53 protein-coding genes and 1 pseudogene are annotated in these 55864 nt (G+C 68.7%); 21 read left to right on the forward strand and 33 right to left on the reverse strand.

The genetic code is table 11. The features are described 5' to 3' along the window. Positions 1–100 precede the first annotated feature (100 nt). Positions 101–637: pseudogene (locus ACFPN9_RS12145) on the forward strand (efflux RND transporter permease subunit); the annotation flags it as partial. 81 nt (positions 638–718) lie between these two features. Here ACFPN9_RS12145 and ACFPN9_RS12150 read toward each other — a convergent pair. From ACFPN9_RS12150 to ACFPN9_RS12170, 5 genes are all read right to left on the reverse strand, one after another. Beyond that, positions 719–1951, reverse strand: coding sequence for an HlyD family secretion protein (locus ACFPN9_RS12150; RefSeq protein WP_067254189.1), 1233 nt, complete (start codon positions 1949–1951; stop codon positions 719–721). Further along, positions 1944–2429, reverse strand: a complete 486-nt coding sequence (locus ACFPN9_RS12155) for a hypothetical protein (RefSeq protein ID WP_067254186.1) — start codon at positions 2427–2429, stop codon at positions 1944–1946. The genes ACFPN9_RS12150 and ACFPN9_RS12155 overlap by 8 nt, the downstream gene beginning before the upstream one ends. Positions 2430–2581: 152 nt before the next feature. Next, complete coding sequence (gatA, locus tag ACFPN9_RS12160) at positions 2582–4096, reverse strand: Asp-tRNA(Asn)/Glu-tRNA(Gln) amidotransferase subunit GatA (RefSeq protein ID WP_067254183.1); 1515 nt, start codon at positions 4094–4096, stop codon at positions 2582–2584. 127 nt (positions 4097–4223) lie between these two features. Continuing rightward, on the reverse strand, positions 4224–4511 hold the full coding sequence (gene gatC, locus ACFPN9_RS12165; protein ID WP_067254247.1) for an Asp-tRNA(Asn)/Glu-tRNA(Gln) amidotransferase subunit GatC: 288 nt from the start codon (positions 4509–4511) through the stop codon (positions 4224–4226). A gap of 178 nt (positions 4512–4689) precedes the next feature. After that, positions 4690–5388, reverse strand: a complete 699-nt coding sequence (locus ACFPN9_RS12170) for a metal-dependent hydrolase (RefSeq protein ID WP_067254180.1) — start codon at positions 5386–5388, stop codon at positions 4690–4692. Positions 5389–5548: 160 nt separating this feature from the next. On the opposite strand from ACFPN9_RS12170, the gene ade reads away from it, so the two are divergent. From ade to ACFPN9_RS12185, 3 genes are read left to right on the forward strand one after another with little or no spacing between them, the layout of a single operon-like run. Continuing rightward, the gene (gene ade / locus ACFPN9_RS12175) at positions 5549–7249 is read left to right on the forward strand and encodes an adenine deaminase (protein WP_067254177.1); all 1701 of its coding nucleotides are present in this window, start codon (positions 5549–5551) and stop codon (positions 7247–7249) included. A 57-nt stretch (positions 7250–7306) separates the two neighbouring features. Beyond that, positions 7307–7585, forward strand: a complete 279-nt coding sequence (locus ACFPN9_RS12180; protein ID WP_067254173.1) for a ribbon-helix-helix domain-containing protein — start codon at positions 7307–7309, stop codon at positions 7583–7585. Next, positions 7572–7877, forward strand: a complete 306-nt coding sequence (locus tag ACFPN9_RS12185) for a type II toxin-antitoxin system RelE/ParE family toxin (protein WP_067254169.1) — start codon at positions 7572–7574, stop codon at positions 7875–7877. The genes ACFPN9_RS12180 and ACFPN9_RS12185 overlap by 14 nt, the downstream gene beginning before the upstream one ends. A gap of 3 nt (positions 7878–7880) precedes the next feature. On the opposite strand, the gene ACFPN9_RS12190 is transcribed toward ACFPN9_RS12185, so the two are convergent. From ACFPN9_RS12190 to ACFPN9_RS12210, 5 genes are all read right to left on the reverse strand, one after another. Next, positions 7881–8861, reverse strand: a complete 981-nt coding sequence (locus ACFPN9_RS12190; RefSeq protein WP_067254166.1) for an Ldh family oxidoreductase — start codon at positions 8859–8861, stop codon at positions 7881–7883. Next, the gene (locus ACFPN9_RS12195; protein WP_067254163.1) at positions 8858–9787 is read right to left on the reverse strand and encodes a hydroxyacid dehydrogenase; all 930 of its coding nucleotides are present in this window, start codon (positions 9785–9787) and stop codon (positions 8858–8860) included. The genes ACFPN9_RS12190 and ACFPN9_RS12195 overlap by 4 nt, the downstream gene beginning before the upstream one ends. Positions 9788–9813: 26 nt before the next feature. Then, positions 9814–10878, reverse strand: coding sequence for a YeiH family protein (locus ACFPN9_RS12200; RefSeq protein ID WP_245282370.1), 1065 nt, complete (start codon positions 10876–10878; stop codon positions 9814–9816). A gap of 77 nt (positions 10879–10955) precedes the next feature. Beyond that, a complete protein-coding gene (locus ACFPN9_RS12205) occupies positions 10956–12236 on the reverse strand; it encodes a UxaA family hydrolase (RefSeq protein WP_082735421.1) in 1281 nt (426 codons plus the stop codon). Positions 12237–12311: 75 nt separating this feature from the next. Next, positions 12312–12599, reverse strand: coding sequence for a UxaA family hydrolase (locus ACFPN9_RS12210; protein WP_067254160.1), 288 nt, complete (start codon positions 12597–12599; stop codon positions 12312–12314). Positions 12600–12680: 81 nt separating this feature from the next. On the opposite strand from ACFPN9_RS12210, the gene ACFPN9_RS12215 reads away from it, so the two are divergent. The 3 genes from ACFPN9_RS12215 to ruvX all read left to right on the forward strand — a co-directional run bounded on the left by ACFPN9_RS12215 (position 12681) and on the right by ruvX (position 15078). Beyond that, positions 12681–13445 (forward strand): GntR family transcriptional regulator, encoded by a 765-nt coding sequence (locus tag ACFPN9_RS12215; protein WP_067254156.1) that lies wholly within the window; start codon positions 12681–12683, stop codon positions 13443–13445. Positions 13446–13526: 81 nt separating this feature from the next. Further along, entirely contained in the window at positions 13527–14498 is a 972-nt protein-coding gene (locus ACFPN9_RS12220) for a tripartite tricarboxylate transporter substrate-binding protein (RefSeq protein WP_067992051.1), read from the forward strand. A gap of 73 nt (positions 14499–14571) precedes the next feature. After that, entirely contained in the window at positions 14572–15078 is a 507-nt protein-coding gene (gene ruvX / locus ACFPN9_RS12225) for a Holliday junction resolvase RuvX (RefSeq protein ID WP_067254153.1), read from the forward strand. A 73-nt stretch (positions 15079–15151) separates the two neighbouring features. Here ruvX and ACFPN9_RS12230 read toward each other — a convergent pair whose 3' ends face one another. Continuing rightward, positions 15152–15553, reverse strand: coding sequence for a hypothetical protein (locus tag ACFPN9_RS12230; protein ID WP_067254150.1), 402 nt, complete (start codon positions 15551–15553; stop codon positions 15152–15154). Positions 15554–15732: 179 nt separating this feature from the next. Here ACFPN9_RS12230 and ACFPN9_RS12235 point away from each other — a divergent pair, with 179 nt between their 5' ends. Beyond that, positions 15733–16755, forward strand: coding sequence for an AEC family transporter (locus ACFPN9_RS12235; RefSeq protein ID WP_197432809.1), 1023 nt, complete (start codon positions 15733–15735; stop codon positions 16753–16755). Between the two features lie 258 nt (positions 16756–17013). Further along, positions 17014–17169: a hypothetical protein gene (locus ACFPN9_RS12240; RefSeq protein WP_156450014.1), complete on the forward strand. Its 156-nt coding sequence runs from the start codon at positions 17014–17016 to the stop codon at positions 17167–17169. A 58-nt stretch (positions 17170–17227) separates the two neighbouring features. Here ACFPN9_RS12240 and dprA read toward each other — a convergent pair whose 3' ends face one another. Both dprA and plsY read right to left on the reverse strand, forming a co-directional pair. Beyond that, positions 17228–18436 (reverse strand): DNA-processing protein DprA, encoded by a 1209-nt coding sequence (dprA, locus tag ACFPN9_RS12245; RefSeq protein ID WP_067254230.1) that lies wholly within the window; start codon positions 18434–18436, stop codon positions 17228–17230. 16 nt (positions 18437–18452) lie between these two features. Beyond that, positions 18453–19076, reverse strand: coding sequence for a glycerol-3-phosphate 1-O-acyltransferase PlsY (gene plsY / locus ACFPN9_RS12250; protein WP_156450013.1), 624 nt, complete (start codon positions 19074–19076; stop codon positions 18453–18455). A gap of 205 nt (positions 19077–19281) precedes the next feature. Here plsY and ACFPN9_RS12255 point away from each other — a divergent pair, with 205 nt between their 5' ends. Further along, entirely contained in the window at positions 19282–19719 is a 438-nt protein-coding gene (locus tag ACFPN9_RS12255) for a translation initiation factor 2 (protein ID WP_067254147.1), read from the forward strand. 33 nt (positions 19720–19752) lie between these two features. On the opposite strand, the gene pyrC is transcribed toward ACFPN9_RS12255, so the two are convergent. Genes pyrC through ACFPN9_RS12270 form a run of 3 tightly spaced genes read right to left on the reverse strand, consistent with a single transcriptional unit; the run spans position 19753 to position 22220 of the window. Beyond that, positions 19753–21054, reverse strand: coding sequence for a dihydroorotase (gene pyrC, locus ACFPN9_RS12260; protein WP_067254143.1), 1302 nt, complete (start codon positions 21052–21054; stop codon positions 19753–19755). Continuing rightward, on the reverse strand, positions 21047–21247 hold the full coding sequence (locus ACFPN9_RS12265; RefSeq protein WP_156450160.1) for a hypothetical protein: 201 nt from the start codon (positions 21245–21247) through the stop codon (positions 21047–21049). The genes pyrC and ACFPN9_RS12265 overlap by 8 nt, the downstream gene beginning before the upstream one ends. 28 nt (positions 21248–21275) lie before the next feature. Continuing rightward, the gene (locus tag ACFPN9_RS12270) at positions 21276–22220 is read right to left on the reverse strand and encodes an aspartate carbamoyltransferase catalytic subunit (protein WP_067254138.1); all 945 of its coding nucleotides are present in this window, start codon (positions 22218–22220) and stop codon (positions 21276–21278) included. A gap of 156 nt (positions 22221–22376) precedes the next feature. Here ACFPN9_RS12270 and ACFPN9_RS12275 point away from each other — a divergent pair, with 156 nt between their 5' ends. Both ACFPN9_RS12275 and topA read left to right on the forward strand, forming a co-directional pair. After that, positions 22377–23504, forward strand: coding sequence for a serine hydrolase domain-containing protein (locus ACFPN9_RS12275; RefSeq protein ID WP_067254134.1), 1128 nt, complete (start codon positions 22377–22379; stop codon positions 23502–23504). A gap of 250 nt (positions 23505–23754) precedes the next feature. After that, positions 23755–26445, forward strand: coding sequence for a type I DNA topoisomerase (topA, locus tag ACFPN9_RS12280; RefSeq protein ID WP_067254131.1), 2691 nt, complete (start codon positions 23755–23757; stop codon positions 26443–26445). A gap of 19 nt (positions 26446–26464) precedes the next feature. On the opposite strand, the gene ACFPN9_RS12285 is transcribed toward topA, so the two are convergent. The 6 genes from ACFPN9_RS12285 to ACFPN9_RS12310 form a co-directional block, all read right to left on the reverse strand. Beyond that, positions 26465–26932, reverse strand: a complete 468-nt coding sequence (locus ACFPN9_RS12285; RefSeq protein WP_067254127.1) for a DUF6644 family protein — start codon at positions 26930–26932, stop codon at positions 26465–26467. Between the two features lie 6 nt (positions 26933–26938). Continuing rightward, complete coding sequence (locus ACFPN9_RS12290; protein ID WP_197432808.1) at positions 26939–27346, reverse strand: DUF6152 family protein; 408 nt, start codon at positions 27344–27346, stop codon at positions 26939–26941. Between the two features lie 89 nt (positions 27347–27435). Beyond that, on the reverse strand, positions 27436–28602 hold the full coding sequence (locus tag ACFPN9_RS12295) for a DUF2778 domain-containing protein (protein WP_067254123.1): 1167 nt from the start codon (positions 28600–28602) through the stop codon (positions 27436–27438). A 201-nt stretch (positions 28603–28803) separates the two neighbouring features. Further along, positions 28804–29751: a ring-cleaving dioxygenase gene (locus ACFPN9_RS12300; protein ID WP_067254120.1), complete on the reverse strand. Its 948-nt coding sequence runs from the start codon at positions 29749–29751 to the stop codon at positions 28804–28806. 138 nt (positions 29752–29889) lie between these two features. Then, the gene (locus tag ACFPN9_RS12305; RefSeq protein ID WP_067254117.1) at positions 29890–30222 is read right to left on the reverse strand and encodes a hypothetical protein; all 333 of its coding nucleotides are present in this window, start codon (positions 30220–30222) and stop codon (positions 29890–29892) included. A 108-nt stretch (positions 30223–30330) separates the two neighbouring features. Continuing rightward, positions 30331–32655 carry a bifunctional salicylyl-CoA 5-hydroxylase/oxidoreductase gene (locus ACFPN9_RS12310; RefSeq protein WP_067254113.1) on the reverse strand — a complete coding sequence of 775 codons (2325 nt, stop codon included), beginning with the start codon at positions 32653–32655 and terminating at the stop codon, positions 30331–30333. Between the two features lie 232 nt (positions 32656–32887). On the opposite strand from ACFPN9_RS12310, the gene ACFPN9_RS12315 reads away from it, so the two are divergent. The 7 genes from ACFPN9_RS12315 to ACFPN9_RS12345 all read left to right on the forward strand — a co-directional run bounded on the left by ACFPN9_RS12315 (position 32888) and on the right by ACFPN9_RS12345 (position 39143). After that, on the forward strand, positions 32888–33643 hold the full coding sequence (locus ACFPN9_RS12315) for an SDR family NAD(P)-dependent oxidoreductase (RefSeq protein ID WP_067254110.1): 756 nt from the start codon (positions 32888–32890) through the stop codon (positions 33641–33643). Between the two features lie 3 nt (positions 33644–33646). Next, complete coding sequence (locus ACFPN9_RS12320; protein ID WP_245282369.1) at positions 33647–34204, forward strand: MarR family winged helix-turn-helix transcriptional regulator; 558 nt, start codon at positions 33647–33649, stop codon at positions 34202–34204. After that, positions 34201–35037 (forward strand): enoyl-CoA hydratase family protein, encoded by an 837-nt coding sequence (locus ACFPN9_RS12325; RefSeq protein WP_067254107.1) that lies wholly within the window; start codon positions 34201–34203, stop codon positions 35035–35037. The genes ACFPN9_RS12320 and ACFPN9_RS12325 overlap by 4 nt, the downstream gene beginning before the upstream one ends. 1 nt (position 35038) lies before the next feature. After that, positions 35039–36241: an acyl-CoA dehydrogenase family protein gene (locus tag ACFPN9_RS12330; RefSeq protein WP_067254104.1), complete on the forward strand. Its 1203-nt coding sequence runs from the start codon at positions 35039–35041 to the stop codon at positions 36239–36241. An 18-nt stretch (positions 36242–36259) separates the two neighbouring features. Continuing rightward, positions 36260–37891, forward strand: coding sequence for a benzoate-CoA ligase family protein (locus ACFPN9_RS12335; RefSeq protein ID WP_067254100.1), 1632 nt, complete (start codon positions 36260–36262; stop codon positions 37889–37891). A gap of 48 nt (positions 37892–37939) precedes the next feature. Further along, positions 37940–38344: a RidA family protein gene (locus ACFPN9_RS12340; protein WP_067254097.1), complete on the forward strand. Its 405-nt coding sequence runs from the start codon at positions 37940–37942 to the stop codon at positions 38342–38344. A gap of 163 nt (positions 38345–38507) precedes the next feature. Continuing rightward, positions 38508–39143: an EF-hand domain-containing protein gene (locus ACFPN9_RS12345; RefSeq protein ID WP_067254094.1), complete on the forward strand. Its 636-nt coding sequence runs from the start codon at positions 38508–38510 to the stop codon at positions 39141–39143. A 66-nt stretch (positions 39144–39209) separates the two neighbouring features. On the opposite strand, the gene ACFPN9_RS12350 is transcribed toward ACFPN9_RS12345, so the two are convergent. The 10 genes from ACFPN9_RS12350 to ACFPN9_RS12395 form a co-directional block, all read right to left on the reverse strand. After that, positions 39210–39995 (reverse strand): SDR family oxidoreductase, encoded by a 786-nt coding sequence (locus ACFPN9_RS12350; protein ID WP_377817120.1) that lies wholly within the window; start codon positions 39993–39995, stop codon positions 39210–39212. A 106-nt stretch (positions 39996–40101) separates the two neighbouring features. Further along, positions 40102–41097 (reverse strand): ABC transporter ATP-binding protein, encoded by a 996-nt coding sequence (locus ACFPN9_RS12355; protein ID WP_245282368.1) that lies wholly within the window; start codon positions 41095–41097, stop codon positions 40102–40104. Further along, the gene (locus ACFPN9_RS12360) at positions 41094–42122 is read right to left on the reverse strand and encodes an ABC transporter ATP-binding protein (RefSeq protein WP_067254088.1); all 1029 of its coding nucleotides are present in this window, start codon (positions 42120–42122) and stop codon (positions 41094–41096) included. Before ACFPN9_RS12360 ends, ACFPN9_RS12355 begins: the two co-directional genes overlap by 4 nt. Before the next feature lies 1 nt (position 42123). Next, positions 42124–43017 (reverse strand): ABC transporter permease, encoded by an 894-nt coding sequence (locus ACFPN9_RS12365; protein ID WP_067254086.1) that lies wholly within the window; start codon positions 43015–43017, stop codon positions 42124–42126. Between the two features lies 1 nt (position 43018). After that, complete coding sequence (locus ACFPN9_RS12370) at positions 43019–43972, reverse strand: ABC transporter permease (RefSeq protein WP_067254083.1); 954 nt, start codon at positions 43970–43972, stop codon at positions 43019–43021. Positions 43973–44162: 190 nt separating this feature from the next. Continuing rightward, positions 44163–45761 (reverse strand): ABC transporter substrate-binding protein, encoded by a 1599-nt coding sequence (locus tag ACFPN9_RS12375; RefSeq protein WP_067254080.1) that lies wholly within the window; start codon positions 45759–45761, stop codon positions 44163–44165. Positions 45762–45961: 200 nt separating this feature from the next. Beyond that, positions 45962–47614, reverse strand: coding sequence for an ABC transporter substrate-binding protein (locus ACFPN9_RS12380; protein ID WP_377817125.1), 1653 nt, complete (start codon positions 47612–47614; stop codon positions 45962–45964). A 200-nt stretch (positions 47615–47814) separates the two neighbouring features. Next, the gene (locus ACFPN9_RS12385) at positions 47815–51447 is read right to left on the reverse strand and encodes an error-prone DNA polymerase (RefSeq protein ID WP_067254072.1); all 3633 of its coding nucleotides are present in this window, start codon (positions 51445–51447) and stop codon (positions 47815–47817) included. Further along, the gene (locus tag ACFPN9_RS12390) at positions 51444–52988 is read right to left on the reverse strand and encodes a Y-family DNA polymerase (RefSeq protein WP_245282367.1); all 1545 of its coding nucleotides are present in this window, start codon (positions 52986–52988) and stop codon (positions 51444–51446) included. Before ACFPN9_RS12390 ends, ACFPN9_RS12385 begins: the two co-directional genes overlap by 4 nt. Further along, positions 52894–53781: an ImuA family protein gene (locus tag ACFPN9_RS12395; RefSeq protein ID WP_067254063.1), complete on the reverse strand. Its 888-nt coding sequence runs from the start codon at positions 53779–53781 to the stop codon at positions 52894–52896. The genes ACFPN9_RS12390 and ACFPN9_RS12395 overlap by 95 nt, the downstream gene beginning before the upstream one ends. 146 nt (positions 53782–53927) lie before the next feature. Here ACFPN9_RS12395 and ACFPN9_RS12400 point away from each other — a divergent pair, with 146 nt between their 5' ends. Next, positions 53928–54206, forward strand: coding sequence for a type II toxin-antitoxin system TacA family antitoxin (locus ACFPN9_RS12400; RefSeq protein ID WP_067254060.1), 279 nt, complete (start codon positions 53928–53930; stop codon positions 54204–54206). Further along, positions 54206–54688: a GNAT family N-acetyltransferase gene (locus ACFPN9_RS12405; RefSeq protein WP_067254056.1), complete on the forward strand. Its 483-nt coding sequence runs from the start codon at positions 54206–54208 to the stop codon at positions 54686–54688. Before ACFPN9_RS12400 ends, ACFPN9_RS12405 begins: the two co-directional genes overlap by 1 nt. A gap of 13 nt (positions 54689–54701) precedes the next feature. Here the strand turns inward: ACFPN9_RS12405 and ACFPN9_RS12410 are convergent, their stop codons facing one another. After that, positions 54702–55742: an ABC transporter substrate-binding protein gene (locus ACFPN9_RS12410; RefSeq protein ID WP_067254053.1), complete on the reverse strand. Its 1041-nt coding sequence runs from the start codon at positions 55740–55742 to the stop codon at positions 54702–54704. Positions 55743–55864: the final 122 nt, after the last annotated feature.

The raw sequence follows: 55864 nt of genomic DNA on the forward strand, positions 1-55864 counted from the left end.
ACCCCTCGAACGCTTCAGGCCAATCCGGGCTAACCGCTTCAATCCAAACAACTTCAAATTCCCTTAGCGTGTATTAATGTAGAAATGCCCACGGAGCCCCATCATCGCCTTCGGTCTGGCGGTCGTCTTCGTGTTCTTGCTGCTGGCGGCGCTGTACGAGAGCTGGATGCTGCCGCTGGCGGTCATCCTGATCGTGCCGATGTGCATTCTGGCCGCGATGTTCGGGGTCAACTATGCCGGGCTCGACCGCAACATCCTCGTCGATATCGGCCTCGTCGTGCTGGTCGGCCTCGCGGCGAAGAATGCGATCCTGATCGTCGAATTCGCCAAGCAGGCGGAGGAAGAAGGCATGAACCGGCGCGATGCGGCGATCGCCGCGGCGCGGACCCGGCTGCGGCCGATCCTGATGACCTCACTCGCCTTCATCCTCGGCGTGCTCCCGCTGACGATCTCGACCGGCGCCGGCGCGGAGATGCGCCAGGCGATGGGTGTCGCGGTGTTCTCCGGCATGCTGGGCGTGACGATCTTCGGCCTGATCTTCACCCCGGTCTTCTATGTCGTCGTCCGCTGGCTGGCGGATCTGCGCAAGAAGAAAGCCCAGGTCGAGCCCTCGCATCACGCCCCCGCGCAGGGCTGATCCCGGCGGCCAGGCCGGACCGAAGACGCAAAAGGGTCGCTCGCGCGGCCCTTTTCATTTTGGTGCCGGGCCCCGCCCCACTCAGTGCCCGCTCAGCACCAGCAGCTTGACCGGCAGCAGCAGCGCCTGGATGCGCAGCATCACGGCGTGGACGACGCCGGTGGCGTCGACGACGTGCAGCGCGAGCGCCTTGAACGTACCGACCTTGCCCGAGGCGATCAGCTCGTGATTGCTGGAATAGGCGTTGGCGACGCAGCTCGAGCCGGGGAAGACGCCGTCCAGACCGCCCTCGTAAAGCGGCTCGAGGAAGACGAGCACGGTGCCCGGCCGCTGGACCTGCTGGGCATCGACGAGCTGGTCGCCCGCGCGGAACTGCCCGGCCGCGATGAACTCCTGCACGTCGGTCACGACCATCGGGATGATCGTCCAGGGCTTCGAGATGCAGGCGACCTCCGCGGCCATGCCGACCTTGAGCACCTGCGCCTCGAGCTGGCTGAAGCCGGCCTGCAGCGCCTTGCGGCCGGCGGTCGCCGGGATCAGGACGCCGGCCGGCCGCATGAAGGGATTGACCAGATCGCCAATCTGCAGGGCAAATTGCTCGATGTGCCCGGCGACGCCGGCGCGCACTACGGTCTTGGCCAGCTCGACCTCGGCCTGGGCGAGCGCGGCCTCGGCGCTGGCCTTCTCCGCCGGCAGCAGCGCGGCGATGCGGGCCTGCGCCGCCTCGCGCGAGGCGGTGGCGGCGGCGACCGTCGCCTCCCGCCCCTGCACGACGTTCTCGAGCCGCTCGATCTCGCGGGCGGCGACGACATCGTCGTTGCGGCGCTTGAGCTCCTGCTTCGTCCGCAATTCGTCGAGCGCGAGCTGGAGCGAGCTGCGCGCCTCCTGGATCCTGGCCTCGTTGGCGAGGATGTCGACCTTGGCGACGGCGAGCGCCGCCTCGACCTCGCCGACCTTGCGGCGCGCCGCCTCGACGGCCGCCTGCTGCTTGGCGTCGTCGAGCCGGAAGATTGGCTCGCCCTGCCCGACCTTGCCGCCCTGGCGGACATAGATTTCGGCGACGCGGCCGCTGGCCTCGGGCACGATCGGCACCGTGCGGAAGAACAGCGTCGCATTGGTCGTCGAGGGGTGGTTGTAGAAGATCACCGTGATCAGCGCGACGGTGAGCATCAGGCAGCCGACGATGCCCCAGCGCAGCTCGAACCAGACCGAGTACAGCGTGATCTCGTGGCCGAAGCGCTTTCCCTGCCCATAGCGCCGGTAGAGATAGTCCGGCAGGATCGTCAGCAGCGAGCAGATCAGGATCTCAACCATGGGCCGGCGCCTCCGGCTGGGCCGTCCGCGGGGCGGCGGCAGCCGGGCTCGCTGTCGGCGCCGCAGCGATTGGTGGCGGCGGCTCGCCTCCGCCCGTCGCGGCTTGCGGCGGCTCGTCCTCGTCCCGCTCGGGCGGGATGCCGGCGATCTTGTCGAGCGCGCCGGCCATCCGGCGCAGCGGGTTCCAGACGTCGGGGATCTCGATCAGGGCCAGCAGCAGGCCCGCGACCCAGAACAGATGGATATGGGTGAAGAGCGCCAGCAGCCCGAGCACCGCGACGATCTCGAACTGGAGCTTGTGCGCCTTGTGCGCCATCCGCTCCGGCAGCGTGTGCAGGCGCAGGAAGAGCAGGCCGAAGCCGAGCACCGCGCCGACGATGGTGACGCCGGCGAGGATCATCATCGCGTCGGTCTCATGCGGCGCGGTGATGAAGGGTGGCAGGTGATGCGGCGCGGCGGGATGAAGCGTTGCAGCCAAGGCGGGTCTCCAGGCTAAAGCGCCGGAGCCCATCCGCCATGGCGCGCGAGCCAGCGGCATTCCCGCCACCGCCCCGGCCTTGCAACGTCCCCCAACGTCAGGCGATCTGACGCCGATCGGGGAAGGCTGTCAAATGACCGTTCCGTCTCGGCTCAGCCCCACCAGCGCTCGGCGACGGGGAAGCGGCCCGCCGCTTGCTCGATGACCTCGCCAAGGGCAAACAGCGTCTCCTCGTCGAAGGGGCGGCCGATCAGCTGCAGGCCGAGCGGCAGGCCCTGCCCGTCCAGCCCCGCCGGCACGGCGATGCCGGGCAGGCCGGCCATGTTCACCGTCACCGTGAAGACGTCGTTGAGATACATCTCGACCGGGTCGGCCGAGCCCTTCTCGCCGATGCCGAACGCGGCGGAGGGCGTCGCGGGCGTCAGCACCGCGTCGATGCCGGCCGCATAGGCCTCGTCGAAGTCGCGCTTGATCAGGGTGCGGACCTTCTGGGCGCGGACGTAATAGGCGTCGTAATAGCCGGCCGAGAGGACATAGGTACCGATCATGATGCGGCGCTTGACCTCGGTGCCGAAGCCGGCGGCGCGGGTCTTCTCGTACATCTCGACGATGTCCTTGCCCTGCTCGCGCAGGCCGTAGCGGACGCCGTCATAGCGTGCGAGGTTGGAGGAGGCCTCGGCCGGGGCGACGATGTAATAGGCCGGCAGCGCGTATTTGGTATGGGGCAGCGAGATCTCGACGATCTCGGCGCCGGCCGCCTTCAGCCAGTCGATGCCCTTCTGCCAGAGCGCGTCGATCTCGGCGTTGAGCCCGTCCAGCCGATATTCCTTCGGGATGCCGATCTTCATGCCCTTCACCGAGCGGCCGACCGCCTTCTCGTAATCCGGCACGGCGGCATCGACGCTGGTGGTGTCCTTCGGATCGTGGCCGGCCATGGAGCGCAGCATCACGGCGCAGTCGCGCACGCTCTTGCCGATCGGCCCCGCCTGGTCGAGCGAGGAGGCGAAGGCGACGATGCCCCAGCGCGAGCAGCGGCCATAGGTCGGCTTGATGCCGACCGTGCCGGTGAAGGCCGCGGGCTGGCGGATCGAGCCGCCGGTGTCGGTCGCGGTCGCGGCGAGACAGAGATTGGCGGCCACGGCCGCGGCCGAGCCGCCCGAGGAGCCTCCCGGCACGAGATGCGTGCCCTCGACCGCGCCACCCTGTCCGGCCGACACGTTCGAACCCTTCCGGCGCCAGGGGTTCACCACATTGCCGAAGGCCGAGGTCTCGTTCGACGAGCCCATCGCGAACTCGTCGTTGTTGAGCTTGCCGAGCATGACGGCGCCGTCGCGCCAGAGCTGGCCCGAAACGGTCGATTCATAGGGCGGCACGAAATTGCCGAGGATCTTCGAGCAGGCGGTGGTGCGCACGCCTTCCGTCGCGAAGAGGTCCTTGATGCCGAGTGGCAGGCCTTCGAGCGGCCCGGCCTCGCCCTTCGCCAGCTTCGCGTCGGAGGCGGCGGCCTGCTTCAGCGCATGCTCGGGCGTCTCCAGCACATAGGCATTGAGCGCCCGCGCCTTCTCGACCGCGGCGATATGGGCCTGCGTCAGCTCGGTGGCGGAGAAGCTCTTGGCCTTCAGCCCGTCGCGGGCTTCGGTCAGGGTCAGGCGGGTGAGATCGGTCACGGGCAGTATCCGGATTCAGTGAAGGCAGTGGAACCGTCATGGCGAGGAGCGCAGAGACGAAGCCATCCAGGAGCGGCAGCGCTCGACGTCCTCTGGATTGCTCCGCTGACGCTCGCAATGACGGGCGTCACTCGATGACCTTGGGCACCATGAAGTAGTCGTCATCGGCGGCCGGGGCGTTGGCGACGATCTTGGCCGCGATCTCGCCGTCGGTCACCACGTCCTCGCGCTGCTTCATCGCCATCGGCGTCACCGAGGTCAGCGGCTCAACGCCCTCGACATCGACCTCGTTGAGCTGCTCGACGAAGCCGAGGATGGCGTTGAGCTCGCCTTGCAGCTTGGGCAGATCGGCCTCCGGAACGGCGATGCGCGCCAGATGCGCGACGCGTTTGACGGTGGCGAGATCGACCGACATGGCGGACTCCAGCATGGTGGGCGCAAGGCGCCGGATCAGGGTTCGCCGCGCTATAGCAGATGGCGGCGCGTAAGTAAGGGGCAAGTCCCGCGCCGTCATGGTCGGGCTTGCCCCGACCATCTCATGTTCCAGAGATTCTCGGGTCTGCGCTCCGCTTCGCCCGAGAATGACGCTGGCGTCAGATCGTGAACGCCTCGCCCTTCGTCGGCACCAGCGCCTGGATGCCGCTGCCCGCCAGCCCCGCGACGAAGGCGTCGGCATTGGCGTCGATCAGCGGGAAGGTGCCGTAATGGCAGGGAATCGCGACCTGCGGCTTGACGAAGCGCGTCATCGCCAGCGCCGCGACCTTGCCGCCCATGGTGAAGCGGTCGCCGACCGGGCAGATGCAGGCCTCGACACCGTGGATCTCGGCGATCAGCGCCATGTCGGAGAAGATGTCGGTGTCGCCCATGTGCCAGAGCGTCTTTTCACCCTTGGCCTTGAGGATCGCGCCATTGGCGTTGCCGAGCGGTACGGAGACGCCGGCCTCACCCATGCCGGCCGAGTGATCGGCGCGGACCCAGGTGACGCCGAAGGCACCGAGATCGATCGTACCGCCGGTGTTGACCGGCTGGAAGCTCTTGAGGCCTTTCGACGCCAAATGCATGGCGAGGTCGTAATTGGTGATGACGGTCGCGCCCGTGCTCTCGGCGATCGCGAGCGTGTCGCCGACATGATCGCCATGGCCGTGGGTCACGACGATGTGGGTCACGCCCTGCGAGATCGCCGCGACATCGCCCTCGAAGATCGGGTTTCCGGTGAAGAACGGGTCGATCAGGATGACGGCACCATCGATCTCGGCGCGGAAGGCGGAATGGCCGTACCAGGTCAGTTTCATGCGAAGGCTCCTGCGTGGCGATCAGGCGAGATGGGCCGTGGGATATAGATCATCGCCGTCGTGATTGGGATGACATCACGGTGCCAGAATGGTGGCGCAATCGACAAGCGATCGTCAGCCGTGCACCCTCCCCGCCCTGAATGATGCTGGACAGCAACCCATGACCGATGCCGCCACCCTCGCCCGCCGGATCGCCCAGGGATGCGGCGACGAGCCTGCCGACCTCGTGATCCGAGGCGCGAGGCTGCTCGATCTGGTGACGGGCGCGCTGGTGGAATCCGACATCGCGCTCTGTGGCGATACGATCGTCGGCACCCATGGTCGCTATGAGGGCAAGGTCGAGCATGACGCCACCGGGCTGATCGCGGTGCCGGGCTTCATCGACACGCATCTGCATGTCGAATCCTCGCTGGTGACGCCGCTCGAATTCGAGCGCTGCGTGCTGCCCCATGGCGTCACCACCGCGATCTGCGACCCCCACGAGATCGCCAATGTGCTCGGCACCGAGGGCATCGCCTATTTCCTGCGCTGTGCCGAGGCGATGCGGATGGATCTGCGCGTCAATTTGTCGAGCTGCGTGCCGGCGACGCATCTGGAGACCGCCGGTGCGCGGCTGGAGGCGGGCGACCTGACGCCGATGATGGACCATCCCAAGGTGATCGGGCTGGCGGAATTCATGAATTTCCCGGGCGTGATCCATCGCGATCCCGGGTGCCTGGCGAAGCTCGAAGCCTTCTCGCACCGGCATATCGACGGCCACGCGCCGCTGGTGCGCGGCCTGGACCTCAACGCCTATCTCGCCGCGGGCATCCGCACCGACCACGAGACGACGACCGCCGACGAGGCACGCGAGAAGCTCGCCAAGGGCATGGCGATCCTGATCCGCGAGGGCTCGGTCTCGAAGGATCTGCTGCAGCTGATCCCGCTGATTTCGCGCGACGCCTCGCCCTTCCTCGCCTTCTGCACCGACGACCGCAACCCGCTCGACATCGCCGAGGAAGGCCATCTCGATTTCATGATCCGCACCGCCATCGCCCGCGGCGCGGATGTGCTGGCGACCTATCGCATCGCCTCGCTCTCGGCGGCGCGGCTCTACGGCCTGTTCGATCGCGGCTTCATCGGCCCGGGCAAGCGCGCCGACATCGTTCTGGTCGAGGATCTCGCCGCCTGCTCGGTCAAGCGCGTCTTCGCCGGCGGGCGGCTGGTCGGGGACGCCCTCTTCACTGAGCGCGCACCGGTGGCGCCGGTCGGGCTCGGCAGCGTGAAGAGCCGGGCGCTCACCGAGGCTGATTTCCGCGTCGCGGCGCGCGAAGGCGAGACGCCCGTGATCGGCGTGGTGCCCGGTCGCATCATCACCGAGCGGCTGTCGCTGCGGCTGCCCGCCCGCGATGGCGAGGCCCTGCCCGATCTCGATCAGGACGCGGTCAAGGTCACGGTGATCGAGCGCCACGGCAAGAGCGTCGGCATCGCGACGGGCTTCGTCCATGGCTTCGGGATGAAGCACGGGGCGATCGCCTCCTCCGTCGGGCATGACAGCCACAATCTCTGCGTCGTCGGCGTCAACGCCGCCTCGATGGCCGCCGCCGCCAACCGGCTGATCGAAATCGGCGGTGGTTTCGCGGTCGCCGATGGCGGGGTTGTGACGGCGGAACTGGCGCTGCCGGTGGCGGGGCTGATGAGCGACCAGCCCTTCGAGACTGTGCGGCACGGGCTCGAGGATCTGCGCGCGGCGGCCAAGGCGCTCGGCGTCGTGTTGGCCGAGCCCTTCCTGCAGGTCGCCTTCCTGACGCTCCCGGTGATCCCGCATCTGAAGATCACCGACAAGGGGCTGGTCGATATCGATGCGTTCGACTTTGTCTGACTGTCGCGACAGCAGCTCGGATGCTAAAATCGCGAGAGGCGACAGAGGAGATCCACGATGGATGATCCGAACACGACGCTGACGGTCACGCTCGGCGATCTCGCCGAAAAGGTCGAGGAGCGGGTCCGCTCGGGTGAATACGACTCGCCGAGCGACGTGGTGCGCGCCGGGCTCGAAGCCCTCGCCCGTGAGGAACGGGCGTTCGAGGCCGAGTTGAAGCGAAAGGTCGAGGAGGCGCTGGCCGATTCGCGGCCTTGGCTTTCGGCCGACGAGATGTCGAACCGGATGCGCGCTTACCATCAGGAGCGACTGACCAGAGCCCGTGACACCGTTTGAGCTGAAGCTCAGTCCACGAGCCGAAGACGATCTGCGCTCGATCTATGACTGGATTGCGGAGCGATCGAGCCCGCAGACCGCCGACCGCTACATCCAGCGCATCGAGACGACCTATCGCGCCCTGGTCGAATTCCCGATGCGCGGAACCCAGCATGACGATCTGCTGCCAGGCTTGAGGATCATCGGCATGGAAAGGCGGGTCACCATTGCCTTCCGCGTCGTCGGAAACAGGGTCGAAATCCTGCGCATTCTCTATGGGGGGCGCGACGTCCAGGCCGCCTTGGATACCTGATCGTCAGGAGGAGAGCAGTTCCTCCGGCATCTCGATCCCTTCCGCCCGCGCCTTGGCACGCAGCGTCAGGCGGCGCACTCCCGGCAGGCGCGTGCCCTCCTGTGCCTCGATGGCGTGAACCAGCGCGCGCATGCGCTCGTCGAACCAGTGGCCGCCCATGGCGTGCGGGTCGATGGCGAGGATGAGCTGGCCCGTATCGGGCGGGCCGCCTGCCGCGTCGAGGAAGGAGGAGGCCTGGAAGCCGAAATGCGCACCGACGAGCGCCGCAGCCAGGATTTCGACCATCATCGCCAGCGTCGCGCCCTTGGCGTCGCCGAGCGGCACCATGGTGCCAGCGAGCGCGGCTTCCGCATCGGTCGTCGGCTTGCCGTGGACGTCCAGCGCCCAGCCCTCGGGGATGGCCAGGCCCTTCTGCTTGGCGGCGACGATCGGGCCGCGGGCGACCTTGGACAGCGCCATGTCGATGACGACCGGCTCCCGCCCGGCGAGCGGGGCGGCGAAGGCGATCGGGTTGGTGCCGAAGACCGGCTTGGAGCCGCCCCAGGGCGCGATCGCGCCCGGCGTGTTGGCGAAGAGCATGGCGACGAGGCCCTGCTCGGCCAGCCGCTCGACATGCAGGCCGGCGGCGCCGCAATGGTTCGAGCGGCGGATCGGCGCGGCCACGATGCCCTGCTCGCGGGCGAGATCGGGGATTTCGGCGATGGCGAGGTCGATCGCCGGATAGGCGAAGCCGTGGCCGGCATCGATCGCCAGCACGCCGGGCTTCGGCCGGCTCGCCTTGGGCACGACCTGCCCGTCGACCTTGCCGGATTTCAGCATGGCGAGATAGGTCGGGACGCGCGACAGGCCGTGGCCTTTCAGCCCGTCGGCCTCGGCCATCACCAGCGCCCAGGCGACGGAGGCCGCATTGGCCGGCGACGCGCCCGCCGTGGCGAAGATCTCGGTGAGGCGCGTTTCGGCGTTCTCCAGAGACAGCCGTGTCATGCCCGGCCCTCCAGCGCCGCCATGACCCGCTCGGCCACCAGCCCGGAGACACGGCCATTGGATTCGACCGTGTTGCCGGCGATATGCGGCGTCAGGATCAGGTTGGGGACATCGGCGAAGAGCTTGCCGGCGCCGCGCAGGGGCTCCTCGGCGAAGACGTCGATCGCCGCGCCGCCGAGCTTGCCGGCCTTGAGCGCTCCCACGAGAGCCGCCTCGTCCATGATGCCGCCGCGCGCCGCGTTGATCAGGATCGCATCCGGCTTCATCCGGGCGAACGCGTCCTTGCCGATCAGTCCCTTGGTCTCGGGCGTCAGCGGCAGATGGATGCTGATCACGTCGGAGGTCGAGAGCACGGCGTCGAGCTCGAGCCGCTCGGCCGAAGCCCAGGCGGGATGGTCGGCCGGGACGTAAGGGTCGTAGGCCGCGACCGTCATGCCGAGCAGGCGGCCATGGGCCGCGGTGTCGCGGGCGATGGCGCCGAAGCCGACGAGGCCGAGCCGCTTGCCGGCGATCTCGCGGCCGATCAGCTTCGTCTTCGGGAACTCGCCCGCCACCATCGCGGCATTGGCGAAGTAGGCGCCGCGCAGCAGCATCATGGCGCTGCCGATGACGTATTCGACGACGGAGAGGCTGTTGGCCCCCGTCGCCGGGAAGACCTTGATGCCGCGCGCGTCGCAGGTTTCCATGTCGATGTTGTCGAGACCGACGCCGAGCCGGCCGACGACCTTCAGCTTCTTTGCCGCCGCCAGGACATCGCCCCTCACCTGCGTCTGGTTGCGGACGATCAGGGCGGGGACATCGGCGACGAGCTTCGCCAGTTCGTCGGGCTTGCCGAAGAGATCGGGGTCGTGATGGACGCTGTAGCGGGCGCTGAGCATGGCGACCGCCGCCTCGTCCATGAATTCCGTGATGACGATGTCGGTCATGGCAGGCGCCTTTGCAGCTATGACGGTCAGCCCAGTGCGAGCAGGCTGCCGGTGACGATGACGAGGATGACGAGGCTGGTGCCGGTGACGAGGGCGAGATGGCGCCAGCCGAGCCGCGCCATGGCGCCGAGCGAGGTGCCCAAGCCCAGCGCCGCGATGGCGATGAGCAGGCCCCAGGTCGAGATGGAGAGCAGCATGGTGCGGATCGGCTGATAGAGGTCGGCCAGCGCCGGCTGCGTGGCGAGCAGGCTGTTCACCAGGCACAGCACCAGGAACATGATGGCGAAGACGGGAACCGGGACCTTGGCCCTTGCGGCGACGTCTCCCGCGCGCTTGGCATCGTCATGGACCAGCCACCAACCGACGATCAGCACGGCCGGTAGGAGCAGGAAGACGCGGAACAGCTTGACGATGATCGCCGCATTGGCGGCCTCGACCGAGACCGCCTGCCCCGCGCCGACGACCTGCGCCACGTCATGGATGGTGGCGCCCAGCATGATGCCGGTCTGGGAAGGCGAGAAACCGAGCCAGACACAGATCAGCGGATAGGCCAGCATCGCCACCGTCGAGAGCGCATTCATCGCGATGACGGTGAAGGCGACGTCGGCGGCCTTGCTCCTGTAGTCGGGCACGACGGTCGCGGTGGCGAGCGCGGCGGAGGCGCCGCAGACGGCGGTGGCGACGCCGCCGAGAGCGCCCATGCCCGTCTCGCGGCCGAGCCAGCGCGCCAGCAGGAAGCCGGACAGGATGGTAGCCGCCATGGCGACGATGACGAGCAGCGCCGTCGTAAGGCCGAGCGCGACGATGTCCCCCAGTGCGACGCGCAGGCCGAGCAGCGCGATCGCCCAGCGCAGCATCTTCTTGACGCAGAACGTCATGCCGGCCTGGAAGCGCGGCGCATTGGCGAGGGGGTGCAGCACCATGCCGATGATCAGCGCGATCACCACGGCGGGGATGCCGAAGCGGCCGCCGGCGGCGGACTTCACCAGCGGCTCGGCGAGATAGGCCGCGAGCGCCACCACCGCGGAGAGCACGATGCCGTCGAGGAGCGGCCGCCAGGTGGCGAGCCGGGTCGTCGTCGCGATGGACAAGGCTGGGGGCTCCCGAATGACAGGCCGGAGCGGAACGGGGCGCCGCATCCGGCGGCGCCCCGGCTGTTAGCAGCGGCTCAGGCCGAGCGGTAGAGCTTGGTCATCGAGAATTCGCGGTGCCCCAATGCTTCCGCCGCAGTCAGGCGGCCATTGGCCGTGCGCACGATGTTCTCGATCAGGGCATCGCCCGCCTGCGGGATCGTCATGTCGCGGCGCAGGATGCCGGACACGTCGACGTCGATATGCTCCGGCATGGTGCGCATCGTCTTCGGGTTGCCGGTGATCTTGATGACCGGGACGATCGGATTGCCGATGACGTTGCCCTGCCCGGTCGGGAAGGTGTGCACGACATAGCCGCCCGCCGCCATCAGGGTCACGCATTCGGCCGCGGCCGAAGAGGTGTCCATGTAATAGAGGCCCGGCCCCTTGGTCGGCGCCTCGGCCGGCTGCAGGATGTCGATAAACTTGCACTCGCGGCCGATCTTCTCGAGATTGCCGAGCGCCTTCTCCTCGATCGTGGTCAGGCCGCCGGCGATGTTGCCCTTGGTCGGCTGCGAATCCGAGAGATCGTCGGTCTTGTGGGCCTCGATGACGTCGTCCTGATAGGCCTTCCACATCTTGTACCAGCGCTCGCCGACCTCCGGCGTCGCCGCACGGGCCTTGCAGAGATGTTCGGCGCCGGTGATCTCGGAGGTCTCGCCGAAGACGCCGTAGACACCGCGCGGGATCCACTTGTCGTACATGTTGCCGACGGTCGGGCAGGAGGAGAGGCCGGTGGTCGTGTCGGACTCACCGCACTTGGTCGAGACCCAGAGTTCCTCGATGCCGCATTTCACGCGCTGAAGCTCGGTCGCCCACTGGACGAATTCCTTGGCGACATAAGAGGCGCGAGCGATGGTCGAGATGTCGCCATGGCCCTCGATGCCGAAGCCGACGACGGGCTTGCCGGTCTTGGCGATGCCGTCGACGACGCGCTTGGTCCAGCCGTCCTCGATGCCGATGACGACGACCGCCGCGACGTTCGGGTTGGAGCCCGTGCCGATCAGCGTGCGGAAATGCAGTTCGAGATCCTCGCCGAACTGCAGGCGGCCATAGGCGTGCGGGATCGCCAGCGTGCCCTTGACGTTGTTGGCGACGGCCTCGCAGGCGGCGTTGGAGAGATCGTCGAGCGGCAGCAGCAGGACGTGGTTGCGCACGCCGACGCGGCCGTTCTCGCGGCGCCAGCCGAAGAAGGAGTCGAGGCTGCGGCCGGTGGGGCGGCGGACGACGGGGGTCTTGAACTCGGGAGCCTCGATCTTGCGGCCCTTGACCCGGGCGAGCTTGCCTTTGACGAGATCGAAATTGGCGACGATCGACATGGGGTGTTTCCTCTTTTGCTTGGCGGGCTCGACCCTGCGGGAGCCCCTGGCGGCGCGATCAGAACAGCGAAGCGCTCACCAGCGCTTGGTCTTGGCGTTGTGGACGTGCAGATGCTCGCCCTGCTTCACATCGGCACGGGCCTCGCCGATGTCCTGGCCGTATTTCCAGATCGTCTCGCCCTTCTTGATGTCCTTGAGGGCGACCTTGTGGCCGATCGGGATGTCCATCTTCGCGGTCAGGCGGAAATCGGAATTGTCGTGTGTGACCACGCACAGCATGTCGGTGCCGGCCTTCAGACCTTCGACGACGACGACGCCGACAGTGTCCTTCTTCTCGTGGACCAGGAGGTGGGGCTTGCTCATCGGGGTTTCCTCGCTGCGCTCTCTCCGGCCCGCTCCAATTCAGGACTCGACCGGCCGTGCGACAAGTCTTATATAAGACATATGACCGAGTACAAGCGCGAAATCGCGCTTCCCTCCGAACCGGCCGGCGGTGCCGAAATCCTGGGCTTCCGGCCGCTTTACCGGCAGGTGAAGGACCATTTCGTGCGCCGACTCGTCGACGGAGTCTGGGCTCCCGGAACGGCCCTGCCGAGCGAGGGGCAACTCGCGGCCGAGCTCGGCGTCAGCCAGGGAACGGTCCGCAAGGCGCTCGACGAACTCGCGGCGGAGAACCTGCTGGTGCGCCGGCAGGGGCGCGGCACCTTCGTCGCCGAGCATGACGAGCAGCGCATCCTTTTTCAGTTCTTCAAGCTGGTGCCGGATGATGGCGCGGCCCGCTTTCCTGACAGCACGGTGCTGGCGACGGAAAGTGCCGAGGCCGATCCGGCCGAGCGTCAGGCGCTCGCGCTCGAAGTCGGCGAGACGGTGCTGCGGATTCGGCGCTTCCGCTCGCTCGGCGACAAGCCGGTGATCCTGGAGACGATCAGCCTGCCGGAGCGGCGCTTTCCCGGCCTCGCCAACGGGCCGATCCCGAACAATCTCTACAGCCTGTTCGCGACCCGCTACGGCGTGACGGTCGCCCATGCCCGTGAGAAGCTGAAGGCCGTGGCGCTGTCGCCCGAGGAGGCCCGCCGCCTCGGAACGGCCGCCGGCACGCCTGCCCTGCTGATCGACCGCCTCGCGCTGTCGCTCGAGGGCGCCCCCGTCGAACGACGTCTTAGCCTGTGTCTGACCGAGGAGGCTCACTACCAGTCCGATCTGCGCTGACGCGTTCGAGGTCCCTGAACTTTCCCACAAAGCCGACGAAGAGCGGCCGTTCACCACGACCCATGGAGGATACGCATGAGCATGACCAAGAGAGCGGCCTTGGCCGCGTTGCTGTCGGTAGGCCTGGCCGGCCCGGCGCTGGCGCAGAGTTTCCCGACCAAGCCGATCACCGTGATCGTCTCCTTCGCGGCCGGCGGCCCGAGCGACGTGATCGCGCGGTTGCTCGGCGAGCAGATGAGCAAGTCGCTGGGCCAGCCCGTGGTGGTCGAGAACGTCGCCGGGGCCGGCGGCACGGCGGGCGCCAAACGGGCGGCCGCGGCCGAGCCGGACGGCCATACCATCCTGATCCACCATCTCGCTCTGGCCGCGGCGCCGGCGCTCTACAACAATCTCGGCTACGACACGAAGACGGCCTTCGCGCCGATCGGTCTCGTCAACACAGGCCCGATGGTGATCGCCGGCAAGCTCGCCCTGCCGCCGACGGATGCGAAGTCCTTCTTCCCCTACATCAAGGCGAACGCTGAGAAGCTGACGGTGGCGCATGCCGGCGTCGGCTCGAATTCCCATCTTTGCGCCGTGCTGATGTCCCAGCAGCTCGGCGCCAAGTTCAACCAGGTGGCCTATCGCGGCACCGGCCCCGCGATGAACGACCTCGTCGGCGGGCAGATCGATGTCCTGTGCGACCAGTCGACCTCGGCGATCCCGCAGATCACCGGCAAGAGCATCCGCGCCTATGCGGTCACCTCGGCGCAGCGGCTCGACGTTCTGCCAGACGTGCCCACCATGGCGGAAGCCGGCGCCAAGCTCGACATGACGATCTGGCACGGGCTGTATGCGCCGAAGGGAACGCCCGCTCCCGTGCTCGACAAGCTCAACGCGGCGCTCCGCACGGCGCTGAAGGAGCCTTCGGTCATCGAGAAACTGAAGGCTTTCGGGACGAGCACCTTCCCCGAGAGCGAAATGACCCGCGAGGCCCATGCCAAGCTGTTTGCGGCCGAGATCGACAAGTGGGCGACCTCGCTGGCTGCGGCCGGCGTGAAGCCGCAGGGCTGAGCAGGCCCGGCCATGCCCGCCCCGCCTGCCTGCGCCGCTCGCCACCTGCGGCGGCGCATGCTAGGGGCCGGCTATGTCCAGCAATGTCGTCACGCTCGAAGCCTTCACAGCCCTGCCCGATCATGCACGGCTACTCGGGCTCGACCTCGGCACCAAGACGATCGGGCTCGCGCTCTCCGACGTGGAGCGCCAGATCGCGACGCCGCTCGAGACGATCAAGCGGGTCAAATTCACGCAGGACGCGGCGGCCTTGCTGCAGATCGCGGCGAAACATGGCGTCGTCGGGCTTGTCGTCGGCCTGCCGCTGAACATGGACGGCACGGAGGGGCCGCGCGTGCAGTCGACGCGGGCCTTCGTGCGCCACCTCGTACCGCTGACGCCGCTGCCGATCCTGTTCTGGGACGAGCGCATGTCGACGCTGGCCGTGACGCGCACCCTGCTCGATGCCGACGCCTCGCGCGCCAAGCGGGCCGCCGTCGTCGACAAGATGGCGGCAGCCTACATTCTCCAGGGCGCGCTCGACCGTCTGGCGCGGATCGAGAGCGCAGCCGCAGAGGACGCCGATCCCGACCAGCCCTGACGGGCCGCTTCGCCGCGCATGAAAAGCCCGCGCGTTGGCACGCGCGGGCTCTCCGACCGATTGTCGACGACGGTCAGCGATGGTCGCGGAAGTCGTAGGGCCGGTAGTAGGGGCGGTAGACCGGCGCCGGGGCGTAGACGGGAGCGGGCGCATAGACCGGCGCCGGGGCGTAGTATCCGTCGTAGTAAGGATCGGCATAGGCCCGGCGCTGCGAAGCGACGACCGCCGCGCCGAGGATGCCGAGACCCACGCCGGCGGCGATCGCTGCGCCACGGTTGCCGCGATGCCAGCCGCCCCGATATCCGCGGTAGCGATACTGGCTGTACTCGGCCTGTGCCTTGTCGAGGCGAGCCGGATCAACACTCACAGGCGCTCCCGCGGGGGCACCGGCGGCCATGGCCGGCGCGGTGAAGCCGGCGGAAACGACGCTCAGCGAGGCGAGCGCGACGATGGCGGTCTTCCTCAGCGACATCATGGTGGATCTCCTGTCTGCGGGGACGGCCCCGATTGCGAGGCAGTCTCGTCCCCAGCGGTTGAATGCGGCGTGAACCGATCGCGGCCGGATTGCGGCAGACGCAACGCCACCCGAAGGCAGCGTCCTTGCTCGACGCCGGCGGCCATGAAATGGAAGGCGGAGTTTCCGCTGCGGATGCCATGGCCGTCCGCGACATCAACGGCCCAAGGCCGGGCCGGTTCCCGTCCGGCAATCGCTACCGCCGGGTTCCGCCGGGCGGCCCCGCCTCTCCTCTCCTTGCCGAAGCCATGCTGACCAGCCTGATTGCCGTCTTCCTCGTTATCGCAACGGGCTGGTTCCTGAAGGTCCGCGGCATCGTGGGGCCGAGCCACTGGCTCGGCGTCGAGCGGCTGACCTATCAGGTGCTGTTTCCGGCCGTGGTGATCCATACGCTGGCCGTCGCCGATCTCAGCCGCCTGCCGGTGCTGGCGATGGGGCTGAGCCTGGTCCTCGCCATCCTGATCGTGGCCGCCCTGCTATTGCTTTCGCGCCCCATGCTGGCGCGGGCGGGGATCGACGGACCCGCCTTCACCTCGATCTTTCAGGGCTCGGTCCGCTGGAACACCTTCGTCGCGCTCGCGCTCGCCGCGGGCCTCCAGGGTCGCGACGGCACGACACTTATGGCGATCGCGGTCGCGGCGATGATCCCGCTCCTCAACGTCATGTGCGTGCTGGTGCTCTCGCGCTTCGCCCATGGCAGGCCGATGGGGCCTCTCGCGACGGTTCGCTCGATCGCCTTCAACCCGTTCATCTGGTCCTCGGCCGTCGGTCTCGTGCTGAACCAGTGCCAATGGATGCTGCCCGCCGCGATCGTCAGCTATCTCGACGTGATGGGGCGGGCGGCGCTGGGCGTCGGCCTGCTCGCCGTCGGCGCGGGCCTCGACCTACGCAGTCTCGCACGGCCGCGTACGGCGCATCTGGTGGCGGTCACCACCAAGCTGGTGGTGATGCCGCTGCTGGCATGGACGATAGCGCGCCATCTCGGACTGAACGGCCCGGCCCTGACGATGACGGTGGTCGCGGCCTCCGTGCCGACGGCGACGGCAGCCTATTTCCTCGCCCGCGATCTCGGTGGCGATGCCCCGCTGATGGCCGAGATCACCACCCTCCAGACGCTGCTCGCGCTGGGAACGCTGCCGCTCGCGGTTCTTTTCCTCGGCTGACGCCACCATATGCTTGAGATTGCCCCGAACTACTCGCTATGATTGCACCCTGTCGTGCCGGTGGGGGCGCGGCGCCTTCGCCGGGCTCAGCCCGGCTCGAGCGGAGATGCGTTGGGGATGAGGGGCAAGGGACAATCCGGGAGCACTCCGGCGTCGGCATCGGCAGGAAACCGGGACGAGGAGGAGCGCGGCGCAGGGACGACAAATCTGCCAGTTCAGGTGCTGAGAAGCCCGCCTCCGCGGGCCGCCCAGTCGGAAGTGGCCGGGTATATCGAGGTTCTGGTCGCTGAAATGCGGCTGATGGCGCAGACGGCCCATCTCGAAAGCCTCGCCTATTTCCTCGAAATGGCGCGTCTCGAGGCCGCGATCCAGGCCCGCCATCTCGCCCGCTGCGGCGGCGAGCGCGGTGGCTGAGCCGCGGCCGGACCGCCGGGCCCGTTTCGCCTTCTGGTTGCAGCCGCCGTGCCGGCGGTCAGTCCGGTGTTCGCGACAGCGCACCGCCCGGATGGCGCAGCACGACGCCATCGAGCTCGAGGTCCAGCACGGTCCGGCTGACCTCGCGGACGGAGCAGCCGCTGGCCCGCACCAGATCGTCCAACGAGACCGGTGCTGGACCCAGCAGAGCCAGGACGCGGCGGCGGAGGCCTTCGGAATCGCCCGGTACGGCTCCGGCGTCCTGCGTCACGGGCGCCGGCTCCGGCCAGAGCGCCAGTGGTGCCGGCTCGATGCCGGGTAGATCGAGTTCGTCCCAGAGTGGCTGAGACGGCGTCTCGCCGGCGCCGTCCCGCATCGTAGCCACGGGCCGAAGCAGCGCGTCCTCGCGACCGACCAGCGGCGCCAGCGCCTCGATCACATGGGCCGCCTCGGCACAGAGCGTCGCGCCCTCGCGGATCAGGTGATTGCCGCCTTCGGCACGGGGATCGAGCGGCGAGCCGGGTACGGCGAAGACGATGCGGCCCTGCTCGTTGGCGAAACGGGCGGTGATCAGCGAGCCCGATTTCCGCGCCGCCTCGACCACGACCGTGCCGAGCGACAGCCCCGAGACCAGACGGTTGCGGCGGGGAAAGTCGCGGCCGCGCGGGGCCAGCCCGAGCGGCATCTCGCTGACCGCGGCTCCGTCCTCGACGAGCCGCTGCAGCAGCGGGATATTCTGAGGCGGGTAGACCTCGTCCAGCCCGCCGGCGAGGACAGCGATCGTGCCCGTGGCGAGGCTGGCTTCATGGGCGGCGGTGTCTATGCCGCGTGCCAGACCCGAGACCACGACGAAACCCGCCTCCCCGAGATCGCGCGCGAGCCGCGCCGTGAATTTGAGCCCGGCGGCCGAGGCATTGCGCGAGCCGACGATCGCGACGCACGGGCGCAGCAGCACCTCGCTCCGGCCGAGCACGGCGATCAGCGGCGGAGCGGTATCGATCGCCTGGAGTGCGTTCGGATAGGCGGCCTCGCCCAACGCAACGAGGCGGGCGCCGCGGCGGCGCACCCCCTCCATCTCTCGCTCGGCTTCGGCCAGCGGGCAGATCCGGACGGTGCGGCCGGCCTGGCGTGCGAGGTCGGGCAAAGCCTCGATCGCTGCCGCGGCACCGCCGAAGCGGTTCATCAGCGAGCGGAAGGTGCGTGGCCCGACGCTTTCGCTGCGGATCAGCCGCAGCCAGTCGAGACGCTGGCGATCGCTGAGGACGATGCCAGCCATGGGCGCCTCAGCCCTTCTGCCCGATCTTGCCCTCGCGGCCGGCGAGGAGGCGGGCGATGTTGCTTCGGTGCATGAACCAGAGCAGCAGGGTCAGCACCGCCATCAGCAGCGCCGCACGGGCATCCCGCACCCAGAACAGCAGCAGAAGCGGGGTGAGCAGGCTCGCCACCAGCGCCGATAGCGACGAATAGCGGGTGAGATAGGCGATGCTCAGCCAGATCGCGGCGAAGATCAGCGCGATCGAGCCTTTCAGCGCTATCAGGATGCCGAGGAAGGTGGCGACGCCCTTGCCGCCCTTGAAGCGCAGCCAGACCGGAAAGAGATGGCCGAGGAAGGCACCGAAACCGGCCACCAGCCCGGCCTCGCGCGAGCCGAACAGCGCGGCGGCGAGCAGCACCGCGGCCGTACCCTTCAGCATGTCGCCGAGCAGGGTCAGCGCGGCCAGCTTTTTGTTGCCTGTGCGCAGCACATTGGTCGCGCCGATATTGCCAGAACCGATGCTGCGCAGATCCGGCCCGCCTGTCAGCCGGGTCAGAATCATGCCGAAGGGAATCGAGCCGAGCAGATAGCCGACGACGAGCGCTGCGCCCGCCACCGCCCCCGTCAGACCCCAGTTCAAGATCTCCGGCATGTGCCATCCCTGCTTCGTCCCGGCGCCTAGATGTAGAGCAGGAGCCACGCCGAGGGAAACGCCCGTTTGCCGCCTCGACGAGGACGGCTCATTCGCTTCCGGAAAGCCTGGGGAAAACCCGACGAGCGCGCGCCACAATCTCGACAGGGCCTCGCACGGCATGCCAACGAACGCGCGAAGAAACTGGGGCAAAGGCTTTCAAAACATGAGACTTTTTCTGACTGTTGCTGTCGCGCTCAGCGTCAGCGCCTGCGGGACCGTGACACGCGGATCGAACGAGGACGTGACCTTCAATTCCGAGCCGCCGGGCGCGAAGGTGACGACGTCGACCGGCCTTGTCTGCGCGGCGACGCCCTGCACCTTCCCGATCAGCCGCAAGCAGGAATTCATCGCGACCTTCGAGATGCCGGGCCACCATCCCCAGCAGATCGAGGTGAAGACCGAGGTCAGCGGCGGCGGTGCGGCCGGCATGGCCGGCAATGTGGTGGCCGGGGGCCTGATCGGCGTCGCCGTCGACGCCAGCACGGGCGCCTCCTACGACCATACGCCCAACCCCGTCTTCGCGCGGATGGTGCCGATCCGGCCCGAGCGGCAGCCTGTCGCTCCCAGCCGCCAGCGGCGTAGCGGCGCCCCCGGCGTCTGAGCGCATGACCTCCGTCGGCCGGGCGCGACCCGCTCAGCCGGCGGCGTTCTCGTAGACCACGCGGCCGCCGACATAGGTGGCGCGCACGATGCCCTCCAGCCGCGCCTCGTCGAAGGGCGAGTTCTTGGCGCGCGACTTGAGCTTGCGCTTGTCGACGACATAGGGCGCTTCGAGATCGAGCAGCATCAGGTCGGCCGGCGCGCCGGCTGCGAGCCTGCCGCAGCGCAGGCCGAGCAGACCGGCAGGCTTGGTGGACAGTGCCGCCAGCAGGTCCGGCAGAGCGATCTGACCGGCCTGCACGAGGCGCAACGAGGCCGAGAGCAGGGTCTCGATGCCGAGCGCGCCGTCGGCGGCCTCGGCGAAGGGCTGGCGCTTCGTCTCGACGTCCTGCGGATCGTGATCGGAGACGACGACGTCGATGACTCCCTCGGCCAGCGCCTCGACCAGCGCCAGTCGCTCGGGCTCGTCGCGCAACGGCGGCGAGACCTTGCAGAAGGTGCGGTAGTCGCCGACGTCGTTCTCGTTCAGCGTCAGACTGTTGATCGACGCGCCGCAGGTGACGCGAAGCCCGTCAGCCTTGGCCCGGCGGATGAGCTCGACCGAGTCCGCACAGGAAATCATCGCGGCGTGGTAACGCCCTCCGGTGGCCCGGGCGAGGCGCAGGTCGCGCTCGAGCATCACCGTCTCGGCCTCGCGCGGGATGCCCGGCAGGCCCTTGCGACTGGCGAACTCGCCCTCGGCCATGACGCCGGCGCCGCGCAGATCCGGATCCTCGACATGGTTCATGATCAGCGCGTCGAAGTCGCGGGCGTAGATCAGGGCGCGGCGCATGATCTGCGGGTTGCGCAGGGCCTTCGCACCGTCCCCGAAAGCGACCGCGCCGGCCTCGAGCAGCAGGCCGAACTCGGTGATCTCCTTGCCGTGCAGGCCCTTGGTCAGCGCGGCGCAGGGCAGGACGTTGACGATCGCCTTGTCGCGGGCGCGGCGCTTGATGAAATCGATGATCGCCGGATCGTCGATCGGCGGGTCGGTGTCCGGGCGGCAGACGACGGTCGTGACGCCGCCGGCGGCGGCCGCCTGCGACCCCGTCCCCAGCGTCTCGCGGAATTCGGCACCGGGCTCGCCGAGGAAAGCGCGCAGGTCGACCAGGCCGGGCGCGACGACGAGGCCGGCGGCGTCGATGCGGCGGGCGCCTTCAGGGGCGGCCGGCTCGGCGCCCCGGGCGATGTCGGCGATCGCCCCGTCGCGCAGCAGCAGCGAGCCCCGGCCCTGCCGACGCGCAGCCGGATCGACCAGTTCGGCATTGGCGATGACGGTGATCTGCGAGTCAGCCATTGCGGTCTCCCAGACCTCTGAAAAAGACGAGCCAGAACCGGACGATGCCGATGAAGAGGAGCAGCAGCAGACCGCCCCCGACGATGAAGGCCCAGGTCCAGCCCGAGCGGGCATCGTCATGCAGGAGCATCGCCGCCAGCGAGACATAGGCCAAGGCGAGCAGCCAGAGCGCGGCCCTTGCCTTGGCTGCCAATAAGCCGGTCGCGAGCCTCAGCATCGCGTCACAGATTAGGCAGATGCTGCGCCAGCGCGTCGAGCACGGCCATGCGCACCGCGACGCCCATCTCGACCTGCTCGCGGATCAGCGACTGGGCACCGTCGGCGACCTCGGAGGAGATCTCGACGCCGCGGTTCATCGGGCCGGGATGCATGACCAGCGCGTCGGGCTGCGCCCGCTGCAACTTCTCGCGATCGAGACCGAAATAGCGGAAATATTCCTTCGAGGAGGGCACGAAGGCGCCGTGCATGCGCTCGAGCTGGAGGCGCAGCATCATCACGATGTCAGCGCCTTCCAGGCCCTTGTTCATGTCCGTGAAGACCTCGACGCCCATGCGTTCGATGCCGGCGGGCAGCAGCGTTGAGGGCGCGATTAGGCGGACCTTGGCGCCGAGCGCATTGAGCAGGATGATGTTGGAGCGAGCGACGCGCGAATGCAGGATGTCGCCGCAGATCGCGACCGTCAGCCCCATGATCCGCCCCTTGTTGCGGCGGATGGTCAGGGCGTCGAGCAGGGCTTGCGTCGGATGCTCATGGGCGCCGTCGCCGGCATTCACCACCGAGCAGCCGACCTTCCGGGCCAGAAGATGGACCGCGCCGGCCGCATGGTGTCGCACGACGATGATGTCGGGCCGCATCGCGTTCAGCGTCGCGGCGGTGTCGATCAGCGTCTCGCCCTTCTTCACCGAGGAGGAGGCAACCGACATGTTCATGACGTCGGCGCCGAGGCGTTTTCCCGCCAGCTCGAAGGAAGCCTGCGTCCGGGTCGAGGGCTCGAAGAACAGGTTGATCTGGGTGCGGCCGCGCAGCGTCGCCGTCTTCTTCTCGACCTGACGGGAGAGCGCGACATAGGCGTCGGCCCGGTCCAGCAGCGCCTCGATGTCCAAATGGTTCAGCCCCTCGATCCCGAGGAGATGCCGGTGCGGGTAGAGCGGGGCTGACGATGTCATTTGAAGAGGGGTGTTTAGGCGCGAGTCGGCCGGCGTGCAAGCGCGCGATGGCGCTCTCCCGCATGCGGATGGCGGGATGGCGGAGGCGGCCGCATCGGGCTACGCCAAAGGCGATGGGGCGCGTCCACGGGCCCGCCGCCGCGAGGGAGCCCGCCAATGTCCGCCGCCTCTGTGCCCGCCGCCCATGGATCGCGCTGGAGCACGGTCGCACCCGGCGAAGCGGGCTTCGATCCGGCGCGGCTGGCGGAGGCTGTCGCCTTCGCGCAGGCCCATGAGAGCCCCTGGCCGAGAAGCCTCTATTGGCCGGACGGCACCTATGTCGGCAATCGCGAGTGGAACGAGAGCGGGCCCTGGACCGACATCGTCGGTCCCGTGCGCGAGCGCGGCGGTCCGGCCGGGCTGATCCTGAAGGGCGGGCGGATCGTGGCCGAATGGGGCGACACGAACCGCCCCGACATGACCTTCTCGATCGCCAAGAGCTATCTTTCGGTGCTGGCGGGGCTCGCCGTCGCCGACGGGCTGATCGCCGATCTCGACGAGCCGGTGGGTCGGAGCGTGCCCGGTCCCTTCTTCGAGGGCGCCCATAATGGTCGGGTCACCTGGCGGCATCTGCTGCAGCAATCGAGCGAATGGCAGGGCGAGATCTTCGGCAAGTCCGACCAGGTCGACCACAACCGACAGATCGGCCCCGGCGCCGACAACAGCCGCAAGGGCCAGAAGCGGGAGCTTCGCACCCCCGGCAGCTTCTATGAGTATAACGACGTGCGGGTGAACGTGCTGGGTTATGCGCTGCTGCAGCGCTTCCGCCGGCCTTTGCCCGAGGTCCTGCGCGAGCGCATCATGGACCCGATCGGTGCCTCCTCCGACTGGGAATGGCAGGGCTACGAGAACTCCTTCGTGGAGATTGACGGGCGGCAAATCCAGTCCGTGCCCGGCGGCGGCCATTGGGGCGGCGGCCTGTTCATCGGGGCGCGCGACCATGCCCGCTTCGGACTGCTGATGGCCCGGGGCGGCGATTGGGGCGGGCGCTGCCTGATCCCGGCCGACTGGATCAAGCAGATGGTGGCGCCCTCCCCGACGCTGGCCAATTACGGTTTCCTGTGGTGGCTGAACCGCGGCCCGACGGCCCGGCCGGCGATACCGGCGTCCGCCTACTGGGCGCTGGGCGCGGGCACCAACGTCATCCTGGTCGATGTGGAGAACGATCTCGTCGCGGTGCTGCGCTGGATCGACGGCGCGGCCTATGACGGGTTTCTCGCGGCGCTCTACGGCGCGCTGCGCTGAGACGGCGAGGGGCGGCACTGCCGCCCCTGCCCTTGCGGAGCCGGATCGGGCCCGCCATCTGCAGGCCTGCCGGGGGATGTGGCCAAAACGCCGCCGAACGGCTCAAAAGCGCAATCGGCGTTTGACACGGCCCGTTCCCTGAACCAACTTCGCGCGCAATTCCGAACCGCCGGGTCTTTCACCGGTCGCGGGACCGTTCCCAACAGGGTCGGTGCCGCGCTCAGAGAGGCTATGACCGAGACACCGCACCATGAAGCTCCTCGTCGTCGAGTCGCCGGCCAAGGCCAAGACGATCAACAAATATCTCGGCTCCGACTATGAGGTGATCGCCTCCTTCGGGCATATCCGCGATCTGCCGGCGAAGGACGGCTCGGTCGATCCCGAGCACGACTTCGCGATGAAGTGGGAGATCGAGGGGCGTGGCGCCAAGCAGGTCTCCGAGATCGTCAAGGCGCTGAAGGGCGCCGACAAGCTGATCCTCGCGACCGACCCCGACCGCGAGGGCGAGGCGATCTCCTGGCATGTGCTGGAGGCGCTCAATGCGAAGCGGGCGCTGAAGGGCATTCCCGTCGAGCGCGTCACCTTCAACGCCGTCACCAAGGACGCGGTGCAGACGGCTCTCGCCAATCCGCGCCAGGTCGACCAGGCGCTGGTCGACGCTTATCTGGCCCGTCGGGCGCTGGACTATCTCGTCGGCTTCACCCTTTCCCCCGTGCTCTGGCGCAAGCTTCCCGGCGCGCGCTCGGCGGGACGCGTGCAGTCGGTGGCGCTGCGGATCGTCTGCGACCGCGAGCGCGAGATCGAGGCCTTCCGGGCGCGCGAATACTGGTCGCTGGTGGCGACGCTGGCGACGAAGGCCGGCGGCGTCTTCGATGCCCGCCTCGTCGGCGCCGACGGCAAGAAGATCACGCGGCTCGACATCGGCACCGGCGACGAAGCCCGGGCCTTCAAGGAGGCACTGGAGAGCGCAGCCTTCAGCGTGGCGAATGTCGAGGCCAAGCCGGTCAAGCGCCACCCCTACCCGCCCTTCCAGACCTCGACCCTGCAGCAGGAGGCCTCGCGCAAGCTCGGACTCGCCCCGGCGCGGACAATGCAGCTGGCTCAGCGGCTCTATGAGGGCGTCGACATCGGCGGCGAGACGGTCGGTCTCATCACCTATATGCGAACCGACGGCGTCGACATGGACGGCTCGGCCATTGCCGCGGCGCGCCGCGTCATCGGCAAGGAATTCGGCGACGCCTATGTGCCAGGCGTTCCGCGCAAATATACGGTCAAGGCCAAGAACGCGCAGGAAGCCCACGAGGCGATCCGCCCGACCGATCTCGGCCGGCTGCCGGCGATGGTCGCGCGCCATCTCGAGCCCGAGCAGGCGCGTCTCTACGAGCTGATCTGGAAGCGCACCATCGCGAGCCAGATGGAATCGGCCTCGCTGGAGCGCACCACGGTCGACATCGCCGCGACCGTCGCCGGTCGCCATCTCGAGCTGCGCGCCACCGGCCAGGTCGTGCTCTTCGACGGATTCCTGACGCTGTATCAGGAGAGCCGCGACGACGAGGAGGACGAGGATTCCAAGAAGCTCCCGGCGATGAAGGCCGGCGACGGGCTGGAGAAGCGCGCCATCGCCGCCGAGCAGCATTTCACCGAGCCGCCGCCGCGCTATTCGGAAGCGAGCTTGGTCAAGCGCATGGAAGAGCTCGGCATCGGCCGGCCCTCCACCTATGCCGCGACGCTCTCGACCCTGCGCGACCGCGAATATGTCCGCATCGAGAAGAAGCGCCTCGTGCCCGAGGACAAGGGCATGCTGGTGACGGCGTTCCTGGAGAGCTTCTTCAACCGCTATGTTGCCTTCGACTTCACCGCGCTGCTCGAGGAGAAGCTCGACCGGGTCTCGAACGCCGAGATCGACTGGAAGGTGCTGCTGCGCGAATTCTGGGAGGAGTTCACCGCGGCGATCGGCGACACCAAGGAGCTGCGCGTCACCGAGGTGCTGGAGGCGCTGAACGGCGTGCTCGGGCCCCATGTCTTCCCGCCGCGCGAGGATGGCGGCGATCCGCGCGCCTGCCAGGTCTGCGGCACCGGCACGCTCTCGCTGAAGCTCGGCAAGTTCGGCGCCTTCGTCGGCTGCTCCAACTATCCCGAATGCCGCTACACCCGCCCGCTCACCGTCCAGGCCAGCGATGGCGAGGCGACCGCAGAGGGCGGCACTGGCGCGCCGGGCGTACGCATCCTCGGCAAGGACCCGGCGACCGACCAGGACGTCACCATCCGCGACGGGCGCTTCGGCCCCTATATCCAGCTCGGCGAGGGCGAAAAGCCCAAGCGCTCCAGCCTGCCCAAGGGCATGAGCCCCGGCAGCGTCGACCTCGAGAAGGCGCTGGCCCTGCTCTCGCTGCCCAAGGAGGTGGCGCGGCATCCCGAGAGCGGCGAGCCGATCCTCGCCGGCATCGGCCGCTACGGGCCTTACGTCCAGCACGGCAAGACCTACGCCAATATCGACAAGGACGACGACATCCTGCAGATCGGCGCCAACCGCGCCATCGACCTGATCGTCGCCAAGGAGAGCGGTGGCGGCGGCAGCCGCTTCGGGCGCGGCGCCGCGGTGCCGGGCCGGGAACTCGGCGAGCATCCGGCGGGCGGCAAGCTCGTGGTGCGGGCCGGCAAATACGGGCCTTACGTCAACTGGGGCAAGGTCAACGCGACCCTTCCGAAAGCGCTGACGCAGGAGGCGATCACGCTCGAGCAGGCGGTGGAGCTCGTCAACGCCAAGGCCGAGAGCAGCGGCGTCAAGGGGCCCGGCAAGGCCAAGGCCGCCAAGGCGTCGGCGAAGAAGCCTGCCGCCAAATCGGCAGCCAAGCCGGCTGCGGCCAAGGCGGGCGCGAAGACCGCGGCCGCCAAGCCGAAAGCCGGCGCAGCCAAGGCCAAGGCTGCCGCCAAGGGCTGAGGCGACCGGACGCGGCGCTTCAGAGAAAGCCGATCCAGCGGCCCGCCAGCAGCACGGCGAGCCAGAGCATCAGCGAGGCCAGCGCGCGCAGTTTCACCACCGCGGTGATCTCGCCCGCCAGCGCTCGGGTGTAGGCGGCGCTGCGGTGCTGCAGGGCGATGTTGGCGACCGCCAAAGCGAGCAGGCCGAGCTTCCAGAGGAAGGCGGCGTTGCGGGCATATTCGACCGGGCGCACGGTGAAGAGCCAGGCGCCGGTGACGAGCGCGAGGCCAAGCCCGATTCCCGCCATGCGCGACAGCACGGGCGCTAAGGCGGCGACCGGCACGCTGTGAAAGAGCCCGAGCAGCCGGAGGTCGAGCGGCCAGATCGCGCCGATCAGCAGGGCGAGGCCGAGAATGTGGCTCGCATTGACGAACAGATAGGCCGTGCCGCTCTGCTTGAGCAGCACGGCTCCGGGCCATGTCCCGACGCCGGCGAGAAGCTCCATGCGGCCTCAGTTGCTGCGGATGCGCTCCGGATACATGTCGTAATTCTTGCCGGCGATGACGATGCGCACGGCCTTCATATGGGCCTTGCTCTTGTCGAGATGGCGGTTGCCGAGCGCGGTGATCGCGTCGCCGGGCTTGGCCGTGTCGCCGGTGAAGCCCGAACGCGCGGTCTGGTTCGGGTTGCCGAGATCGACCTGCCATTCCTTGCCGTCCTCGGCTGCGACCATCAGCATCGGATGCGGCGGGGCCATCGAGATCGTCCGGATGGTGCCTTTCAGCTCCATCTGCTCGCCTTCGGCCCAGGCCCAGCCATGATGGGCCGCGACCGGCAGGGCTGCGGAAGCGGCAAGAAAGGCTGCGCCCGCCAACAGGCGGCGGCGTGACGGCATGGCGAGGCGGGCGAGAGGTGTCATCGGCAAGCTCCCTGGGGGATGATGAGGCTGAACCCTTCGGCTCCGCCCATCGTTCCGCACGCGCCGATCACGCGCTCCTCACCTCCGCGTCAACGCGAGGCGATCAGCGAGGCCGGCGCGTCGCGCATGCTGGCAACGACCACGATGCGCCTCACCTCGCCGCGCAGAAAGGCCTGCAGGAAGCGGTCATAATCCTTGAATGAGATGCAGCCATTGGACTGGCCGCTGGGTCCCAGCAGATAGGGGTGCGTCAGCAAGCCGGCCCGGCCATAGATCGCGCTGCTGCCCCCGACCGGGTGCATCCGCAGGGCGCGGTGGCCATGGAAGAGCGCCTCGCGCTCGACGAGATTGTAGGTGTGGGGCGGTGTCGCGCCATGCATCCGGACATGGACGTAGCGAGGATCGTCCATCTTGTCGCCGAAGCCGGAATGGGCCTCCAGCTTCTCGCCATTGGGCATGTGAACGGTCTTGCCGCTGATGTCGTAGATCGCGGTGCCCCCCTGCATCGCGCCCGGCGCCGGACCAAAGGAGGGGCTGAGACGGCGGCCGCGCGAGCGATCGATCTCGTCGTCGGATGGCGCGGCATAGGCCATGGCCGGCCCCTTGGGCTGGGGCGATGCGCCGAAGAGCTTCTCGAAGAAGGAACGGTTGTCCTCGACGACCGGAGCCGGCGTCGCCGCTGCGACGCGGGCGGCGCGGCGGGTCGGCTGGCGCAGCGCGATGGCAGGCGGCTCGGCCGCCTGCGGGGCCCGGAGGTCGGCCGGACGCGGCGCCGGCAGCGGCGTATCCTTGAGGATCCGGGTGACGGCCTGCGGCTCGACGGCGGGCGCGGCGGCGACGGCCGGCGAAGCCGGAGCCGGCGGGGCGACCGCGGGAGCCGCCGGCGCCGCCGGGAGGACAGCGACGACGGGAAGCTGGGCGGCGGATGAAGAGCGGGCAGCTTGGGCCAGTTCGCTAGGTTGGAGCCCAGCCTGCAGCGGCGCCTGCGCGCCGAAGGACGAGGGTGTCGTCCCGAGCGCAAAGCCCGGCTTCAGCAGGTCGCGATAGGCCGTCGACGAGGACGCGAGCGAGCCGGTCACCATGACGTCGCGCAGGGGCGCGGCCGCGGTGGGGCGCTGCGCCTCGTGACCGGGATCGAGCGCCACAAAGCCGACGCCGCAGGCGACGACGATGGCGGCGATCTGCAAAAAGACATTGTGGCTGACCCGGTAGCGGGTTCGCGGCGCCTTGCGCAGCCTGTAGCCCTGACCCGACATCCCGAACGCTCTCGACCCGACGCAACACACAGGCGCCGTCGCAACGGGAGGGCGCGAGCCGGCAAAGCGGCCTGGTTCGAGTAGAGGCGTTCTTGGTTAAGGCGGGGTGAAAACCGTCCGGCGATTGCGACAAAAACCGCGGGGCGGACCGGCTGCCCGGTCCGCCCCGCGGTCATGTCGCAAGCGAACTCTCGCCGCCGGTCAGAGCGGCTTCAGGCCGGCCTCGATCTGGGCACGGCGGGGCTCGAGGAAGGGCGGCAGGGAGAGCGCCTCCCCCATGGTCTCGGCCGGTTCGTCGGTCGCGAAGCCGGGCTCGTCGGTCGCGATCTCGATCAGAATGCCGTTGGGCTCGCGCAGATAGAGCGAGCGGAAATAGAAGCGATCGACCGGGCCGCTGTTGGGATAGCCGGCGGCGCGCAGGCGCTCGGCCCAGGCGTCGTAATCGGCGAAGGTCGGCGTGCGCAGCGCGAGGTGATGGACGCCACCGGCGCCTTCCCGCGCCTGCGGCAGGTCCGGCTCGACCGCGACATGGAGTTCGGCTGCCGGGCCGCCCTCCCCGATCTTGAAGACGTGGATCTCGTCGGTCGCATGGGCGGCGTCGCGATAGCTGCCGATGCGCTCCAGCCCCAGCAACTGGGTCAGCACCACTTCCGTTCGCTCCAGCTTCGGCACGGAGATGGTCACCGGGCCGAGCCCGCGGATCTGATGTTCCGGCGGGACCGGGCTCTTGTCCCAGACGACGAAGGGGATGTCGCCGCCATCGGCGAGCAGCGTCAGGCGCTGGCCCTCCGGGTCCTCGAAATCGACAGCCGAGCGGCCGTTGATGGTGCGGATGGGCGAAACCGCGACGCCGGCTGCGGTCAGGCGCTGGCGCCACCAGTCGAGCGAGGCCTCGTCGGCGACGCGCAGCGAGGTGCGGACGATCGAATGGGTGCCGCGGCGGGCGGGCGGGGCCGGCCAGTCGAAGAAGGTGAGATCCGTACCCGGCGAGCCGGCGCCATCGGCATAGAACAGGTGATAGGCGGAGGTGTCGTCCTGGTTCACCGTCTTCTTGACCAGGCGCATGCCCAGCGTTTCGACATAGAAGCGGCGATTGCCCGGCGCATCGGCCGAGATCGCGGTGACGTGGTGGATTCCGGTGAGCTTCATGGCGCCCTCTCTGGTCATCCGGGCGGAAGGCCCGGCGGTTGCGCCAGAGATAGCGACGTCGGCACGCCACGGCACCCGGCCGCCGGCAATCGCCTCATTGCTCCCGCGCAATGTTGTGCGGCCGACTCCATCGCCGGTTCAGGGCTTCGACGTCGGTGGGGCGGACGACATGTCCGGGACGTCGACCTTGTCGCCCTGATTGGTGGGCGTGGTGCAGTCCTGGGGCCGGTTCTTGCAGTCATAGACCATGGTCGGCGCGGCGGATTCCCCCGAGCGGCCGGCGTTGGGCAGGATCATGTTCTGACCCTTGTCGATCTCGGTCGGGTTGGTCGTCTTCGGCCCGAGGCCTCCGCTGGCCTGCGCTTGCGCCGGGTCGGAGGGCGGCGTGGTGGGCGGCGTCTGGGCCGACGCCACGAGCGGGAGGGCGGAGAGGGCCGCGACCAGCGCGAGCCGCGAGAGAGAGCGAACCATCGGGTTTCCTTCCACGGCCCGCATCCGGCGCGAGCCTCGGACACCCCAACCCAAGGGCACGCGCGATGTTCCGCTTCCTGCGGCGCCTGGTCCTCCCCGCAGAACCCGTCAGGCCGAGACGGCGTGGCGGCTCGGCTTGGCCTTGAGCTTGAGCGCCTCCAGGTCCTGCCGCTCGCGCGGCGTGTTGCGCAGGAGCTGGTCCTTGCCCGGCCCGTACTGCACCGGCTGCATCAGATCGACGCCATACCAGGCGGCCGAGCGCAGCACGAAGGACGGGTCCGACAGATGCGGCCGCCCGAGCGCGACGAGATCGGCCCGGCCGGAGGCGACGATCGTGTTGGCCTGGTCGGCGGTGGTGATGTTGCCGACGCACATGGTCGCGACGCGGGCCTCGTTGCGGATCTGGTCCGAGAACGGGGTCTGGAACATGCGGCCATAGACGGGCCGCGATTCGCGCACGGTCTGGCCGGTCGAGACATCGACGAGATCGCAGCCCTCGGCGGCGAAGGCCTCGGCGATCGCGACCGAATCCTCGGCCGATAGCCCGCCTTGCGCCCAGTCGGTCGCCGAGATGCGAACCGACATCGGCTTCTCGCGCGGCCAGGTCTCGCGCAGCGCGCGGAAGACCTCGAGCGGATAGCGCAGCCGGTTCTCGATGCTGCCGCCGTATTCATCGCCGCGGCGGTTGGTCAGCGGTGAGAGGAAGCTCGCCAGCAGGTAGCCATGGGCGCAGTGGAGTTCGAGCATGTCGAAGCCGGCGCGCGCGCCCCGCTCGGCGGCCGCGACGAACTCCGCCTTGACCCGGTCCATGTCGGCCCGCGTCATCTCGCGCGGCACCTGGCTCTCGGGATAGTAGGGCAAGGGCGAGGCCGAGATGATCGGCCAGGCACCCTCCGCCAGCGGGCGGTCCATGCCCTCCCACATCAGTTTCGTCGCCCCTTTTCGCCCGGCATGGCCGAGCTGGAGGCAGAGTTTTGCTGCCGAATTGGCATGGACGAAGGCGACGATGCGGCTCCAGGCGGCCTCCTGCTCGTCATTGTAGAGACCGGCGCAGCCGGGCGTGATCCGGGCATCGGCAGCGACGCAGGTCATCTCGGTGAAGATCAGACCGGGGCCGCCGATGGCGCGCGAGCCGTAATGCATCAGGTGCCAGTCGCCGGGCACGCCGTCATCAGCCGAGTACTGGCACATCGGCGCCAGGACGAGGCGGTTCTCCAGCGTGAGATCGCGCAGCTTCAGCGGCTGGAAGGCCGGCGGCACGGCGCTGCCGTCCTTGCGGCGGCGGGCGAGCGGGCCGAGTTCGCCGGCGACCATCTCGTCGACGGCCTTGACCATGTCGGGCGCGCGCAGAGCGAGATTGTCATAGGTGATCGCCTTGGAGCGCGTCATCAGGCCGAAGGCGAAGCGCAAGGGTTCGAAATCCCAGAAGCGGCCGAGCTGCTCGAACCAGACCAGCGAGACATCCGCGGCGTGCTGGGTCTTCTCGACCTCCTCGCGGCGGCTGCGCTCGAACAAAGCGAGCGCGTCCGCAACCTGCAGTCCGGCCTGATGGAAGGCCTTGTGCAGGCCGATCGCATCCTCCATCGCGAGCTTGGTGCCGGAGCCGATCGAAAAATGCGCCGTCGCCTTGGCGTCGCCCAGCAGGACGACGTTCTCGACCACCCAGTTGCGGCAGCGGATCATCGGGAAGTTGCGCCAGAGCGAGCGGTTGGTGATCAGCCGGTGGCCCTGCAGCTCCTCGGCGAAGACGCCTTCGAGGAAGGCGGCCGACGCCGCCTCGTCCATCGCGCCGAGGCCGGCCTTCCGGAAGGTCTCGGGGTCCGTTTCCAGCACCCAGGTCGAGCGGCCGGCCTCGTACTGGTAGCAATGGGCGATGAAGACGCCGTGCGGCGTCTCCTTGAAGAAGAAGGTGAAGGCGTCGAAGGGGCGGGTCGAGCCCATCCAGGTGAAGTGGTTGGGCCGCAGATCGACCTTCGGCTGGAAGCGGTCGCGCCAGCCCTCGCGGATGCGGCTGTTGATGCCGTCCGAGCCGACCACGAGATCGTAACTCGTCTTCAGCGTCTCGATGTCGGCAGCCTCCTCGCCGAAGCGCAACTCGACGCCGAGCTGGCGCGCCCTCGCCTGGATCAGCAGCAGCAGGGAGCGGCGCGAGCAGCCGCAGAAGCCGTTGCCGGAGACGCGGTGGACGCTGTCCTTGAAGTGGACCTCGATGTCGTCCCAATATGCGAAATTGTCGCGGATCGCGGCGTAGCTCGCCTCGTCGGCGGCCTTGAAGATGTCGAGCGTCTGGTCCGAGAAGACCACGCCGAAGCCGAAGGTGTCGTCCGGCTGGTTGCGTTCGAAGACCGTGATGTCGAGATCCGGCCAGTCCCGCTTCATCAGGAGCGCAAAATAGAGGCCCGCAGGCCCGCCGCCGACCACCGCGATACGCATCCGAAGCCCCTCGTCCCAACCGACCGGAAAATTATTTTAGGTCTGAAATAATTTTTGCTCAAGACCACGCGCCCCGCTTTGAGCGAGATCAAGTGACGCAGTGACGAACCTCAGGATAGCAGGCGCTTCCGCGCCAGATCGGGCGCCGGTCGGTGGGCTTCGGTGCCTGTCTCGCGGCGCTTGCAAAATGCTTTAGACCTAAAATACATTGGCGCATCGGGAGGCGGTACGGATGCTCCTTTCAGGGCGGCACGCAGTGGTGACGGGCGGCGGGCGCGGCATCGGCCGCGCCATCGCCGCACGCCTGCGCCGCGAGGGCGCGCGGGTCTCCATCCTCGGCCGCGACGTGGCGGCCCTGGCTGCGGCCTGCGCAGCGGGCGACGCCGATGCCCAGGCCGCCTGCGACGTCACCGATGCGAACGCGATGGCGCAGGCACTGGCGCAGCTCTCCGAGGGACGGCCGATCGACATCGCGGTCGCCAATGCGGGCGCCGTCGAGGCGGGGGCCTTTCTGCGTAGCCCGGCGGACCGCTTCCGCCGGATGACCGAGATCAACCTGATCGGCACGGTGAACCTGTTCCACGGTGCCCTGCCCGGCATGGTTGAGCGCGGCCATGGCCGGCTGATCGCGATCGGTTCGACCGCCGGCCATCGCGGCTATCCTCACGTATCGGCCTATGTCGCGGCCAAGCATGCCGTGATCGGGCTGGTGAAGTCGCTGGCACTGGAGACGGCGCGCAGCGGCGTGACGGTGAACGCGGTCAGCCCCGGCTATGCCGATACCGACATGGTCGCGAGCGGGCTCGACGCCATCGTCGCCAAGACGGGCGTCACCCGCGAGCAGGCGCTGGCCGGGATGGTCAAGGACAATCCGCTGGGGCGGCTGATCGCGCCGGAGGAGGTCGCGCAGGCGGTGCTCTATCTCTGCGGGCCGGCCAGCGGCGCTGTGACCGGCCAGTCCCTGATGATCAATGGCGGGGAGTTCTAGGCGATGGAGAGCATCCTCCCCGGCCTGATGCTCGACCGCGAGACCAAGGCGAGCGAGCGCCCCGGCGACCACAAGGACGAGTTGCGGCTCTGGCTGCGGCTGCTGACCTGCTCGACGCTGATCGAGACGGAGATCCGCAACCGGCTGCGCGAGGAATTCAGGACGACGCTGCCGCGCTTCGATCTGATGGCGCAGCTCGACAAGTCGAGCACCGGCATGACGGTCGGCGAGGTCTCGCAGCGGCTGATGGTCTCGAACGGCAACGTCACCGCCGTCGTCGCCGGGCTTCTGGCGGACGGGCTCGTCGACAAGCGCGCCGCGACGCAGGACCGGCGCGTGCAGGTCCTGACGCTGACCGCGCAGGGCCGCAAGGCCTTCAAAGCGATGGCCGAGCGGCACGAGGGCTGGATCGCCGAGCTCTTCGCGGGTCTCAACCAGCAGGAGCGGGCGCAGCTCTTCCGCCTGCTCGGACAGACCAAGGCCTCGCTGCACCGCGCGATCGCGGCAAGGGCGCAGGACGCCAGCCAGCCGGACGATGCCGGCAAGGGAGACGCCTCGTGACCACTCTGGCCAACGCCACGACCCTGCCGCTCGCGGCGTTCCAGCCGCAGCATTTTGCGCTCTCCGTCGCCGGCAAGGTCGCGACCGTGACGCTGAACCGGCCTGAGAAAAAGAATCCGCTGACCTTCGCAAGCTACCGCGAACTCACCGATTTCTTCCTCGCCGCGCAGAAGGAGGAGGACGTCAAGGCGATCGTGGTAACGGGCGCCGGCGGCAATTTCTCCTCCGGCGGCGACGTCTTCGAGATCATCGGCCCGCTGGTTGCGATGGAGACCAAGGACCTGCTGAAGTTCACCCGGATGACCGGCGAGCTCGTCAAGGCGATCCGCGCCTGCCCGCAGCCGGTGATCGCCGCCATCGACGGCGTCTGCGCCGGGGCGGGCGCGATCATCGCCATGGCGTCCGACCTCCGGCTCGGCACGGCCGAGAGCAAGATCGCCTTCCTGTTCAACCGCGTCGGGCTGGCCGGCTGCGACATGGGCGCCTGCGCGATGCTGCCGCGGATCATCGGCCAGGGCCGTGCGGCGGAGCTGCTCTACACGGGCCGGACACTGCGCGGCGAAGAGGCCGAGCGCTGGGGCTTCCTCAACCGGCTCGTCGCGAAGGAACAGGTTCTCGCCGAGGCGCAGGCGCTGGCCGCCGAACTGGCGGACGGGCCGACCTTCGCCAACGCCATGACCAAGCGCATGCTCGAGTTGGAATGGGCGATGTCGGTCGAAAGCGCGATCGAGGCGGAAGCCGTGGCGCAGGCGCTGTGCATGCAGACCGAGGATTTCGCCCGCGCCTACCACGCCTTCGCCAACAAGCAGAAGCCGGTCTTCGAGGGCAACTGAGATGGCTGCGACGAAGCTCGACGGACCTCATCTCCCGGGCCTTCTCGGCGACACGCTCGACTGGCCCTTCTTCGAGGACCGGCACCGCCGCTTCGCCGCCGAGCTTTCGGCCTGGGCCGACGCCACCCTGCCCGGCCTGCCCCATGACGATGTCGACGCGGCCTGCCGGGCGCGCGTCACGGCTCTCGGCGAAGGCGGCTTCCTCCGCGCCGTCGTGCCGGAGGCCTATGGCGGGCTGAACCCGGCGCTGGACGTGCGCACGCTCTGCCTCGCCCGTGAGATCCTGGCGGCGCGCGACGGGCTGGCGGATTTTTCCTTCGCGATGCAGGGGTTGGGCACCGGCGCGATCACGGTCGCGGGCTCCGACGCGCTGAAGCAGCGCATCCTGCCCGGCGTCTGCGAGGGCGCCCGGATCGCGGCCTTCGCGCTGTCCGAGAAGGAAGCGGGCTCCGACGTCGCGGCGATGGCGACCACCGCCACGCCCGACGGCAACGGCCATGTCCGGATCGACGGCGAGAAGAGCTGGATCTCGAATGGCGGCATCGCCGACCATTACGTCGTCTTCGCCCGCACCGGCGAGGCGCCGGGTGCGCGCGGGCTCTCCGCCTTCCTGGTCGAGGCGGACAATCCCGGCCTGAGCGTGACCGAGCGGATCGAGGTGATCGCGCCGCATCCGCTGGCGACGCTGCGTTTCGAGGCCTGCCGCGTGCCGGTCGAGAACCGGATCGGCGGCCCCGGCGACGGGTTCAAGGTCGCGATGGCGACGCTCGACATCTTCCGCTCGACGGTGGGCGCCGCGGCGCTGGGCTTCGCGCGGCGCGCGCTGCACGAGACGATCTCCCATGCCAGCACGCGCAAGCTCTTCGGCGGCACGCTGGGCGATCTCCAGCTCTCCCAGGCCGCCATCGCCGACAGCGCGGCCGAGGTCGATGCCGCTGCCCTGCTGGTCTACCGCGCCGCCTGGACCAAGGATCGCGGCGCGGCGCGCGTCACCCGCGAGGCCGCGCTCGCCAAACTCGTCGCGACGGAGAACGCCCAGAGTGTGATCGACCGGGCCGTCCAGATCCATGGCGGCCTCGGCGTCACCAAGGGCGTCAAGGTGGAGGAACTGTACCGGGAAATCCGGGCGCTGCGGATCTACGAAGGCGCCTCGGAAGTCCAGAAGGTCGTGATCGCGCGCGACCTCCTCAAGGCCAAGAGCTAGACGACGAGGGTGACGGCCATGAACTTCCTGCGCTCCGGCCATATCGACAGTTTTGCCCGCGACAACCTGCCCCCGCCGGAGCAATGGCCGGCGATCGACCTCGCCGGGGCCGGGCTGCGCTATCCGGAGCGGCTGAACGCGGTGAGCGTTCTGGTCGACGAGCATGTCGCGCAGGGACGCGGCGACCGGCCGGCGATCATCGGCGATCATCTGACCTGGAGCTATCGGGACCTCGCCGAGCGGATCGACCGCATCGCGAATGTGTTGACGCGGGATCTCGGCCTGGTCCCCGGCCACCGGGTGCTGCTGCGCGCGGCCAACACGCCGATGATGGTCGCGGCCTATCTCGCCGTCATCAAGGCCGGTGGCGTCGTGGTCGCGACCATGCCGATGCTGCGGGCGGGCGAACTGGTCTATCCGCTGCGCAAGGCCAGGATCGCGCTGGCGCTCTGCGACCACCGTCTGCTGGCCGATCTGGAGGGCGCGCAGCGGCAGGTGCCGGAGCTTGCGCGCATCGTCGCCTTCGGCGCGGAGGGCAGCGAACTCGAGACGCTGATGGCGCAGCCGGGCTATGAGCGCTTCGAGGCGGTCGATACCGCCAGCGACGATGTCTGCCTGATCGGCTTCACCTCGGGCACCACCGGCGAGCCCAAGGGCACGATGCATTTCCAGCGCGATCTGCTGGTGATCTGCGACACCTATGCCGCCAAGGTGCTGAAAGCCTCGCCCGGGGACCGCTTCATCGGCTCGGCGCCGCTCGCCTTCACCTTCGGGCTCGGCGGCATCGTGCTGTTCCCCTTCCGCATCGGCGCGGCGGCCGTGCTGCCCGACAGGACGGCCCCGGCGGATCTGCTCGACGCGATCGAGCGGCACAAGGCGAGCGTGATCTTCACCGCGCCGACGGCCTATCGGGCCGTGCTCGACAAGCTCGCCGGCCGCGACATCTCCTCGCTGCGGATCTGCGTCTCGGCCGGCGAGACGCTGCCCAAGCCGGTCTTCGACGCCTGGCTGGCGAAGACCGGCCTGAAGCTGATGGACGGCATCGGCGCGACCGAGATGCTGCACATCTTCATCGCCGCGCCACAGGAGGCCATCCGCCCCGGTGCGACCGGCCTGCCGGTGCCGGGCTACGAGGCGAAGATCATCGATGCCGAGGGGGGCGAGGTGCCCGACGGGACGCCGGGCCGGCTCGCCGTGCGCGGGCCGATCGGCTGCCGCTATCTCGCCGATGCGCGCCAACGCGCTTACGTCCAAAACGGCTGGAACGTCACCGGCGACACCTATATCCGCGATCGGGACGGCTATTTCTGGTACCAGGCGCGCTCGGACGACATGATCGTCTCGTCGGGCTACAACATCGCCGGTCCGGAGGTGGAGGCCTGTCTGCTCGCTCATCCCGACGTGATGGAATGCGGCGTTGTCGGCGCGCCCTGCCCCGAGCGCGGCCACATCGTGAAGGCCTATGTCGTGCTGCGCGAGGGCGTCGCCGGCGATGCGGCGATGCTCAAGACCTTGCAGGATCACGTGAAGGCCAGTATCGCGCCCTACAAATATCCCCGCGCCATCGACTTCGTCACGGCCCTGCCCAAGACCGCCAGCGGCAAGCTGCAGCGCTTCGCGCTACGCCAGATGGCGCAAGGCGAGGGCTGATCCATCCTTTCAGACGAGCCGGAACGGCCCCGAACCGAGGCGACGCCCATGTCGAGTGAAACCCTGTCCCGCGCCATCCTGCCGGAAGGCTGGCCGCTGCCGCGCGGCTATGCCAACGGCATGGTCGCGGAAGGCCGCGTGCTGGTCACCGGCGGCCTCGTCGGCTGGGACGAGAACGGTGTCTTCGCCAAGGGCTTCCTGCCGCAGCTCGAGCGCACCTTTCTCAACATCAAGGCCGTGGTCGAGGCCGGCGGCGGGCGGATCGAGGACATCGTGCGGATGACCTGGTACGTCACCGACATGGAGGCCTATCGCAGCAGCCTCAAGGAGCTCGGGCCGGTCTATCGCGGCGTGCTGGGCCGGCACTTCCCGGCAATGGCGGTCGTTCAGGTCGTTTCGCTGGTCGAGCCCGAGGCGCTGGTCGAGATCGAGGCGACGGCCGTCATCGCCTGAGGCGACCGGGATTTGTGTTTCGCCCTGTTGCTGACCGGCTCATCCGAAACACCGGCTTACCAATTGCCGGGCGCAGCGCCCCTGCCCCTTAGGCTTCCGCAATGAGCTCCGGTCGGACAATCGCAGGCGCCGCCATCCGGCGGTGACGCGATGGAGTCCAGCCATGTCCAGCATCAGTGGCGTCAGCGGCGGGTTTCGCCCGCCTCCGCCCAAGCCTCCGAGTTTCGAGTCGGTCGATACCGACAGCAGCGGCGGCTTGAGCATCGAGGAATTCAAGGCCGGCGCGCCCAAGGGCGCCGACAGCAGCAAGAGCGAGGAGCTCTTCAAGGCGATCGACAGCGACAGCAACGGGTCGGTCACCAAGGAGGAGCAGGACGCCTTCAAGGCCAAGGTCGAGCAGGCGCAGCAGCAGCTGCAGTCCTTCCTGTTCGGGCTCCAGGCCGGCGGGCAGAGCCAGAGCAGCAGTGGCGAGAGCGAGGAGGAGACCGACATCTTCGCCCAGCTCGACGCCAATTCCGACGGCAGCGTCGCCAAGGACGAGTTCCTCTCGGCCTTCTCGTCGGGCACGAGTTCGTCCAGCGACCTGCTCAGCAAGCTGTTCGACGCGATCGACACGAGTGCGGATGGCTCGATGTCGAAGGACGAGCAGAGCGCCTTCCAGGCCGCGCTCGAACAGCGCAGCCGCCCGTCGGGTCCGCCGCCCGGCCCGCCGCCGAACAGCGCCTCGCAGGCCTATGGCAGCACCTACCAGCTCGGCGCGGCGAACGCGTCCGGCACCACCTATTCGCAGGCGGCCTGAGCCTCCCTGCGACGATGACGCCGGTCGCCAGAAGGCAGGCCGGCGCCTCCTGACACTTCGACCGCTTCAGATGCCGCGCGTGGCGCCGCCGTCGATGCGGATCTTGGCGCCCGTGACGTAGCTGGCCCGCTCGCTGGCAAGGAAGGTCACGACATCGGCAAATTCCTGCGGCGTGCCGTAGCGGCCGGCGGGAATCGTGGCGCGCGAGGCCTTGGCGGCCTGCTCGGGCGTCGTGCCGGCGCGATCGGCGGCCGCCTGATCGAGCTGGTCGACGCGCTCGGTGTGGATGCGGCCCGGCAGCACGACATTCACGGTCACGCCCTGGGAGGCGACCTCCGCAGCCAGCGTCTTGGACCAGCCGACGACGGCCGAGCGGATGCCGTTGGAGAGGGCGAGACGCGGGATCGGCTGCTCGACGCCCGAGGAGGCGATCGTGATGATGCGGCCGAAACCGCGCTCGACCATGCCCGGCAGAAGGCCCTGTGCGAGGTGGAAGAGATTGGCGGCCATCGCCTCGAAATGCTTGAGCCAGTCACCGCGGCCGGCCTCGCGCGCCTCGGCCGGGGGCGGACCACCGGAATTGCCGATCAGGATGTCGATGCCGCCGGCATCGCGCAGCACGTTCATCAGGGATTCGACCGAGGCGATGTCCGAGAGGTCGAGGCTGGCGGCGAAAATCCGGCTGCGGACCTCCTCGGGGCATTCGCTGGCCCAGGCGTCGATGGCCGCGACATTGCGGGCGGCGGCTATGACCGAGGCGCCCTCGCTCGCGAGCGTGCGGGCGATGGCGGCGCCGAGCCCCCGGCTCGCGCCCAGCACCAGAGCGCGCTTGTCGTGAAGGCCGAGATCCATGGGCAGGCTCCGTCAGTTTGGCGCGGCAGGGTCGCGGCGCGTCGTCGGCTGCTGATAGCGGGTCGAGGCCTGCGGGGAAATGGCCGCTGCGGAATGGGCGGCGTGCTCAGGCCGCCGCGGTCAGCGCCTGTTCTGCCAGGATGCAGCGCACCACCCGTCCCTCGCCGAGCTGGACGACGGGCGGCAGCGCCGCGCGGCAGCGATCCTGCGCATGCTTGCAGCGCGGCGCGAAGGAGCAGGCCGAGGGCGGCTCGGTCAGCGCCGGCGGCGCGCCGGGAATGGCCTCGAGCCGCTCGCCCTTCTTCGCGCCGTGCAAATTCGCGGCGAGGAGCCCGCGGGTATAGGGATGCTGCGGATCGCGCAGCAGCTCGCGCACCGTACCGGTCTCGACGATCTGCCCCGCATACATCACCGCCAGCCGGTCCGAGACCTCGACCGCGACGCCGATGTCGTGGGTGACGAAGAGCATGCCCATGCCGAGGTCGCGCTGGAGCTGGCGCAGCAGCAGCAGGATCTGGATCTGCACGGTGGCGTCGAGCGCGGTGGTCGGCTCGTCTGCGAGCAGGAGTTTCGGACGGGCCGCGAGCGCGAGCGCGATCATGGCACGCTGGCGCATGCCGCCGGACATCTCGTGCGGATAGGCCTTGAGCCGGCGCTCCGGCGAGGGGATGCGGACCAGCTCGAGCAGTTCGAGCGCGCGCGCCATCGCCGCCTTCGCCGAGATGCTCTCGTGCCGGATGATCGCCTCGGCGATCTGCTGGCCGACCGTATAGACGGGATCGAGCGCGAGCGCGGGATCCTGGAAGATCATCGAGGTCACGGCGCCGCGGTAATCGGCCAGATCCTGCGGGTTCAGCGCCAGTACGTCGCGCCCGTCGACCCGGACACCGCCGCCGATATCGGTGCGACTCTCGGGCAGCAGACGCAGCAGCGTCTTCAGCGTGACGCTCTTGCCGGAGCCGGATTCGCCGAGGATGCCGAGCACCTGGCCCGGCTCCAGGGTCAGCGAGACGCCGTTGACGGCGTGGACCGTCTGGGCGCCGCGGAAGCGTACCGTCAGGTTCTCGATCTCGACGAGAGGGGTGCCCATGGTCGTGTTCATGCCGCGACCTCCAGGGCCGGCGCGTGGCTGTGGCCGGAGCCGGGTACCTGCATGTGGCAGGCGACCTGGCGGGCGCCCTCGCCGACCGTCGCCAGGACCGGCTTCACCTTGGCGCAGACGGTCTGCGCATGCGGGCAGCGTGGGTGGAAGCGGCAGCCCTCGGGCGGGTTGATCGGGTTGGGCGGATCGCCGGCGAGCGGGGCCTCCATGGTCCGGTTGTCGGGATCCATGGAGGGCATCGCCGAGAGCAGCGCGCGGGTATAGGGGTGGCGCGGATCGCCATAGAGCTCCTCGACCGGGCCGATCTCCACGACCTCGCCGAGATACATCACCATGACGCGGTCGCTGATGAAGCGGACGACGTTGAGGTCGTGGCTGATGAAGATGTAGGTCAGGCCGAACTCCTCGCGCAGGTCGGCCAGCAGGTTGAGCACCTGCGCCTCGACCGATTTGTCGAGTGCCGAGACCGCCTCGTCGAGGATCACCAGCCGCGGGCCGAGCGCGAGCGCACGCGCGATGTTGACGCGCTGGCGCTGGCCGCCGGAGAGCTCGTGCGGGTAGCGCGCGGCGAAGCGGGCGGGATCGAGCCCGACGCGCTCCAGCAGGTCGCGCGCCTTGAGGATGGCGTTGGCCTTGGAGACGCCGTGCACCGTCGGGCCGAAGGCGATCGAATCCTCGATCGTCAGGCGCGGGTTGAGCGAGGCGTAACTGTCCTGGAAGACCATCTGCGCCTGACGGCGGTATTCCTTCAGGGTCAGGGCCTGGCCGCCGACGATCTCGCCGTCGAACAGCATCTCGCCCATGTCCTGCGGGATCAGCTGCATGACGACGCGCGCGGTCGTCGACTTGCCGCAGCCGGATTCGCCGACGACGCCGAGCGTCTCGCCCTTCATGACGGCGAAATCGACGCCGTCGACGGCGCGCACGACAGCCCCGCCGCCGAGCGGGAAATGCTTGGTCAGCGTCTTCGCTTGCAGCAGCGGCGTGCCCGGTCCACCGCGATCGGCATGGGTCTCGTGCTCCATGTCAGCCCTTCACATCCATCGCCGAGCGCAGACCGTCGGAGAGCAGGTTGAACGAGATCGAGGTGATGAAGATCGCCGCGCCCGGCAGCGCCGCCACCCAGGGCTGCACATAGATCGCCGTGCGCAGCGTGTTCAGCATCAGCCCCCATTCCGGCGTCGGCGGCTTGGTGCCGAGCCCGAGGAAGGAGAGGCCCGAGGCCAGGATCATCGAGACCGAGATCAGGCTCGTCGCATAGACGAAGATCGGTCCCAGCACATTGCCGAGCACATGGACGCGGATGATGGTGACCGCGTTGGCGCCGCTGGCGCGGGCCGCCTCGACATAGTCCATCGAGCGGACCTGCGTCGTCACGCTCTCGGCGATGCGCGCGATCGGCGGGATGAAGACGATCGTCAGTGACAAGAGCGAGTTGGTGATGCCGGCGCCGAGCGCGCCCGAGAGCGCGATCGCCAGCAGCACCGAGGGGAAGGCGTAGAACACATCGACGGTGCGCATCACGACGGTGTTGAACTTGCCGCCGAAGAAGCCGGCGGCGATGCCGATGACCGAGCCGATGATGAAGGCGATGAAGACCGGCACAACGCCCATGAAGAGCGAGAGCCGCGCGCCGAAGATCAGCCGCGAGAGCATGTCGCGCCCGAGTTCGTCGGCGCCGAGCGGATAGCCCGGCGTGCCGATCGGCCGCAGCCGCCGCAGCATCGAGGAGCGGGTCGGGTCGGCGGGGGCGAGGTAGTCGGCGAAGATCGCCATCAGGACGATGGCGAGCACGACGAGACCGGCGCAGACCGCAACCTTGTCCTTGCGGAAGCGGCGCCAGACGCCCGACCAGTAGCCGGGGGATTTCTGCAGGGGCGGCACGATGGCGGCCGCCTTGCCTTGCGCGATGGCGGACATCTCAGCGCCTCCGGACGCGCGGGTCGAGCAGACCCTGCAGGATATCGACGAGGACGTTCAGGCCCACGAAGAACATGGCGAGCACGAGGATCGTGCCCTGCAGCAACGGCAGGTCGCGCTGGAAGATGGCGTTGCCGAGCAGGAAGCCGGTACCGGGCCAGGAGAAGACCGTCTCGATAAGGATCGAGCCGCCGAGCAGGTAGCCGAGCTGCAGACCCATCACCGCGAGCGCGGTGGGCGCCGCGTTCTTCACGACATGGCGGAAGACGCCGAAGTCGAGCAGGCCCTTGGCCCGCAGCGCCGGCACGAATTCCTGATTGAGGATATCGGCGACCAGCGCACGCACGGTGCGGGCGATGATGCCCATCGGGATCACCGACATCGTGATGGCGGGCAGGATCATGTAGCTGACATGCTCCCAGTCCCATTTCCACGCCGCCGAGCCGCCCGGCCCCGCCCCACCCGGCGGCAGCCAGCCGAGCTGCACCGAGAACACGATCACCATCACCATGCCCAGCCAGTAATGCGGCACGGAGACGCCGAGCACGGCCAGCATGGAGGCGAACTTGTCGAGGAAGGAGCCGCGAAAATAGCCGGCGACGAAGCCGAAGAAGCAGCCGAGCACGAAGCCGATCACCGTCGCCAGCAGCGCGATCAGCAGCGTGTTGCCGACGGCGCGCCAGACCTCCTCGGCGACGGGGCGGCCCGTGGCGATCGAGGTGCCGAGATCGCCCTGCAGCGCCTTCAGCAGCCAGAGGCCGAACTGCACCGGCAAGGGCCGGTCGAAGCCGTAGATCTTGCGCAGCTCGTCCTGCATCGCCTGCGAGGCGTCGGGCGGCAGCACCGAGGTCAGCGGGTCGCCCGGCGCGATATGCACGAGCAGGAAGCAGAACAGGCTGACGCCGAAGGCGACGGGCAGGACGTAGAGGATGCGCTTGGCGAGGTATTTCAGCATGGCAATCGCCTTGGCACTGTGAGTTCACTCAAACGCGCCGTCATCCCGGGCGAAGCGCAGCGAAGACCCGGGATCCATGCCTGAGCCTCGATCGGCAAGGCTGCGGAATGGATCCCGGATCGGCGCGGCTTCGCCGCTTGTCCGGGATGACTCGCGCTTTTCTGGTGCTCGCTCCGTGCCAAGAACAACCTCACTTCGCCATGGTGATCGGCGAGAAGTCCTGGAACCAGTTCTGCGCCTGGACGAAGCCCTTCACCTTGGGGCTCATGGCGCGCGGGTTGACGTCGTGCGTCACCATCAGGAACAGGGCCTCGTCGACATATTTCTCGTGGATCTTCTGGAGAACGGCGGTCTGCGCCGTCGCGTCGAAGGTGTTGCGGACCTGGTCGAACAGCTTGTCCATCTCCGGGTCGCAATACATGCCCCAGTTGGTGCCGGCCGGCGGCTGCAGATTGCACTGCAGGTGACGGATGAGGCCCGTGAAAGGGTCCTGGATGAAGTAGGTATAATTCATCCCCGTCGCCTTGCGCGAGGATTCATGGTTCGCGCCGGCGCGCCAGATGTTGATCAGCGTGTTCCACTCGACGACCTCGAAATCGACCTTGATGCCGACCTCGGCGAGGTTCTGCTGGACGAACTCGTTCATCGGCAGCGGCTGCATCTGGCCCGAGCCCGAGGGCGCGATCAGGATCTTGGTCTGCAACGGCTTAGCGGGCGAGAAACCGGCCTCGGCGAGGAGCTTCTTGGCCTCCGCCTGGTCGAGCTTGAGCTTGAACTTGGGGTTGCCGAACCACTGGTGGCCGGGCGGGTAAAAGCCCTCGGCCGGGATCATCAGGCCGCCGAGCAGCTCCTTCAGCCCCTGCCGGTCGACGGCGAGATTGGCGGCCTTGCGGACGCGGATGTCGTTCCAGGGCGAGCCCTCGGTGCGCGAGAGATGCCAGGTCCAGTTATGCGGATAGGCGTTGGTGACGATCTGGAAGCCGGCGGACTTGAGCGAGGGGATCAGGTCCGGCGACGGCGCCTCGATCCAGTCCACCTGCCCGGCGCGCAGCGCCGCGGCGCGGGCATTGGCCTCCGGCAGCGGCAGCAGCACCAGCTTGTCGAGCTTGGGCACGCGGGCCTTGTCCCAGTAGCCCGGGAAGGGCGAGAGCTCGGCGCGCTCGCGCGGCTGGAAGGCGGTGAGCTGCCAGGGACCGGTGCCGGACGGTGTCTTGGCGAAGGCCTCCCAGCTCTTGCCGAGCTTCTCCCACTGCGCCGGCGAGGACATCATCACCCAGGCGATCTGGTAGGGCAGCGTCGCGTCGGGCGCCTTGGTGGTGATCTCGACCTTGTACTTGTCGATGACCTTGTAGGAGGCGACGGCGGGAATGCGCGAGCGCCCCTGCGCCGCCTGACGCTGATCGAATTGCGGGGAATCGTTCTTCAGGAGCTTGTCGAGGTTCCAGACCACGGCGTCGGCGGTGAACTCGGAGCCGTCGTGGAACTTGACGCCTTCGCGCAGCACGAAAGTCCATTTCGTCTTGTCGGCGGCGTCGACGCTCCAGCTCGTGGCGAGGCCGGGCGTCAGGTCGGAGGCCTTGTCGGCCTTGCTGAGGTCCCAGTTGATGAGCGCGTCATAGACCGTATAGCCCATGAAGCGCATGCCCTCTCCGCCTTGATCGGTCTGGCCAGTGGTCAGCGGGATGTCGGAGGCGGTCATGCCGATCCGCAGCGTGCCCTGGGCTTGTGCCGATGCGGCGAACAGAGAAACGCCGGCTGCGAGGGTCAGGGCAAGGGCGGTGCGGATCATGGGTGGCTCCGGTCTGGATGGGTTCCAAACTGGCGTCGCAAGGGCTGTGCCAGTCGCAGCCACACCCTCCCCCAACGTCATGCCCTTTCTGGTGACGGGCATCCACGTCTTGAGCATCGCCGCGGGCGAACGAAGACGTGGATGGTCGGGACAAGCCCGACCATGACGATGGAGGCGGGTGAGCGCGAGATTGCGGTGCCTCAGTCCATCGACATCGGAGCGAGGTCGATGAACCAGCTCTTCGGCTGGACCACGCCCTTCACCTTGGTGGTCATCGCGCGCGGGCCGACGTCATGGGCCACCCAGACGAAGGGGGCTTCCTCGACGATGCGGGCATGGAGCCTGGCCAGCGCCGCGTCGCGCGCCGTTCCGTCGAAGCTGGTGCGAGCATCGGCGATGAGCTTGTCGAACTCGTCATTGCCGAAATAGCCCCAGTTGTTGGAGACCGGCGGGAAGGTCTTGGTCGAGGTGAAGCGCACCATGGCGAAGAACGGGTCCATCGCCGCGAAGGTGACGTTGGTGGCGTTGGCGCCGCGGGCATTGGCGTGCTTGGCACCCTCGCGCCAGTTGGTGAAGACGGCGTTCCACTCGCCGACCTCGAGCGCGACGTCGAAGAAGCACTCCTTCAGCGCCTGCTGCATGAACTCGTTCATCGGCAGCGGCTGCATCTGGCCGGAGCCCGAGGCCGAGGTCAGCACCTTCACCTTCGCCGGCTTGGCGGCCGAATAGCCGGCTTCCGTCATCAGCTTCTTGGCGGCGTCGAGATCATACTTGATGTCGAATTTGGGATTGCCCCACCAGGGATGGCCGGGCGGCACGGTGCCCTTCGGGATCTCCATCAGCCCGCCGAGCAGCGTCTTCAGCTCCTCGCGGTTGACGCAGAGATTGGCGGCGTGGCGCACGCGCTTGTCGACCCAGGGCGAGCCCTCGACGAAGGAGAGCTGCCAGGGCCAGACATGCGGCTGGGCGTTGGTGTAGACGGTGAAGCCGCGCTGCTTGATCTGCGGCACGGCGTCCGGCGACGGCGACTCGATCCAGTCCACCTGGCCCGAGAGCAGCGCCGCCGTGCGGGCATTGGCCTCCGGCAGCGGCAGCAGCACGACGCGGTCGATCTTCGGCACGCGCTTGGGGTCCCAATAGGCCTTGTTGGCGACCATCTCGAAGCGCTCGCGCGGCACGAGGCGAACGCCCTTGAACGGGCCGGTGCCGGAGGGGTCGGAGGCGAAGGCCGCCCAGGCCTGCTTGGCGCGCTCGGCCGGATCGGTGACCGAGGCCGGAACGGCGGCGAGCTTGGCCGCCCAATGCGCCGGCGAGGCCATGAACAGGTTGGTCAGGTTGATCGGCAGGAAGGCGTCGGGCTCGCTCGTGGTCAGTTCGACGGTGAGCGGGTCGATGGCGCGGGCGCTCCGCAGCGTCGGCATACGCGAGACGGTGACGCCGATCTGGTCCGGAGCGAAATGGGCGGCTTCCTTGTTGAGGACCTTGTCGACGTTCCAGACGACAGCGGCGGCGTTGAAGTCCGACCCGTCCTGGAACTTGACGCCCGGACGCAGCTTGAAGGTCCATTTCGTCTTGTCGTTGGCATCGACCGCCCATTCGGTGGCGAGACCGGGGATGACGACGCTCGCCTTGTCGGCCGAGGAGAGGTCCCAATGGGTCAGCGCGTCATACATCGGGATGCCGGTGAAGCGGTTGCCCTCGAAGCCCTGGTCGGGCTGGCCATGGGTCCGCGGAATGTCCGCCGCCGTCATGCCGATGCGCAGGACCTTCTCCTGGGCGAGCGCGCCCGTGACGAGCGCCGTCGAGAGGCCGAGGCCGAGAAGGGCCGAGCGGGTGAAACTGGATACGGACACGTTTGTCTCCCCTGTGGTTGGCCGCGCGCTCCTGCGAACGGCGGCACGAGGTTAGCAACCGGCATGCCAGCAGGCCGCGGCCGATCGACCGCCACGGCCACCCCCGCCTTGTGCGTCCTGATTGGACAGAAGGCGACGGCCCGCATACGCGGGCCTCTATTCTGCTCACGGAATAGGCAAATTGGCTACCGTTGCGGCAGTCAGTGGAAGTCGCGGGATTTCGGCAGGATGCGGACGTCGCGCGGATGGCGCCCGCGTGGGGGCTGGGGGTGCTTGAACTCGTCGGCGCGCGTCAGCGTGATCGTGGCGCTGTGGCTCTCCGACAGGCTCGCGAGATCGGCCGTGCGGTCGACGACGCGCTGGGCCATCAGATGGACCACCCCCTCGGGGCTCTTCTGCACCCGGCCCTCGATCTGCAGCAGGCGCCCGCTCATCACCTCGCGCCGGAAGCGCTCGAACAGCCGGGCCCAGAGCAGGATGTTGGCGATGCCGGTCTCGTCCTCCAGCGTGATGAAGATCGCCTTGCCGTTGCCGGGGCGCTGGCGCACCAGCACGACGCCGGCCGTCGCCGCCCAGCTGCCATCGGGGCGGCCGTCGAGTTCGGCACAGCTCAGCACACGGTCGCGCCGGAACAGCGGCCTCAGCATGCCCATCGGGTGCCCCTTCAGCGAGAGCCGGGCGGTCTGATAGTCGGCCACGATCTGCTGCGGCAGCGGCATGACCGGCAGCGGGACGGCCGGCTCCTCGCCGAGTTCGCGGGCCTGTGCGGCGGCGAAGAGCGGCAGCGCCTCGTCGTCCGGCAGGCGGCGCACGGCCCAGAGCGCCTCGCGGCGGTCGAGTCCGAGCGAACGGAAGGCGTCGGCATCGGCGAGCAGCCGCATCGCGCGGCCCGGCAGATCCGCCCGACGCATCAGTTCCTCGACATCGGCATAGCCCCTGCCGCGCCGCGCCGCGATGCGCCGGCCCCACTCCTCGCGGAAACCGTCGATCTGGCGGAAGCCGAGACGGAGGGCGAAGCACGTCCTGTCCACCCCCTCGGCCCTCATCCTGAGGAGCGCCGCAGGCGCGTCTCGAAGGATGGTTTCAGAGCGCGCTGGATCATCCTTCGAGACGCCGCTGCGCGGCTCCTCAGGATGAGGGCTGTGAGTTTCCGAAGTCCCTCCCCGGTCATCCCGGACGCAGCGAAGCGGAGATCCGGGATCCATTCCTGAGCGCATGTTGGAGAGGTTCCGGAATGGATCCCGGGTCTCCCTCCGGTCGCCCGGGATGACGGCGCTTCCCTTTTCAACGTGATCAACACGCTCCAACCCATTGTCCCAGAAGCTGGAATTCACATCGATCGCGCGGGGCTCGACGCCGCCGACCTCCTGGGCCTCGCGCACGATCTGGGCGGGAGCGTAGAAGCCCATGGGCTGCGCGTTCAAAAGCGCGCAAGCGAAGGCCGCCGGGTGGTGGCATTTCAGCCAGGAGGAGATGTAGACCAGCTTGGCGAAGGAGGCGGCGTGGCTTTCCGGGAAGCCGTAGCTGCCGAAGCCCTTGATCTGGTCGAAGCAGCGCTGGGCGAAATCGCGCTCATAGCCGCGCGCCACCATGCGCTCGACCATCAGATCCTGATAGTTGCCGATGCTGCCGTCGCTGCGGAAGGTCGCCATCGCCTTGCGCAGGCCGTTGGCCTCGCTGTCGGTGAACTTCGCGGCGACCATGGCGAGCTTCATCGCCTGCTCCTGGAAGAGCGGGACGCCCTTGGTCTTGTTCAGCACCTGGAAGAGCTCGTCGGCCGGGCCCTGCTCCGGGGCCGGCGCCGGGTAATGCACCGGCTCGAGCCCCGCCCGCCGCCGCAGATAGGGATGGACCATGTCGCCCTGGATCGGGCCCGGCCGGACGATCGCGACCTGGATGACGAGGTCATAAAGGCAGCGCGGCTTCAGCCGCGGCAGCATGTTCATCTGCGCCCGGCTCTCGACCTGGAAGACACCGAGCGACTGGCCCCGGCAGAGCATGTCGTAGGTCGACGCGTCATCCCTGGGCACGTCGGCCAGCCCCATCTCGAGGCCCTGATGCTGCCGCAACAGGTCGAAGGCCTTGCGGATGCAGGTCAACATGCCGAGCGCGAGCACATCGACCTTCATCAGGCGCAGCTCGTCGATGTCGTCCTTGTCCCATTCGATGAAAGTGCGGTCCGCCATCGCGGCGTTGCCGACCGGCACCATCTCGTCGAGGCGCCCGCGCGCCAGCACGAAGCCCCCGACATGCTGAGAGAGATGGCGTGGGAAGCCGAGCAGGCGGATGGCGAAGTCGACGGCGCGGCGGATCGTGGGGTTGGCGGGGTCGAGCCCGGCCTGGCGGACGCGGTCGTCGCCGATCTCCGTGCCCCAGCTGCCCCATTGCGTGCCGGCGATGCGGGCGGTGACGTCCTCGGTCAGCCCCAGCGCCTTGCCGACGTCGCGGATGGCGCTGCGCGGACGGTATCGGATGACGGTCGCGACGATGCCGGCGCGGTGCCTTCCATAGCGCTCATAGATCCACTGGATCACCTCCTCGCGCCGCTCATGCTCGAAATCGACGTCGATGTCGGGCGGCTCGCGGCGCTGCGTCGAGATGAAGCGCTCGAACAGCACGTCGCTCTCGGCGGGGTCGACGGCGGTGATGCCGAGCACATAGCAGACGGCGGAATTGGCGGCCGAGCCGCGGCCCTGGCAGAGGATGCCACGGCTGACGGCGAATTCGACGATCTGGTGGATGGTGAGGAAATAGCGGGCGTAGTTCAGCCCCGCGATCAGATCGAGCTCCTTGCGCAGCAGGGCCTCGACCTTCGCCGGCACCCCATTGGGATAGCGGATGACGCAGCAGCGGCGCACCAGCTCCGCCAGCCAGGCCTGGTCGCTCCAGCCGGGCGGGACGGGCTCGTCGGGATATTCGTACTCGAGCTGGCCGAGATCGAACTCGATGCGGGCGAGGAGATGGCGCGTCTCGGCGATGGCCTCGGGCGCATCGCGGAAGAGCCGGATCATCTCCTGGGGCGTCTTGAGATGGCGCTCGGCATTGGCCTCGAGCAGGCGCCCCGCCCGCTCGATCGAGACGCCCTCGCGGATGCAGGTCAGCACGTCCTGCAGATCGCGCTGCTCGGGCGCATCGTAGAGCACGTCGTTGGTCGCCAGCAGCGGAGTCCGGGTCGCGGCGGCGATCGTCTTCAGCCGCGCCAGCCGGCGGCGGTCGTCGCCGCGCCGGTGCATGCTGGCGCCGAGCCAGAGCGAGCCGGGCGCGGCCTCGTCCAGCCGGGCGAGCAGCGCAGGCAAGCCCGTGAGATCGCGCGGCGGCATCAGGATCAGCAGGAGATCGCGCGTGTCGGCGAGCAGATCGTCGAGGGTGAGGATACACTCGCCCTTGCCCGCGCGCCGGTTGCCCTCGCTGAGCAGGCGGCAGAGCCTGCCCCAGCCGCTGCGGTTGGCGGGGTAGACGACGATGTCGGGCGTGCCGTCGGCGAAGACGAGCCGGCTGCCGAGGACGAGCCGGAAATCCCGCGCCATCGCCCGCAACTGCTCCGCGGTGAAGGGCAGATCGGCGAAGGCCGGGTTCTCGATCCAGACATGCTCGCCGGGACTGTCGCCCTCCTTCAGCTTCTCGGCCGGGGGCAGCCCGTCCTCGCGCAGCTGCCGCAGCGCGCTCCAAGCCCGCACCACGCCGGCCACCGTGTTGCGATCGGCCAGGCCCAATCCCGCATGGCCCAGCAGCAGCGCGGTGAGCACGAGATTGGGGCCGGGCGAGGCACCGCGCAGGAAGGAAAAATTCGTCGCGGCAACGAGTTCGGCGAAGGGGCTGAGGACCTGATTCATGCAAACAGCCCATGCAGGAACCAGCGCGGCGGCGCCTGCTCCGGCTCGTGGAATCCGATGCGGAAGAGCCAGAAGCGGCGACCTGCCGAGTCCTCGACGCGGTAATAGTCGCGCATCGGCTCGCTGGAGCCGTCGCGCCACCATTCCGGCGCGATGCGTTCGGGACCCTCGGCACGGGCGACGTCATGGATGAGCCGACGCCAGCGAAAGCGGATCGGCGGGCCGTCGGGCACCTCGGCGATCGCTTCCACCGGCTGGGGCGGCTCGAAGAGCTGGAGCGGGCGCGTCGGCGGCTCATGCGGAAGGGGCGCCGGCCAGGCGATGCCGGCCGGCGGCAGCGCGGCCGAGCGCGCCTTCGCCGCACGCACGGGATGGTGGCTGTCCTGCGCCACGAAGCGCAGCACCCGGTCGCGGCCGAAGCGCACGACCAGCCGGTCGACGAGATCGGCCACGGCCTCGTCCTCGACGGCGCGACGGTCGAGGCTCGGCTGCGCCTCCGCCAGCGGCTCGCAGACCGGCACGGCGAGGCGCACCGCATCGAAGCCGAAGCCGGGATCGAGCGGGTCGGACAGGCTCTCGACGCGCTCGCGCCAGAGCCGCAGGATGGCCCTGCCGTCCCGCGTCGGGCGCCCGGTCTCGATCGAAAGCCGCCGCACCGCCCCGTCGCTGCGATGGAAGCCGAGTTCGAAGACGCGCCCGCCCTCGCCGCGCTGCTCCAGCACCCGCGCGGCCTCCGCGATCAGCCGGGCGACGACCTCCTGCAGCCCGTCGAGATCGAGCATCGGCTCGGCGAAATGACGCTCGACCAGGCAGGCCGGCGGCGGGCGCAGCGGCGTGAGCCGGGCATCCTCATGGCCGAGCATGCGCCGCAGCCGCGTCACCAGATCCTCGCCGAAACGGGCCGACAGCGCCTTGGAGGGGCGCTCGGCAAGATCGGCCAGCGTCCTCAGGCCCGCCCGGGTCAAGGCGAGCGCGGTCTCGGCAGGAAGCTCCAGCGCCGCGACCGGCAGCGGCCGCAGCCAGGCCTCGTCCTGCCCGGCCGGCACGATCCCGCCCCGGCCGAAGCGCGCCAGCGCATGGGCCGCCTCGGGCGTGCCCGCGACGGCCGAGCGGAGCGCGAGACCGCCGCGCTGCATCCAGCGGCCGATCGTCGCCAGCAGCGCGCCCTCCCCGCCGAAGAGATGGGCGCAGCCGGTGATGTCGAGCAGCAGGCCCTGGGGGCGATCGAGCGCGACCAGCGGGGTGAAGCGATCGCAGAAGGCGGCGAGCCGCATCAGCAGGGCCTCGTCGGCCTCCGGCTCGGCCTCGATCGCGATCAGCCCGGGAATGCGGGCCCGCGCGTCGGCCAGGGTCAGGTCCCGCGTGAGCCCGAGGGCGAGAGCAGCCTGGTCGCAGGCGACGAGGCGCAGCGCGCTGCCGCGATGGGCATAGACCACCAGCGGGGCGTCAGCCGGTACGCCGGATGTCGGGATCCGGCCCTCCCGCCGCAGCCGGTCGGTCGGCAGGAAAGGGAACCACAAAGCGAGATAGCGGCGTGGCATCGGGGCTGGCTCTGGGGGAACGGAGGGGCTCATCGCGGCCGGCAGCGGCCTGACGGTTTCGGGCGTCGCTCTGGACAGGGCTCTCCTGGAAAGATTGTCGGTCACGGCTCCACTCCACACGCCACTCACACTCACCCAGCCCCCCGCGATGCCTCAGCAATCTCAGGCTGAAGGCGGGGGCTCCCGGCGCATTCGCCTCCAGTGCCCGCGACGGCAGGGCCGCGACCTGCCAGCGGGTCGAGGCCGCGCTCGGCTGCGGCACTACGGCGGCGCGCAGCACGAGCGTGGTCGCGCCCGAGCCTTCCGCCGCCAGGGCCAGGCGCCGGCTCGCGGTCAGATCGAGGCGCCGCGGCGCGCCCCAGGGCTCGATCAGCACCGCCCCCAGCGCCGGGCAGCGGGCGGCTTCCGCGCCGGCCCGCAGCACGCCCTCGGCATCACGCGCCCGCACCAGCAGGATTCGGGCGGGATCGAGCCCGAGTTCGGTCAGCCCCGGCGGATGCAGCCGGCCGGTCTCGGCATCGACGACATCCTGCCGCACCCAAAGGATCGGGCGCTCCTGCGCGGCCCGAATGGCGAGACCGACGGCGAATCCCGTCGCCGCCGCGAGATCGGCCGTGGCGGGCGCATAGACCTCATGCAGGGCCGCGCGGGCGATGCCACCATTCAGCGCCTCATCGAGGGCGGGCGCGCCGAAACTCACCTGCCCCACCGCCGCAGGCGCGCCGCGCAGCGCCATCTCGGCGAGATGGCGGCGCAGATCGGTCAGCGAAGCGGGATCCGGGCGGGGCTGCATGCGGGCTCATGTTCTGTGTTTGTTCTTTTATAGAACGTGACTCCACGGAAGGCGAGTCAGGGAACGCGACTGTCCCGCCCTGCGCTTTCGGCATTGGATACACAGCGTGTATCTTTGCTGCTAAGGTGCTCCACTCAGGAGGCTCCGTGCCCGCATCACCGAAGATCGCGACGCGCGCCGTCAATCTGCGGATCCGTGAAGACGTTCGCGACCTGATCGATCACGCCGCCAGCACACAGAGCAAGACGCGCTCGGAGTTCATGATCGACGCCGCGCGGCGCGCGGCCGAAGACACGCTTCTGGACCAGACCTTCATCCGGGTCGATCCCGAGACCTATGATCGATTTGTCGAGGTCCTCGACCGGCCTCCCGGTGGCGAGGCCTATGAGCGCCTCATGTCGGCACCTCGCCCCTGGAAAGACTGATGCTGGGCGCCCCTGCCCCGCTCGACGACCGTCACAGGCTCGACGACTTCGATTCAGGCGTTCCCGTCCGCGACGACTGGCTTAGGCGCCGATCACGTTTCAACCAGGCCAGCGGCACTTCGCGAACCTATGTCGTCGCCGACGAAACCGGCCGGGTCGCCGCCTACTACGCGCTCGCCTCAGGCGCTCTCATCGCGACTGAGGCCCCCGGCCGGCTGAAACGCAACATGCCGGACCCGATCCCGATGGCCATCCTCGGGCGGCTGGCCGTCGACCGCTGCTTCCAGGGGCAAGGCCTCGGCGTCGCGATTCTCAGGGATGCCGTCCTGCGGACCCGCCAGGCGGCCACGATCCTCGGCATCAGGGGCCTTCTCGTCCACGCCATCTCGGAGGATGCGAAACGCTTCTACGAGCGCTACGGCTTCACGCCCGGGCCGGAGAACCCCATGACACTGGTCATGAGCCTCGCCGACCGGGCGTGATCGCCTCGCTGTCTCAATTCGCCGTATAGACCAGCTCGCGCTCGGCCTTGGGCGGCAGGAAGGCGCGGGAGAAGATCTCCTCGGGCTTGGGCGTGCGGGGCAGCTGGTAGCCTTCGACGATGATGCCGATGGCGCTGGCCATGCGGGCATCCTTGGTGTCGCCGACGCCGATCTCCTTCATCTCCGGAGAGACGATGAGCTCGCTGAAGGAGTATTGCAGGCGCTTCTTCTCGATCGCCTCGTTGACCAGAGCATCATAGGCCATCACCGCCTTCATGGCGACGGCCTGGTCCTTCGCGATTTCGATCATCGCCTTGTTGGTGGCGCGCACGAGGCCGGCGACGGCCTTGGGGTTCTCCTTGATCAGCTTCTGCGAGACCATCAGCCCGTTGGAATAGAGATCGAGCCCGAAATCGCCGAAGGTGAGCCAGTTGAAGTCCTTCTCGGGGTCCTGGCGGTTCAGCAGCAGATTGAAATAGCTGGTGATGTTGAACACCAGCGCGCCGTCGATGTCGCCCTTGATCAGCAGCGGCTCCTGCAGGTTGGGCGCCATGCTGGTGAGCTTGATCTTGCCCATGTCGAGCCCGTTCTTGCGGGCGAAGACCTCGAGCAGGCGGGTCGTCGGCGTGCCGGGGGCGCCGCCCAGAGTCCTGCCTTCGAGATCCTTCGGCTTGGTGATCCCGGTCGCCTTCTTGCTGGAGATCGCGAAGGGCGGACGGTTCCAGATCATGTAGACCATGACCGGGTTCTCGCCCGGCTTGGTCGCGGCGTTCTGGATGATGGCGTTGACGTCGCCGAAGCCCGCGTCATAGGCGCCGCCCATGATGCGGGTGACGGTCGCGCCCGAGCCCTCGCCCTGGTCGATGATCACGTTGAGACCTTCCGCCTTGTAGTAGCCCTTGTCGCGGGCGACGAAGAAGGCGGCATCCGAGCCCTGCGTCTTCCAACCGAGGGTGAACTTGATCGTGGTCTCCTGCGCCCGGGCGGCGCCGGTGAAGGCCAGCCCGGCCAGAGCCAGGCCGGCAACGGTGCCGAGGCAGAGTCTTTTCAGCATCTTGTTCCCCTTTTCTGAGACGGTGATTCATATGTGGACGCCCCCTTTGGCAAGGCGTTTATGTCGGGATGATTTGATCGGTTGCTTTCATATGTCCGGCCTGTTTGTGCGGCGGAATGTCT

The organism is Allobosea massiliensis (assembly GCF_042655245.1).
Lineage (GTDB): Bacteria > Pseudomonadota > Alphaproteobacteria > Rhizobiales > Beijerinckiaceae > Allobosea > Allobosea massiliensis.

What these genes read in the sequence shown, in the direction of transcription:
- ACFPN9_RS12150 (WP_067254189.1), bottom strand. Translation starts at nt 1,951, where the DNA reads ATGGTTGAGATCCTGATCTGCTCGCTGCTGACGATCCTGCCGGACTAT.
- gatC (WP_067254247.1), bottom strand. Translation starts at nt 4,511, where the DNA reads ATGTCGGTCGATCTCGCCACCGTCAAACGCGTCGCGCATCTGGCGCGC.
- ACFPN9_RS12170 (WP_067254180.1), bottom strand. Translation starts at nt 5,388, where the DNA reads ATGAAACTGACCTGGTACGGCCATTCCGCCTTCCGCGCCGAGATCGAT.
- ade (WP_067254177.1), top strand. Translation starts at nt 5,549, where the DNA reads ATGACCGATGCCGCCACCCTCGCCCGCCGGATCGCCCAGGGATGCGGC.
- ACFPN9_RS12180 (WP_067254173.1), top strand. Translation starts at nt 7,307, where the DNA reads ATGGATGATCCGAACACGACGCTGACGGTCACGCTCGGCGATCTCGCC.
- ACFPN9_RS12190 (WP_067254166.1), bottom strand. Translation starts at nt 8,861, where the DNA reads ATGACACGGCTGTCTCTGGAGAACGCCGAAACGCGCCTCACCGAGATC.
- ACFPN9_RS12195 (WP_067254163.1), bottom strand. Translation starts at nt 9,787, where the DNA reads ATGACCGACATCGTCATCACGGAATTCATGGACGAGGCGGCGGTCGCC.
- ACFPN9_RS12205 (WP_082735421.1), bottom strand. Translation starts at nt 12,236, where the DNA reads ATGTCGATCGTCGCCAATTTCGATCTCGTCAAAGGCAAGCTCGCCCGG.
- ACFPN9_RS12210 (WP_067254160.1), bottom strand. Translation starts at nt 12,599, where the DNA reads ATGAGCAAGCCCCACCTCCTGGTCCACGAGAAGAAGGACACTGTCGGC.
- ACFPN9_RS12215 (WP_067254156.1), top strand. Translation starts at nt 12,681, where the DNA reads ATGACCGAGTACAAGCGCGAAATCGCGCTTCCCTCCGAACCGGCCGGC.
- ACFPN9_RS12220 (WP_067992051.1), top strand. Translation starts at nt 13,527, where the DNA reads ATGACCAAGAGAGCGGCCTTGGCCGCGTTGCTGTCGGTAGGCCTGGCC.
- ruvX (WP_067254153.1), top strand. Translation starts at nt 14,572, where the DNA reads ATGTCCAGCAATGTCGTCACGCTCGAAGCCTTCACAGCCCTGCCCGAT.
- ACFPN9_RS12230 (WP_067254150.1), bottom strand. Translation starts at nt 15,553, where the DNA reads ATGATGTCGCTGAGGAAGACCGCCATCGTCGCGCTCGCCTCGCTGAGC.
- ACFPN9_RS12235 (WP_197432809.1), top strand. Translation starts at nt 15,733, where the DNA reads ATGGCCGTCCGCGACATCAACGGCCCAAGGCCGGGCCGGTTCCCGTCC.
- plsY (WP_156450013.1), bottom strand. Translation starts at nt 19,076, where the DNA reads ATGCCGGAGATCTTGAACTGGGGTCTGACGGGGGCGGTGGCGGGCGCA.
- ACFPN9_RS12255 (WP_067254147.1), top strand. Translation starts at nt 19,282, where the DNA reads ATGAGACTTTTTCTGACTGTTGCTGTCGCGCTCAGCGTCAGCGCCTGC.
- pyrC (WP_067254143.1), bottom strand. Translation starts at nt 21,054, where the DNA reads ATGGCTGACTCGCAGATCACCGTCATCGCCAATGCCGAACTGGTCGAT.
- ACFPN9_RS12270 (WP_067254138.1), bottom strand. Translation starts at nt 22,220, where the DNA reads ATGACATCGTCAGCCCCGCTCTACCCGCACCGGCATCTCCTCGGGATC.
- ACFPN9_RS12275 (WP_067254134.1), top strand. Translation starts at nt 22,377, where the DNA reads ATGTCCGCCGCCTCTGTGCCCGCCGCCCATGGATCGCGCTGGAGCACG.
- topA (WP_067254131.1), top strand. Translation starts at nt 23,755, where the DNA reads ATGAAGCTCCTCGTCGTCGAGTCGCCGGCCAAGGCCAAGACGATCAAC.
- ACFPN9_RS12285 (WP_067254127.1), bottom strand. Translation starts at nt 26,932, where the DNA reads ATGGAGCTTCTCGCCGGCGTCGGGACATGGCCCGGAGCCGTGCTGCTC.
- ACFPN9_RS12290 (WP_197432808.1), bottom strand. Translation starts at nt 27,346, where the DNA reads ATGACACCTCTCGCCCGCCTCGCCATGCCGTCACGCCGCCGCCTGTTG.
- ACFPN9_RS12295 (WP_067254123.1), bottom strand. Translation starts at nt 28,602, where the DNA reads ATGTCGGGTCAGGGCTACAGGCTGCGCAAGGCGCCGCGAACCCGCTAC.
- ACFPN9_RS12300 (WP_067254120.1), bottom strand. Translation starts at nt 29,751, where the DNA reads ATGAAGCTCACCGGAATCCACCACGTCACCGCGATCTCGGCCGATGCG.
- ACFPN9_RS12305 (WP_067254117.1), bottom strand. Translation starts at nt 30,222, where the DNA reads ATGGTTCGCTCTCTCTCGCGGCTCGCGCTGGTCGCGGCCCTCTCCGCC.
- ACFPN9_RS12310 (WP_067254113.1), bottom strand. Translation starts at nt 32,655, where the DNA reads ATGCGTATCGCGGTGGTCGGCGGCGGGCCTGCGGGCCTCTATTTTGCG.
- ACFPN9_RS12315 (WP_067254110.1), top strand. Translation starts at nt 32,888, where the DNA reads ATGCTCCTTTCAGGGCGGCACGCAGTGGTGACGGGCGGCGGGCGCGGC.
- ACFPN9_RS12320 (WP_245282369.1), top strand. Translation starts at nt 33,647, where the DNA reads ATGGAGAGCATCCTCCCCGGCCTGATGCTCGACCGCGAGACCAAGGCG.
- ACFPN9_RS12330 (WP_067254104.1), top strand. Translation starts at nt 35,039, where the DNA reads ATGGCTGCGACGAAGCTCGACGGACCTCATCTCCCGGGCCTTCTCGGC.
- ACFPN9_RS12335 (WP_067254100.1), top strand. Translation starts at nt 36,260, where the DNA reads ATGAACTTCCTGCGCTCCGGCCATATCGACAGTTTTGCCCGCGACAAC.
- ACFPN9_RS12340 (WP_067254097.1), top strand. Translation starts at nt 37,940, where the DNA reads ATGTCGAGTGAAACCCTGTCCCGCGCCATCCTGCCGGAAGGCTGGCCG.
- ACFPN9_RS12345 (WP_067254094.1), top strand. Translation starts at nt 38,508, where the DNA reads ATGTCCAGCATCAGTGGCGTCAGCGGCGGGTTTCGCCCGCCTCCGCCC.
- ACFPN9_RS12350 (WP_377817120.1), bottom strand. Translation starts at nt 39,995, where the DNA reads ATGGATCTCGGCCTTCACGACAAGCGCGCTCTGGTGCTGGGCGCGAGC.
- ACFPN9_RS12355 (WP_245282368.1), bottom strand. Translation starts at nt 41,097, where the DNA reads ATGAACACGACCATGGGCACCCCTCTCGTCGAGATCGAGAACCTGACG.
- ACFPN9_RS12360 (WP_067254088.1), bottom strand. Translation starts at nt 42,122, where the DNA reads ATGGAGCACGAGACCCATGCCGATCGCGGTGGACCGGGCACGCCGCTG.
- ACFPN9_RS12365 (WP_067254086.1), bottom strand. Translation starts at nt 43,017, where the DNA reads ATGTCCGCCATCGCGCAAGGCAAGGCGGCCGCCATCGTGCCGCCCCTG.
- ACFPN9_RS12370 (WP_067254083.1), bottom strand. Translation starts at nt 43,972, where the DNA reads ATGCTGAAATACCTCGCCAAGCGCATCCTCTACGTCCTGCCCGTCGCC.
- ACFPN9_RS12375 (WP_067254080.1), bottom strand. Translation starts at nt 45,761, where the DNA reads ATGATCCGCACCGCCCTTGCCCTGACCCTCGCAGCCGGCGTTTCTCTG.
- ACFPN9_RS12385 (WP_067254072.1), bottom strand. Translation starts at nt 51,447, where the DNA reads ATGAATCAGGTCCTCAGCCCCTTCGCCGAACTCGTTGCCGCGACGAAT.
- ACFPN9_RS12390 (WP_245282367.1), bottom strand. Translation starts at nt 52,988, where the DNA reads ATGCCACGCCGCTATCTCGCTTTGTGGTTCCCTTTCCTGCCGACCGAC.
- ACFPN9_RS12395 (WP_067254063.1), bottom strand. Translation starts at nt 53,781, where the DNA reads ATGCAGCCCCGCCCGGATCCCGCTTCGCTGACCGATCTGCGCCGCCAT.
- ACFPN9_RS12405 (WP_067254056.1), top strand. Translation starts at nt 54,206, where the DNA reads ATGCTGGGCGCCCCTGCCCCGCTCGACGACCGTCACAGGCTCGACGAC.
- ACFPN9_RS12410 (WP_067254053.1), bottom strand. Translation starts at nt 55,742, where the DNA reads ATGCTGAAAAGACTCTGCCTCGGCACCGTTGCCGGCCTGGCTCTGGCC.